Source organism: Streptomyces sp. NPDC052036 (assembly GCF_040680495.1).
Lineage (GTDB): Bacteria > Actinomycetota > Actinomycetes > Streptomycetales > Streptomycetaceae > Streptomyces.
Map to the genome: position 1 here is coordinate 1 of NZ_JBFAWW010000051.1, position 55,668 is coordinate 55,668.

Consider the following 55,668-nt stretch of genomic DNA (forward strand, 5'->3'; position numbering starts at 1 on the left):
GCCGGACAGAACAACTCAGAGGACAGTCCGGCAGAGCCTTGAGTCCGTGCCAGAGTCACCACCACCGAAACCCGCGTACCAATATCAATGTCAGTGCCTGGATCTATGGTCAGGGCATGACTTCGATAGGTGCTGCTGCACTGGATTGGACCAGGATGAGCAGCCGATGACCCGCCACGGCCAGGGCTTTGTCCGGCATGTCCAGCTCGATTCGTCCGTGGACACTGACCGCTATCCCTTCAGCCTGCCGGTGGTCGCCCACCTCGCCGGCCTGGACAGGCTCGATCTTGACCCCGCAGTGACGTTTCTGGTCGGCGACAACGGCTCGGGCAAGTCCACCTTGATCGAGGCGCTGGCCACGGCCGCCGGCTTCAACGCCGAGGGCGGTTCGTGGTCCTTCCGGTTCGCCAGCCGGGCTTCCGAGTCCGATCTGGGTGATCACCTGACTTTGTGCTGGAACCGCAGACCTCGCACGGGATTCTTCCTGCGCGCGGAGAGTTTCTACAACGTGGCCACCGAGATCGAGCGGCTTGACGAAGGCTCGGGGCAACTGCTGCGCGCTTACGGCGGCCGGTCCCTGCACGAACGCTCCCACGGCCAGTCGTTCCTGGACCTGGCGCACCACCGTTTCGGCCCGAACGGTCTCTACATGTTGGACGAACCGGAGGCAGCCCTGTCGCCGCAGGGATGCCTGGCGATGATGGTCCGGATCCGGGAACTTCTCCAACAAGGGTGCCAGTTCGTGGTGGCCACGCATTCGCCGATCCTGCTGGCCATGCCCGACGCACGGATCCTGCAGATCGAAACCGGCGGCTCCATCGAGCAGGTGGAATATGAACAGGCCGAGCCTGTCGCCTTGACCCGCGCGTTCGTCAACCACCCTGACCGCTTCCTGAACCGCATGTTCGCCGAGGATGCATAGGTCAGCCGGTTCGACGGCGCTCTGCCCGGAAATTCAGGACGAGGCAGGCACACGGACGCCATCCGTGTGCCCCGGCTCGGAACCGGGCGACCTCGCAGAACGAATGGCTGTGATCCAGCCTTCGTGTCGCAGTGCATGCCCTGCCGGCCGTCGGCGACCAGCCACCAGGCCTAGGGGATCCGCCGCACATCCTCGGCCCCGACTCGCCTCGCGTACTTCGCCAGCCCCTCCGTGGTCTCTCCCGCCCAGCCCACGTAACCGTCCGGACGGACCAGGAACACCCCCGCGCCGTATCCCTGTGGCGCGTCCGTGTTCGCCGTCAGCAGGGTCCAGTGCGGCCCCCGGAACGCGTCGAACAGCCGTACCCCCTCCACCGTCCCGTCCGGTGCGCGGTCACCCGCCCTCACCGAGCCCGGGGTCTCGCGGGTTTCCTCCGTGAGGGAGGAGGTCCGGTAGCCGAGGCCGAGTTGGCGGGTCGCCTCGCCGCGGCGGGTCTTGCCGCGGTGAACGCTCGTGGACAGGCCGAGCATGTCGGCGGCGATCGGGCGTCGTTCCTCCTCGTAGCTGTCGAGGAGGGAGGCGGGGGCACCGCCCCGCAGTACCGCGCCCAGCTTCCAGCCCAGGTTGTAGGCGTCCTGCACGCTGGTGTTGAGGCCCTGTCCGCCGGCCGGTGAGTGGACGTGCGCCGCGTCCCCCATCAGGAAGACCCGGTCCTCGCGGAACCGGTCCGCCAGGGCCGCCCGCGGGCGGAAGTCCGAGGCCCACCGCACCTCGGTCACGTCCTCGGGGGCGAGGTGCGATCGGGCGGCGACGACCTTGCGTACGCCGTCGGGGGACAGGTCCACCGCGGTGCCTTCGGGGAACTGCGCCGAGAGCTGGAAGTCCTCGGTGCCCGCGAGCGGGCAGAGCGCCATGAAGCCCCCACCTTCCCTGCTGCTCGGGAAAATGTGCCAGTTGTCGCGGTCCAGGCCCGTGATGCGGACGTCTGCCACCAGCATCGAGCTCGGATCGACCGTCTCGCCGGTCATGTCGATGCCGAGCGCCCGGCGCACCGTCGAGCGGCCCCCGTCGGCGGCGACCACGTACCCGGCCCTCACCTCGGTCCCGTCGGCGAAGCGCACGGTCACCCCGCCCCCGTCCTGCGCGAGGCCGGCAGCCTCGCGGCGGAAGGCGACCCGGCCGCCCAGCTCCTCCAGCCGCGCCAGCAGGATCTCCTGCGTGCGCCACTGCGGCACCATCCACGGTTTGGTGTACGGCGCGCCTTCGGTCGGCGCCGCCGGGTCGAACATCGTGCGCTCGCCCATGCGCCGTCCGTCCTTCCAGATCATCCCGACCGGGTAGGCGCCCCCAGCCGCGTGGATGGCGTCGAGGACGCCGAGGTCGTCGAAGACCTCCAGGGTGCGCGGCTGGATTCCCTTGCCACGCGAGCCGGGAATCAGCCCGTCGGCCTGCTCGACGACGAGTGCGTCCACCCCGCGCCGGGCGAGATCGATACCGAGGGCCAGCCCGCTGGCGCCCGCGCCCACCACCAGAACGTCCACCTGCGCGGCCATATGCACGATCTCCTTAACGCCGTTAAGTTCCGTCGTGCATCACGATGGACTTAACGCCGTTAAGCTGTCAAGCGTGACCACGAAACGACGTGTGCCTCTCGACCGCAAGCGGGTCGCGGACGCCGCCCTGAACCTCCTGAACGAAGTGGGCCTGGAGGGCCTCACGCTGAGTGCCATCGGCCGCGAGCTGGGCGTCAAGGCGCCTGCCCTGTACTGGCACTTCAAGGACAAGCAGGCGCTGCTCGACGAGATGGCCACGGAGATGTACCGCCGGATGGTTGCCGGGACGCCACTCGATCCCGCAGACACGTGGCAGAAGCGGCTGCGCAAGGCCAACCACGGCCTGCGCGAGACGTTGCGCGGCTACCGCGACGGCGCGAAGGTCTTCAGTGGCTCACGCTTCACGGGTATCGAACACGCCGAGCAGATGGAGGAGAATCTGAGCCTCTTCACGACCGCCGGGTTCACCCTCACCCAGGCGGTCCGGGCGACCGCGACGACCTACCTGTACACGATCGGCTTCGTCACCGAGGAGCAGGGCGTCGAGCCGCTGCCCGATGAGCGGCGCGAGGGTTTCGACATCGAGGAACGCGCCCGGATGCTGGCCGACTTCCCGCTGTCCGCCGCCGCGGGCGCCGAGATCTTCGCGGACTACGAGCGGCACTTCGACGAGGGGCTGGAACTCGTGATCGCCGGCATCGCGACGCGGTATGGGATCGACTGACCGTGTAGGGGCCGCCTCCGGTTCTCCGGAAGGTGGCCGCTGACTCACTCGTGCCCGGTCCGTGGGACCACAGCGTCGATGGCGGGGTGGTCCCACAGACCGGAGCCGTACACGCGGGTGGCGACGGCCTGATCGGTGGATCGGATCAGGGGCGAGTGCGGGGGCCGTCGTACTCGGCGTCGGTGACGTGCTCCAGCCAGTCGACGTCGTCGCCCTCCCACAGCGCGATGTGGGCCATGAACCGGTCCGGGGCGGCGCCGTGCCAGTGCTCCTCACCCGCGGGGGTCCAGACCACCTCGCCGGGCCGGCCCTCGATGATCCGTCCGCCGCGGGACTGGATCAGGGCGATGCCCTCGACGATGTAGAGGACCTGGCCCAGGCCGTGCGAGTGCCAGGCGGTACGGGCGCCGGGCGCGAACCGGACCATGTTGGCCCGGGCGCGCAAGGGGGCCGCGCCCCGGTGGATCACGTCCGCCCAGGCATCTCCGGTGAACCACTCCTCAGGCAGCTTCATGGTCGCGGGCTGCTTCACGATCTCCATCTGATGTCCTTCTGTGGTGCGCTGTCGGGCAGGTCACGGGCTGTGCCGGCCTGCGGGCAGAATGGTGGGAGCGCTGCTGTCAGGCGGCCGGATAGGCGGCCGGGCGCCCGAGGGCTGCGGGCTCGTCGTGTTCTGCGCCATCGTTCCTGCCTTTCCATGTGCCTGCTCCGGACCGCGGGGGAGGCGGCGGACCGCACGCACAACCCCGGCACCACCAGGAAACCGCTGACGAGGCCGGTCGGGGAGACCCTGCTGTTCCGTGTACCGGCAGAACACCCCACGGCGCCGAAGACCGGCCTAACCTCGGAAGACATGGACAACCGCAGCGAGGTCCGCGAGTTCCTGATCTCGCGGCGAGCCAAGATCACCCCCCAGCAGGCCGGGCTCCCCGCCTGGGGCGGCAACCGCCGCGTCGCCGGACTGCGCCGCGAAGAGGTCGCCATGCTGGCCGGGGTCAGCGCCGAGTACTACGCCCGCCTGGAACGCGGAAACCTCAGCGGAGTCTCCGAAAGCGTCCTGGAAGCCCTCGTCCGCGCCCTCCAACTCGACGAGGCGGAACGTGCCCATCTCTTCGACCTGGCCCGTGCCGCCAACGCCGGACCCCGCGGCCGCCGCCGCCCCACCCGGCAGCAGATCCGCCCCGGCATCCAGCATCTGCTGGACTCCATGAGCGACGCGGCGGCCTACGTACGCAACGGACGCCTGGACGTCCTCGCCTCCAACCGGCTCGCCCGAGCACTCTACGCACCTGCCTTCGAGGACCCGGTCCGGCCGGTCAACCTCGCCCGCTTCCGCTTCCTCACCCCCCGCGCCCACGACTTCTACCCCGACTGGCACGAATCCGCCCACACCACCGTGGCCCTCCTGCGAACCGAGGCGGGACGCGACCCCTACGACCGTGCGCTGACCGACCTCGTCGGCGAACTCGCCACCCAGAGCGAGGAGTTCCGCACCTTGTGGGCCGCACACAACGTCCGCCTGCACCACACCGGCACAAAGAACTTCCACCACCCCGTCATCGGCGACCTCAGCCTCCCCTTCGAGGCCATGCCCCTGCCCGCCGATCCCGGCCTGACCCTCACCGCCTTCAGCGCCGAACCCGGTACCGCGGCCCGCGACGGGCTCACCCTCCTCGCGAGCTGGGCAGCCACATCCGAGCAGGCCGAACCGGCCGAACAGCAGGACCGCGCCCGCACCGTCGACAACTGATCCACCGGACCAGGCTGACCGAAAGGGCGTACCGAGCGGCGGTTGCCGAGAACCCAGGATCCCCAAGCTGCGTACCAGTACACAGAGGAGGCGGATACTGGACCTCGGTGGCTCAGCGTATTTGGGGTGGAATGTGTCACGTTGGAAAGAATTACCGGATTCGCTGGACGACGCGGGGCGGCAACTGATCGTCCAGCTACGGCGACTGAAGGACCGCAGCGGGCTGAGCCTGGCGTCGCTCCAGTCCAAGACCGGCTACAGCCGCTCCTCCTGGGAGCGCTATCTCAACGGTAAGGCGCTGCCGCCGCGGCAGGCGGTGGAGGAACTGGCCCGTGTGGTCGGTGCTGAGCCGACACGGCTCCTGGTGCTCCACGAAGTTGCCGAGGAGACGTGGCAGAAGGACGCCGGAGTGACAGAGGCAGCGGAGGCACCGGCGCCGAAGGGCGTACGCCGGTGGGTCCTGATCGGCGTCCTCACCACTGCGGTGCTGGGCGCGCTGCTCGTCGGACTACTGCTCACGGCACCCTGGAAGGGGGGCGGGAAAAGTCCGGCCGGGGCGCGGCCCAGTGTGGCTGTGTCGCCCGACCCCGACGCAACCTTCGCCTACAAGCCCGGCAAGACCTATCCCTGCGCGGTCAAGCGAGAGCGCGGCCGCCTGTACGCGGGCTACAGCACCACCCGCACCGCTGTCCTCTCCCAGCCCGGATGGGACGTCGTGGAGGCCCAGTGTCTACTGCGCCACCGGGGCTTCGACCCCGGTGGCGCGGACGGCGTCTATGGAGAGAACACCACACGCGCCGTCAAGCGGCTGCAGGACAAAGCCGGTCTGCCCCCCGACGGCATCGTGGGCCCGCACACCTGGCAGGTGCTGCGGCGATGAAGGACACCGCACCGCAAGCCGCCGCACCCGCGTGCATGCGGCTGGCCAGGGAGCTGCGCGAGCTCAAGGCGCGTACGGGCCTGAGCCTGGCCGTGCTGGCCGAGCGCACCCCGTACAGCAAGTCGTCCTGGGAGCGCTATCTCAACGGCAAGCAACTCGCCCCGCGCCAGGCCGTCGAGGCGCTGTGCGCGATGGCGAGCGAGCCGCCCGGACGCTTGGTGGCGCTGTGGGATCTGGCCGACGTGGAATGGAGCGGCCGCGCCCGGAGCGCGGCACGCCCTGCAAGCGCGGAGGAAGCGACACAACCCGGCCAAGACGAGCCGGGCGACCGCGCCCCAGCCGCGGAACAGGCCGAACAGGGGCCGCGCAAAGGAAACACGGTACGCCACCGGTGGGCCGTTGCTGCTGCCGTCTGCGCGGTCGGCGTCGCGGCGGCGGTGTGGGCCGCAGCCCTGCCGGGCGCGGGCGCCGGAGATCCCGTGGGTCAGGCCGCGCACACCCCGCCGCCTGATCCCGGCTGCCGCGCGCAGGGATGCGCGGGCAAGGACCCCGGACTGATGGGCTGCGGCATGCCCGGACAGGTCCGGGCACTCGGCAAGCCGCACCGCACCTCCACCGGGGCGTGGATGGAGATCCGGTACAACCCGGGCTGCGAGGCCGCGTGGGCCCGGATCTGGCACTCGCATGTCGGGGACGCCCTCGACGTGTCGCTCCCGGGTGGCAAGCCGCAGCGGGTCGAGGTCGCCGACAAGTACGACGCCGACGACTATCTCTACACGCCCATGATCGACGGCAGCGACCTCACCGGACTGCAGGTGTGCTTCGAGCCGGCGAGCGGTGCGAGCCGGGAGTGCTTCCGGCGCTGACCGGTGGTCGGCATGCCGACCAGAACCGGAGCAGGCTCACGCCTGGCACGCGTCCTGTGGGACGCCTGTGTCAGCGTGCCTCCGCCGCCCGGCTTCCACTGGACCAGAGGGCGACGCACTTGCCGTCGGCCTTGTGGTCGTACACCTGACGCGTCGGCCACCGCCTCATCCTCGATGGGGCGGTGGCGGTCCCGGCGGAGTGGGCGCGTCCCGGAAATTAGCCGGGACACGGCGCGTCCCCGCAGGTCACAGGGGGGTGCGTCCCGCCACCGCCTCATCTTCGATGGGGCGGTGGCGGTCCTTGCGGGGCGGGCCGCAGAGTCGATGTCGCGAGCCGGAGCAAGGCCCCTGCGGCCGGTGCTTCCACGGCCCCGGAACTCCCCGGCTCGCGCCCACTCGGACACCTGAAGGGACACTTTTCCATGGGCATGCACAGGCTCATCACGCTCACCACCGCAGGCGCCGCTCTGGGCGCGGCGCTGTTCGCACTCCCGGCCACCAGCGCCTCTGCCTCGGCGCCGGAGGCTGCCAGGGTCACCATGAGCCAGAACTGCTGGAGCGGAGGGACCCACTCCACAGGCGGCGCCACCATGCAGTACTACGAGTGCCGCCGCACACACGGGGGCAAGGTGCAGACGAGCATCAGCATCCGCGTCAAGGACACCAAGAACGACGGCATGTGTGGCATGGCCCGGGGAGAGATCGGCAACGACGCCCACAGCGCCTATCCCCGCGTGCACGCCAAGAGCTGCAAGACGGGCGGCTGGTCGGCGTGGACGCGAAGCGGCTGGTGGAACGGTCACCAGGGATACGAGTACGTTTACGTCGTCTACCCCTGACCACACCTGAACTGCGGCCCGCGAAGTGGACGGCCGAGTACGCCGACGATGCTGACGTTCAGCCTTCCGTCGCCTTCCGTCGCACGAATCCCGGGCCGCAGCCATGGTGCCTGCTCAGCAGGTGATGGTGCCCTTGCGCAGCGCGTGACCGCTGTCGTTGCTGTCGTCGGCCCAGTACACGGGCTTGGAGCCGCTGACGCACTCGTCCGCTCCGGCCACGGAGAAGCCTTCGTTGTTGATGTCGGGCATGCCGCTCGGGCGGTTGTAGATCGCCGTGGTGGCGAAGGCGCCGGACGCGTTGACCTGCATGGTCCTGTGCTGGCCGTCGCAGGTGTCGTCGCAGACGACCCACAGGCGCGAAGCCTGAGGCTCCCACTGCAGTTCCATCACCCCGTCCATGCCGCTGGCGATGGACGCGACGCGCGTGTACGCGCCCGAGTCCTGCAGGACGTACCCGTAGACCATGCCGGTGCCCTCGACCCCGACGAAGATCACACCGCCCGTGTGGCTGCCGTACCGGTTCGGGTCGTAGGCCGAGCCGGTCGACTCGTCCTTGAAACCGGACGCGGTCAGGTAGCTGTCGGGGACCCAGGTGATGCCCTCGAACCCGAGGTTGGAGCCCACGGACGGCAGGTCGGAGGTCAGGTTCCACTCCTTGGTGGCCGTCAGTGCGGTGCCCGTCCCGCTGACGTCGTACTTGAGGACGGACAAGCGGCTGGTGCCGGACGCGTCGCCGTCGCGCTCACTCGCGACGAACGCGCCGCCCGCGGAACCGGCACCGGTGAGCGTGACGCCCTCGCTGTCCGGCGTGCCGGAACCACCGGGGAAGCGGAGCGTCTTGCCGGACGTCCATCCGTTGGCGGTGTCCGGCTTCCAGCCGCCGGAGCCGTCGCGGACCAGCCGCCAGAGCCTGCCGGAGTTCTGCGCGCCCCACATCGCGCTGCCCTCCTGGTAGAGCCCGCTGAGGTCCTGGCCGAAGACGTTGGAGGCGTCGGCTGTCGTGACGGAACCGCTGCCGGGCCATGCCTGCGGTGAGGTGCCCCCGCCGCAGCTGTTCGCGGCACCCAGGGTCACCGCAGCCGAGCCGAACGCGCCGGTACCGTCGGGGCAGCGCGACCAGGAGGGGTTGGAGTGGCTGCTCCAGCTGAAGCTGTCGACCATCGTGGAGCCGTCGGGGAGATACAGGCGCGCCTTGTCGCTGGAGCCCAGCCCGAACGCGTTGTGCACGTCGAAGGCGCGGAACGCGCCGGGGGCCAGCGTCGTACCGGAGGAGATCGCGTACTTCGAGCTGTTGTTGTCGTCCTTGAGGATCCAGCCCGAGATGTCGACGGCGGCCGTTCCCTGGTTGTACAGCTCGATCGAGTCGTTGACGCTGCCGGTGGTCACCACCTCATTGATACGGATGTCGTCCGCCGGGGCCGCGTGGGCGGGAGACGCCAGCAAGGTGCCGGCAGCGAGCGCTGGGCCGGCGACGGCAGCGCCAAGGAGAGCGAGGTGACGACGCCACCGGGGAGCGCGTACTTCGAGCACGATGTCCGTCCTCAAGAACGTGTGATGACAGGGCGTCAAGACACTCCCGGTTCATGTCGAACGGCTACCTGTCGGTGGGCGGTCGTCCTGTGAACGCCAGTCGAATTGCAGTATGCGCAGTCGAAGCCGGACGAGGCCCGGGAGGATGGCCCTGGGGGGCGAGGAGGTAGGCGGCGGCGCACCCTGCGCGGGCTGCCACTCAGCCTGCCTTCGGGCCGCCCTCGACCCGCGTCCTCAGCCCGAGGAGACGAAGCCGGACTCGTACGCCGCGATGACGGCCTGAGTGCGGTCCCGCGCGCCGAGTTTCGCCAGCACGGAACTCGCGGGGGACTTGACGGTCTCGGTCCCCACCACCAGGCACGCGGCGATCTCCGCGTTCGACAGGCCGCGCGCCATGAGACGCAGCACCTGCTCCTCCCGATCGGTCAGCGCGGCACGCTCCATGGCTGTCCGGGCCGCCGCGTTGCCGTGTTCCTGGCCGTACGAGGCGGCCAACTCCCGTACCGCCGCGGGGAACAGCAGGCAGTCGCCTTCGGCCACCAGCCTCACCGCGTGCACGATCTCCGCGGGACGGGCACGCTTGAGGAGGAAGCCGTCGGCGCCTGCGCGCAGCGCCCCGTACACGTACTCGTCGTTCTCGAAGGTCGTCACCACTACGATCTTCGGCGGGTCCGGCACGGTGCGCAGCACGGCCCGTATGGCCTCGATGCCGTCCATCAGCGGCATCCGTACGTCCATGGCGATGACGTCGGGGCGCAGTCGCCGTACCAGAGGGATGACGGCGGCCCTGTCGGCCGCCTCGCCCACCACTTCGATGTCCGGTTGAGCCTCCAACACGGCGCGCAGACCGGCCCGTACGAGTGGCTCGTCGTCGACCCGGAGAATCGTGAGCGACATCCGACGAGCCTAGATCATCGCAGGGCAGGTCGATGTGCAGCAGCCACTGGCTGCCGTCCGGTCCCGCTCGGGCCTCGCCGCCGAGCAGCGCGGCACGCTCACGGATCCCGCGCAGTCCGCTGCCGCCTCCCGTGCCGGTCGCCGATTCCGCCGCGGCCAGCGGATTGCGCACCTCAAGCCGCAGCTGCGCCTCCTCCACGGCGATGCGAACGCCGATCCCGGCCCTTGGACGGGTCTCGCGGTCACGGCACTGTGGGCAGCAGCCGCGCTGTTGGCCGGTTGGCGAGCAGTACACCGACGCGACGCCTGACACGCCGTCAACCGGTGACGGCCCCGGGCCCTCAGCCGTCGCTGTGCGACGTCAGTGCCCGGGGCGGTACACGTCGACGGTGTGCCGACCGCGGCCGCTGATGCTCCTCACCACGGCAATGGCTCGCCGAAGGCGGCGCAGAGACGTCTGTGGAGGCGCCCCCGCGCTGTTGCGGTTCCTACTGCGGCTTGAAGGAACGGATCTGGTAGTTGCCCTGCAGATTGCCGCCCGCACCGGCCTGGGTGGATCCGACGCGCGCGTGGTAGTTGGTCTGCGTGTAGTACTGCACGCGGTGCCCGGTTCCGTTCCAGACCGAACGGACGTTCTGTCCCCGCTGGATGAAGGAACAGTCGTCCGCGGTGTTCGCGGTGCGGGACTGCGACCACTGGCAGCGAGTTCCCCCGCCGTTCCAGTTGTTGTAGATGCAGAAGTACCCCGGCGTGCAGTTGTAGGCAGCCCGGCTGCTCGGCATTGTGGGGGTGGCGGTCGCGGCGGGCACCGCCCCGAAGATCGTGGCCAAGGCGGCTGTGACGACGGCGAGAGAGTGGACCCGACGCATGGTAGGTGCTCCTCTTCTTGTCGGCGGTGCGGAGCAGCCACACCGCCGTGACGGACTGAGCGACGTGAGCAGCGGCTGAGCCGCTGAATATGCCAACGAGCTGTGCCCGATCAAGAAACGGAGAAAGCCGGAAGCGCCTCCTTGGCTGCGACCGGCAAGGCTCAGTCCAGCATGTTCTCGATGAGGTCGGCGGCACGGTGGGTGCCGCCCTCGGCTCGTGTGCCGGCGCGCAAGAGTGCCGAGCGGCGCGCGACCTCCGCGTCGGCGACCAGGTCGTTCAGGGCCGCCCGTAGGGTCTCGGCGGTGGCGTTCGGGGTGTCGATGCGCCGGGCTACGCCCAGTTCCACGAGCCGGTCGGCGTTCATGAACTGGTCGGCGGCCTGCGGCACGGCGATCATCGGGACACCTGACAGGAGTCCTTCGCTGCAGCCGCCCATACCGGCGTGGGTGACGAAGGCGTCCGCCTGCTCCAGGATCGCCCGCTGCGGAACCCAGGAGTGCACCTCGACGTTGGGCGGGATGTCGCCGAGTTCCTCCGGGTCGGTGTACTTGCCGATCTGGAGCACCACGTGCCATCCGGGCAGGTGGCCGTAGGCAGCCAGGCACTGGCGGTAGAACTCCGGTTGACGCGTGAACGCCGAGCCCAGGGAGATCAGCAACACGTTCTCCGCTTCCGCCGGGCGTGTCCAGTCGGCCGCGCCCCCGGATGCGTCGAAGCAGGGCCCGACGAAGGTCACCGTGCGGGCGTCGACCTGGTCGGCGTGCGGCTGCATCGCGCGGGGGATGAGTGCCAGGGCCCGTGCGGGACGGCCGGAGAAGGCGTCCACGTCTGTGGTGGACGCCCCGGAGCCGGCGAGCCATTGTGCGAACTTCGCCCGGTACGCGTCGGCGCCCGGCAATTGCCACAGGTGTGCCGCGAAGTCCACGTCGGCGCCGTCCCAGGCCACGAACGTCGGGGACAGCTGCATGAGAGGCCGGTTCTGTGATTCGGCGAGGGCGCGTGCGGCGTAGGCGCCGATGTCGTACAGGTAGAGGTCCGCCGGATCGTGATCGTAGGCGGCGCGCAACTGGGGGAGTGCCTGGATGGCGTCGTCGAGGAAGACTTCCATCGCGGCGATGGGGTCGTCGGGCCAGTTGTTGTCGGCGACCGGCAGTTCGGACGTGCAGGGGACGAGTTCGGCACCGGTGGCCACGACCAGGTCGGCCACCGCCGGGTCGTTGGCGTAGGTCACGCGGTGGCCGCGGGACGCCAGCTCGCGGATGATCTCAAGGCTGGGCAGGACATGGCTGACGGCAGGGATGCCGACCATCGCGATGTGGGCACGGCGACGAGACATGGAAGCTCACTCATTTCAGATCTACGGCGGAAAGGACACAGCAAGCCGACGCGCCAACCACTCCGAGAGGCTCGGTCGTAGGGGCACGCGTGGACATGCGGGAGGGAAGTTGGGGCGCTGCCCCGACCGTGTCAGCCGTAGATCTGATGGAGGTGCATGCCGGTGACTCTAGCCGTCCTCAGGCTTCTGGTCACCGCGAATTACCGTCGACCCCATCCGGAGACGCCGCGAAGGCAGATGCGCCCGCACGGGAGTTCCCGTGCCCGCGTCACCCGTGCGGGGTGTCCGGGGCGGCGGCCTCCAGGTCGGCGATGCTGCCCGACATGATCGTCCGTACGTGCTCGGTGATGTGCTCCGCGGGCCAGTCCCACCAGGCCGCGGCCAGCAGCCTGGCGATGTCCTGGTCGTTGTGGCGGGTGCGGATGAGGCGGGCCGGGTTGCCGCCGACAATGCCGTAGTCGGGTACGTCGCTGGTGACCACGGCGCCGGAGCCGATGATCGCGCCGTGTCCGATCCGTACGCCGGGCATCACTGTCGTACCGTGGCCGAACCAGACGTCGTTGCCGACGATGGTGTCCCCTCGGTTCGGCAGCCCGGTGAGCAGGTCGAAGTGTTCGGACCACGAGCCGCCCATGGTGGGGAAGGGGAAGGTCGAGGGGCCGTCCATACGGTGGTTGGCGCCGTTCATGATGAACCGCACTCCCGTGCCCAGCGCACAGAACCTGCCGATGATCAGCTTCTCCGGCCCGTAGTGATAGAGCACGTTGCGTGTCTCGAACGCGGTCGGGTCGTCCGGGTCGTCGTAGTAGGAGTACTCCCCGACCTCGATCAGCGGGGATTTCACCAGCGGTTTGAGCAGCACCACCCGCGGCTGCTCAGGCATCGGATGCAGGATCGTCGGGTCGGCAGGCACAGGCATGGCGAGCGATTCCTCGGCGGTTGTGTGTCAGTGACCGATCCATGATCGCGGTACCGAGCCGTCCCGGACACCGATTTACCAAACCGTACAGTGGACGCAGCGTGCTCCCGCACCCATGCGCTTGAACGGTGAAGTGGGTCAGGCGGCCGCTTCCTGCCGGGCTCCGGCGGTGAAGTGCTGTTCCAGGGTGCCGATGCCCTCGATGCGGGAGATGAGGACGTCGCCGTGGGCGAGATAGCGCGGCGGGGTCTGCCCCATGCCGACGCCGGCGGGGGTGCCGGTGAGGATGACGTCGCCCGGGTGGAGGGTGATGACCTGGGTGAGGCGGGCGATCAAGGTGGGGACGGGGAAGATCAGTTCGTGGGTGTTGCCGTCCTGGACCACCTCGCCGTTGACCTGTGTCGTCAGGCGCAGGTGGGCGGGGTCGGGGAGTTCGTCGAGGGTGACGAGCCAGGGACCGAGCGGGGTGAAGCCGGCGTGTGACTTGCCGAGGCTGAACTGCGGGGCGGGGCCGGACATTTGGAGTACGCGCTCGGAGAGGTCCTGGGCGACGGTGTAGCCGGCGATGTGCTCCCATGCCGCCGCCTCGGTGACGTGGGAGGCGGTGGTGCCGATGACGACGGCGAGTTCGACCTCCCAGTCCACATTGCCCTCGGGGAGACGGACCGTGGTGTACGGGCCGGTGAGGGAGGAGGCGAACTTGGTGAACACCGGGGGCAGTCCCTCGGGAACGGCGAGACCGGTCTCGGCGGCGTGGTCCCGGTAGTTGAGGCCGAAGGCGACCAGCTGGGAAGGAGCCGGGACAGGCGAGCCCAGTTCCGTACGGTCGTAGGGGCGGCCCTCCGGCAGCGACGCCCCGTCGGCCCAGGCGCGGAAGTCGGCCCACTGGGCGTAGACCTTCTGCGGGTCGGGGTCGAAGCGGCCGCCGCTTGCGTCGGCGACATCGACGGCTCCGGTGTCGGTGATCAGGTGCAGCCGTCCGGTCAGGTTGGCGAGGCGCATCGGATTTCCTTCGCGTGTTCGGGATGGGTGCTGCCGGTCAGTCCGGCGGCGGTCAGGGTGAGGTGCTGGGCGAGTACCTCGGCGGCGGCGTCGGGATCACGGGCCAGGGCCGCCTCCTCCAGGCGGCGGTGCTCGCCGACGAAGTCCCGGTCGGGGGTGCGGTGCGCCGACCAGCGGCGGGCCAGTTCGCTCGCGGTCCACATCCGGTCGAAGGTCTCCAGCAGTACCGGGTTGGCGCACCCCTCCAGCAGCGTGCGATGGAAGATCCGGTGGGCCTCGGACCAGGCGCGGCTGTAGTACTCGCCTTCCTGCGGGACGTACACCGAGGTGCGGGCCAGGCGGTGGTGCGCGGCGCGGACCCGGGCCTCCCACTCGACGTCGCCGCGCTCGACGGACATGCGCAGCACGGCCGGTTCGATGGTGCGACGGGCCTCGGCGATCTCCTGCCAGCGCCGGTCGGAGAAGGCCGGGACGGCGAAGCCGCGGTTGTGCAGCCGGTCGGCCAGGCCGTCGCCGACCACCCGCACCAGCGCCTCACGTACGACAGCCAGGCTCACGCCTTGTTCCTCGGCCAGGTTCTGGGGTTTGAGGGCATCGCCGGGGGCGTAGTCGCCCCGCAGGATCGCGTCCCGCAGACGGACGTAGACCTGCTCGGAGAGCATCTGCTTCCCCGGTTTCCGTGCCGAGGCCGGAACGTCAGCCGCTGTGGTCATACTGGCATCGTAGATGATCCGTCTAATAATCGATTATCTGTGCCTGGCGGCAGTCCTCCCGGATCGAGCCGCACCGGCCTGCTCCGACCCGGTCCGGCCTCATCCGAACCCGTTCTCGGTGACCCATGTGGGTCGCGTACCTCACTCTCCGGCCGCCAGGGGCCCGTCCGCCCGGCAAACGAGTACGATATGTATCGGATACAGGGTGTATTCGTTCAGGGGAGGCCACCTCAAGGTGCCGACGACTTCCCGAATCACTCCGCCGCGAAGGCCGCGACGGAGCCCTGTCGAAGGAGTGAGTGCTGTGAGCTTCGCCGTGCCTGCCGACTACGCATCCCGCCCGGTGGCCGTGATCGGCGCCGGGACGCTCGGCCGCCGTATGGCGCTGATGTTCGCGACCCGCGGTGGCGTCGTGCGGATCTACGATCCGTCCGAGTCGCAGCGTGAAGCTGGGGTGGCCTACGTCGAACAGAACCTCGCCGAGGTCGCCGGCCGTCTTGAGGGCGGTGTGCCGGGAACCGTTGTCGCCAGTGGTGTTCTCGCCGAGGCGGTCCAGGACGCGTGGCTGGTCATCGAAGCGGTCCCGGAGCGGCTCGAAATGAAGAAGCGGATCTTCGGTGACCTGGACGCGATCGTCGCGGACGATGCGATCCTCGCGAGCAACTCCTCGTCCTACGCCAGCAGCAACTTCCTCGATCACGTCCGGCATCCCGAGCGCGTGCTCAACATCCACTTCTACATGCCGCCCGCGCAGAACGCGGTCGATGTGATGTCCTGCGGCAAGACCGACCGCGACGTGCTGGACTTCGTGCTGGCCGCACTCCCCGAGTTCGGGGTGTACCCCTTCGAAGCCCGCAAGGAGAGCACCGGGTTCATCTTCAACCGAGTGTGGGCCGCGGTGAAGCGCGAGTGCCTCGAACTGGTCGCGGAAGGCGTGGCCACCCCGCAGGACGTCGACGGGATGTTCCGCGTCAACACCGGGCTGAAGGGGGGACCGTTCCGGCTGATGGACCAGGTCGGTCTGGACGTCGTGCTCGACATCGAGGAGCACTACGCGGCCGAACACCCCGAGTACCCGGAGGCCCCCCGTGTGCTGCTGCGTGATTACATCAGTAGTGGCCGTCTCGGCGTGAAGAGCGGCGCAGGTTTCTACGACGACTACACGAAGGTCTGAACAGGTTCACGATGCCCAAGTCGCCGACCAAGACCCGGCCACGGACGGTAGCCGCCCTGATGAGCAGCGCCCGCGCGCTGTTCATCGAGCGCGGCTACCACGCGACCTCGATCAGCGACATCTGTGGGCACGCCGGGCTCACCCGCGGCGCCTTCTATTCCAATTACCGGAGCAAAGAGGACTTGTTCCTCGCGCTCTACGACACCGAGACCGACCGTGTCCTCGCCAACCTCGAACGGGTCGCACACAACGACACCGACGGCAGGCATCCGGCCGCGCGGGTTCTGGAGCTGCTCGCCGAGCGCCGCAGGGACGACGAGCAATGGTTCCTCGCCTCCATGGAGTTCACGCTCCATGCCGGCCGCAACCCGGACATCGCCGTCCAGCTGGCGCCCCGTGAGGACCGCCTCAACGCCGGTCTCGCCCAGATCCTCGCCGACCTCCTCCACGACGCCACACCGGACGACTGCCGCGACATCGCGATGCTGATCACCGCGCTGCACGAGGGCATCACGGCACAGGAAATCATTCACGGCACCCCGGCCGCCGCCTTCCGCGAACGCATCATCCCTCGGGTACTCGGCGCCATCACCACGGCCTGATCAGTGCCATCACCGCGCCCATGGCCCCGGACGATCACCGATCACGCCTGCCCGCCCTGATGTGCGACAGGGGAGCAGCCGGCGGTTCTGACGCCCGGGCTGGGTTCAACGGCCTTCTCAGTGCGGCGGGGCGGCCCGGCGCGCCGGGTTCGCCACAGGGGGCCCCAGGGCTGATGGACGGCGGGCTGGGGTCGCGGCTCTCGTGGCGGGCGAGAGCGATCAGCCGGCGTGGTCGACGAGGGTCTTGAGGTCGGTCACGGTGTAGGCGAGGTCGAAGTGGAATCCCCTGCCGACACGCTGGATGGCCAGGTCGGCGAGTTCCTCGCCGCGGGCGGGGAGGAAGGCGAGGTCGGCGGTGCCGACCCAGGCGTCGCTGAGGGCGGTGTTGTCCAGGACGGACATCACCAGTTCGTGGACGGCGGGCTTGTCGTGTTGCCCGGCGGCCAGGCGGGGGAAGTGGCGCAGGTTGACGATGGGGCGATTCAACAGGGCGGTGGGGTCGGGAACCGCCTGCTCAAGGGTGATCGTGGCTTCGGCGATGCGCTGTCCGGCGGAGGAGGCGGTGGCGCCGAACTGGCCGCCCGGGCCGAGGACGGGGGTGCCGGGTCCGCCGACGGAATAGGCGCGCGTCTGGTGGACGGTGCCGAGCTTCTTGGGGAAACCCTGGACCCAGCCGCGGGCCATGGCGGAGTCGTTGTCGACATAGATGTAGGGGCACCAGGCCACCGGCGTGCCGTTGTGGCGGGCGTCCAGGGTGACGAGGAGCTCGCGGTATTGCGAGCGTGCGGGGTCCAGATACTCCAGGTCCGTGGAGGAGTACTGCCAGTCGATGAACATCGCGACGCCGCGGCCGGCGGAGTCCGGGTCGGGGATCAGGCCCTCGGGCAGGGTCGCGGCAGCGGCGTCCGGGTCGGCGAAGAACTCCACAGCCACCACGGTGCCGGCGTAGTGCCACGGCGGGGCGGGAGCCAGGTTGGCTATGCCACGGGGGGACAGGGGGACGGTGTAACCCTTCATGTCACGTCCTTGAGAAGAGGCAGAGAGAAACGATACGTATCGTTTCATCGATGCCCCGACGGTAACACGCCTTGACCCTTGAACGAAACGATACGTATCGTTCATGCCATGGCATCCGTCTTTTCCTCAGCCCAGGTGGCCGGTGGGCCGCGCTCTCATTCGAAGATCCTCGACGCGGCACGGTGCGTCCTCTCGGAACAGGGGTACCCGGCGCTGACCATCGAGGCCGTGGCGGCGGCCGCGGGCGTCGGAAAGTCGACCATCTACCGCTGGTGGCCCCGCAAGGAGGCGCTCGTGGCCGACGCGCTCGCCGAGGTCTTCCGCGTCGATGAGATCCCCGACCTGGGCGACACCCACGCCGAGCTGCGCTACGCCGTCGACATGACCATCGACAACTACGCCAACGAGGACATGGCCGCCTCGCTGCCCGCGCTGGCCGCGGGCCTGCTACCCCACCCCGAACTCATGAGCCAGTTCCGGGAGGCCTTCCTGTTCCGCAAGCGTGAGAACATCGCCGTCGCGCTGCGTCGCGCCATCCAGCGCGGCGATCTGCCCGATGACCTCGACACCGACCTCGTCCAGGACGTCTGGGCCGGCACCATTCTCTACCGGCGGCTCATGACCGGCTCCCCCCTCGACGCCGACCTCGCCGAACACCTTGTCCACCTCGTCACCAACACGCCGACGCGACGAACCGACGAGTGTGCCTGAAAGATCGCGGCGGCTGACGGAACGTGCCGGCGCCTCGGAAGCCGCTCTGGTGATCGAGGGCGGGGGTGGCCGCGTCCCCTTTGGGCGTCGTGCGCGTTGTTTCAGGGCGTATCGGCCGACGGTCGGCCGCGCTGGGTCCGACCAACGCGCCTACATCCTCCACGGCACCGTCATCGTCGCCTCGATCCGATTCTGGCTCCGCTCGTGATCCGCGACGGGCTAGTCGCCCGAGCCGGCAGCCGACGGCGGTACCTCGACGACGAAGAACAGGAAGGTGGTTTTGGTCGAAAGGTCCTGGAAGCCGTCGGGGAACAGTTCACGGGCGGCCGGGTCGGGCTGCGGCTCGCTGATGCCGGCAAGGCGGAAGCCGGCGGTGGTGAAGGCATCGGTCATCGCGTGCAACGGCTTGCGCCAGAACCTCATCGGGTAGGGCCGCCCGTTGAACTTCCAGTCGAAGGTATAGCTGGTGGTCGCAAAATAGTCGGGCCGAGGATCCTGGATCGTGTAGGCCACGAAAGGGTGGTCCACCGACGCAATCAGCCGGCCGCCGGGCCTGAGCACTCGCCGCAACTCGGCCAGCGTCGGCCCCCAGTCCTGCAGGTAGTGCAGGACCAGCGACGCGACCACGTCGTCGAACGCACCGTCGGCGAACGGCAGGGGGTCGCTCAAGTCGACCACGTGCAGGGCTACGTCGTCACCGAGCCGCCGCCTTGCCAACGCCAGCATCCCGGCGCTGGCGTCGATGCCGGTGACGACGGCACCGCGGTCGCGCAGTGCAGCGGACAGGGGGCCCGAGCCGCAGCCGGCGTCCAGGATCCGACGGCCGGCCACGTCTCCGGCGAGGGCCAACATCGCGGGCCGCTCGTAGTACGCGTTCACGAGGTTGTTCTCGTTCTCCGCCGAGTACGCCTCGGCGAAGCTGTCGTAGTCATTCGCCTGGGCCGGATCTGCAGGCTGGTCGAAGCTCTCGGGCACGTCGGCTACGCGTTCCATCGTCGCAGCCTAGTAGTCACATGATCCGACGGACAGGCACCTAGGGTGCGCGCACGTTCGTTTGTGCAGGTCGACGTGTTCTCCACGAGCCCGAATCGCGGCTACGCGGTTGAGATCGTGCTTGATGGGACGGATCTGACCGGCGAGGAGATGCAGCGTCTGGCACGCCGGATGGATCTGTCCGGGGCCACGCGGACTACCGGCTGCGCGTCTTCAGCCCCCAGGGCGAACTGCCGTTCGCCGGACAGCGTGTGCGGGTGCGTCAGACGGGCAGCACGGCGAGCCAGTCGGTCAGGAGTCGGTTGACCTCGGCGGGGCGTTCTTGCTGGATCCAGTGGCCACAGCCGTCAAGGAGGTGGGAGGCGACCAGGCCCGGCAGCGTGACCGGGTACGCCTTGATCGCGTCGGCCAGCCAGGTCGTGGAGGCGTCCAGGCTGCCGCCGATGAACAGGGACGGCTGGGTGATGGGGGCGCCGTCGAGGGCGGCGAGGTCCTCCCAGTCGCGGTCGATGTTCCGGTAGCGGTTGAGCGCGCCGGTCACACCAGTGCGCTCGAACTCCCCGGCGTAGACGTCGAGGTCGCTCTCGCTGAGCCAGGCGGGGAGCCGGCCGAGGGGGAACCGGTCCCGCAGCGTCCCGGCGCTACTGACGAAGTGCGGAGCGGGGGCGCCGGGTGCGGGCATGGTGTCGGCGGACAGGGCCGCGTAGAAGCCCGCGAGCCAGCCGCGTACATCGGGTTCGATCTCGGCCTCGGCGCGGCCGGGCTCCTGGAAGTACGAGATGTAGAACTCCTCGTCGCCGCTCATCCGGGCGAAGACGTCGCTGGGGCGGGGTCCGCCGCGCGGGGCGTAGGGAACGCTCAGCAGTCCCACCGCGCGGAAGACCTCCGGCCTCAGCAGGGCGGAGTTCGCGGCGATGGCGGCGCCCCAGTCGTGGCCGATGACCACCGCCGACTCCTCGCCCAAGGCGTGCACCACCGAGACGTTGTCCTCCACGAGGTCGAGCATCCGGTACGCGTCTGTCGCGGCAGGCTTGGAGGAGCGGCCGTAGCCGCGGACATCGATGGCGACCGCGCGGTATCCCGCCGCCGCGAGTACCGGCAGTTGGTGGCGCCACGAGTACCAGGACTCCGGGAAGCCGTGGACGAGCAGCACCAGCGGCCCGGTTCCCTGCTCCACGAGGTGAATCCGGCCTCCGGGTGAGGACACCAGCCGGTGTGTGATCTCTGCGATGTGCTGCGACATCTGTCCCTCCTCCAGGGCCGTTGGCCTGCTGTGTGCCAAGACGCCCTTTTCCGCAGTTCCGTTGATCCAACGCCGATCATGCGGATAGTCCTGCCGAGAAGACGAGTTTGTTTGCCGATGCAGCAAGTCCGGCTCTCGGCGCTGGCACGCCTCGGTCGGGTGGAGGCTGGAGCCGGAATAGGACCTGGCTGCGGTGCGGCGCCCGGAGGGTGAAGTTGAAGCAACGGTCCAACTCGCCTTGATGCGGCAGCCGCTATGACGGCATCGCGACCGCCGTCTCGTGACGTGCTGTCGGAGATCAGTCTGCGGGTCGGAACCGGAGCGCCGACCAGGTGTCGTCGATCGCAACCTGCCGTACGGGCCGCACGCCCCGCTCGGACAGCGCGGCGGCCAGGGTGTCGCGGTTCAAGTCCGTTCCGAGCTTTCCGCCCTTCGGGTAGGCCACCCAGGCGAGAGCATCGCGCTGCGCGGCGGCAAGCGCCGCCTGCGCGTCCGCCGCGAGAAGGTCATCGGAGGTGGTCACGAAGGCGAGCACCGCATCGGCCGAGGCCGCGTCACCCATGGCCTCAACCTCCAGGTGGACGTCGTCGGGCTTGCCCAGTACAGCGACACTGTGACCGGGCTTGATCTGCAGCTTGCTGATGACAGACACCCGCCTGATCCTGCCACCCGAAATGCGGCTCCGCACGCCGCGCGCCACCGTGTTTCGCTCCCGGTGGAGATCGGTGTTGCGGGATGGGCGCGGACCGCCGTGGAATCGACGCTGCCCAGGGACAGGTCCGTCGGTCCGCGGTGGGCGGCCTCGGCGATCATGCCCTCCGGCAGGACATGGAAGACGCCGGCCTCGCGCCACTGGCGAACCGCTGGTAGACCGTTTGCCAGGCCTCGGATTTCGGCGGCAACTCCCGCCACTGGCAACCGGTACGGAACCGCCAGATCACCCCCTCGAACTGCTCGCGCAGGTGCTCCGGGAAGGGGCCGTAGCGGCCGACCGGCAGGAATGTCTCGATCAGCGCCCACTCGATATCGCTGAGTTCATGTCGCGCCACGCGAGCGCGCTGCCGGCTATGCGCGTTGTCGATGTGCCGGGGCCGGCGGTGATTGCGCCGGCCCCGCCAGATCACTGCTCGCGGCGGTCTGGTCTGGCGATCCTGAAACGGGCCACGTTGCCCTCGGTGGCCCACCGGTGGAAGCCCGCCTTCTCCAGCACGCGCACGGAGGCCGGGTTGGACAGCTCCGCGCCCGCGGCCACGGTGTGGACATCGGGCAGGGCGAGGGCGAAGTTCGCTAGGGCCCGGGCGGCCTCGGTGGCATAGCCCCGGCCGCGGCGGGACGCCACAAGGCCGTATCCGATCTCGATGGTTCCCCCGGTGGGAGGCCAGAACAGGCCGATGGAGCCCACCACCAGGCCACTGTCACGTTCGACGATCAGACGGTGGCCGTGTTCGCCGAGCCAGGTGGGGTGCTGCTCGAAGAGGCCGGCGATGACGCGGTCGCCTTCGGCAGGGAAGTCGTCCGCCCAGAACACCGACCTGGTGTTGCCGAGGACCGCAGTCGCCTCCGCGGTGGTCCAGGGCCGAAGAACAAGGCGGTCGGTGGTGAGCTGCTCAGGGGCTGATGAAGAGGAGGCAGACATGGATCACTCCTGGTCGTGGGAACGACCGGGCCGCGCTGTGTTATCGCGCGGGCCGGATGAGGGCATGCAGACGAGAGCCGACGGCGGCCATATTCATCACCCTCCTCATCCCGTGATCGCGCGTCTTTCGCGCTGGCGTGACAGTAGCAACCCTCGCCCCGCCTGTGCGAAGGGTTTTCGATCAGTCGTCAGCCGCCACAGTCAAATGGAGTTGCCGCAGCGCCCGTGATCCGCTTGGGTCGATGCCCGTGACTGCCGTGAACAACCTGATACGCCCCGACCGGTACCCGCGTTCGTCCCGCTACGATCCTGCCTGGCTGCTCGATCTGGACATGGGGCCGAATCCGTTGTGGCTGCTGGAGGACCTGGCCCGGGACCTTGATCTGCGGCCGGGGATGCGGGTCCTCGACCTCGGTTCGGGCAGGGGCGCCACCTCGGTGTTTCTGGCCCGCGAGTACGGCGTCCAGGTTGTCGCCGCCGACTGGTGGATCAGCGCGGACGAGGCGGCCGCCGTCTTCGCCGAGGCCGGTGTCGCCGACCGCGTGGAAGCCGTACGCACAGAGGCGCATGTCCTGCCGTTCGAGGCGGACAGCTTCGACGCCATCGTGAGTGTCGACGCGTTCGAGTACTTCGGCACGGCGGACACCTATCTGCCCTACCTCGTACGGTTCCTGCGTCCGGGCGGGCAGCTGGGCGTAGCGACACCCGCATTGACCCGGGAAATCCGCGAGCTCGGAGCGATCCCCACGCACATCAAGAAAGCGGTCGGCTGGGAAGCGATCGCCTGGCACACAGCCGAGTGGTGGCGCTTCCAGTGGGAGATCACCGAACTGGTGACGGTTACCTCCGCCCGGCTCCAACAGGACGGCTGGCGCGACTGGCTCCTGTGGACCCAGGCATGCGCCGAACACCAGAGGGACAACCAGGCAAACCAGACCGTGATCGACATGCTCACCGCGGACGGAGGCGAGTTCCTCACCTTCGCTCTGATGACTGCTCGAAAGAACTGACCAGGGCGCTGCTCGTGCACGGCTGCCTGACCGCCCGAGCGCCTGAACACATTGATCACGACTCCGAACAGGCCCCTCGGGCGTGTCTGGCAATTGACCGTGAGGCGGGCAACGTCGTTGAAGTAGCGACCAGCGATCGAGAAGACTGCCGCCGTGAGCTCTCGACGTTACGTAACTCTCGATCAGGACGACACGGCCGACGGGTGGTTGCACGTGGTCGTCGAGGCACCGACCGGCGTCTTCTACCACCAGCAGTACGGCGGTCACGCATGCCGACAGGGGCAGGTGGAGGGCTTCCTGGTGCCGGTGTTCGGTCCTGATGCGCTGGACTCACGGCGCCAACCGTTCGAGGAGGAGTTCGCCGGCGGCGGCACGTGGAACTACTCGTGGGCGGACGATGAACGCAGGAAGCTCCGCGGAATCATCGAGACCATCCGCTACTGGGCATTCGACGGACACACCGAGGAGCTGCATGCCCTGAGGCTGGGCGAAAGCCGAATCCGTGACGCTGATGAGTCATGGATTCCGGTGATCACGCCGGATGGGCCTGGAATGCTGCTGTGGGCCAACTCGGATTAAGTTGTCCAATCCGCCGATTCGACCCCTGCCTCAGCCCTTTCACCTCGCCCCACCACAAGATCAATACCGGAGTCCCCCTCTCCTGTGACGGCAAGCGCCGCCCGCTCGCGATCCTGGTGATGCCAGGCCGACGCCACGGCAGCGTCCGCGCACGCCTTCTTCCGGGACGGAGCCGCACCCTCGCATCGGCCTGGGCCGACCACGCTGTCCGCCTGATCGGGTCGTCGCAGACAGGGCATAAAGCCCTGCTTGTCGATGAACTACCCAATCGCCACCCCTGCGTCTGTAGCGTCGTTGCACGTCACTTTTGCGATGCGATGCGGGAGACGTCGTCGAGAACTCTTTGACGATGGTGGCATAGCGGAATGGCACGGTGCGTCGCGTGGTGGAGCCTATGTCCCGGATCCAAAGGGTGACCGTCTCGCCGGGGGAGAGGTGGACGTCGCTCACCGCTTCCGTGCTGGACCGGCGGGCGGGCAGTAGACGGGAGAGATCCAGTGCTCGCGTGCGCCATCGGTGGTGCCGCTCGTGGCGGCGGTCTGGAAGGAGCCCGCGCTGAGGGGGCGTCAACCGCCCCACGCGCACCTCGGCTTCTGGCTGAGGCGGCGGAGGGGGCGGCCCTGCGTCCCGGACCCCCGGCGACCCGTGCGTGAAGGCCGGCCGGGGCCGCTCGCCGGCCCCCGGACCGTGGCGCCGAAAACACTTGACTGTGAACTTCGCGCTCAAAAAGTCCCGTTGGCCTCGTTGACATGTCGTGAGTACACACGTTTCACTCGACACTCGCGCATGGCAACGTTGTCAGGCCGTTCGAGCGACCCGGCACCGTTGTCTGTCGCTGGCGTTCCCGATCTTCGGAACGTCAGCACCTAAGGTGCGAAGCACGAACCGCTGCGGAGGCAACCGATGGTCCGACCTCGACGTTCAGCTGCGCCACGTAACCGAAAGAGACTTCGCCAACGCCTGGCCGTGGTCTCCGTCCTGGGCATCGCCGTACTACCGCTACCGGCGGTCGGCGGCGCCTATGCCGCGAGCGCCGCAACGCCGGCCTTCGTGAAGGACCCCGCGTCCCTCGTCAACCCCCTCATCGGCACCTCGGGTGCGGTGGACACCTTCCCCGGCCCCGATATGCCGGCCGGCATGGTGCAGTGGGGTCCCGACACGACGCCCGACCGCCCCTCGGGCGGCGGCTACGAGTACGACGACAACAAGATCTCCGGCTTCAGCCTCACCCATGTCTCGGGACCCGGCTGCGGCGTCGCGGGCGACCTGCCCATCCTGCCGGTGACCGGCGCACTGTCGGGCAACCTCGGCAATACGTCTGTCGGTTTCAACCACAGCGACGAGCAGGCCGGCATCGGGTCCTACAAGGTCAGCGACGCCAACGGGGTCGAGACCCAGCTGACCGACACCACCCGCGCGGGCCTGGGCAGCTTCACCTTCCCCGCGGGCAGCCAGGCGAACCTGCTGCTCAAGCTCAGCGGGGGCGCCACGCAGGTGGACGGGACCCGCGTCCAGGTGGTGAGCAAGAAGGAGATCAGCGGCTCGATCGACAGCGGTCACTTCTGCGGCGCGAGCAACCGCTACACGCTGCACTTCGACATCAAGTTCGAACAGCCGTTCACTGCGAGCGGCACCTGGGTCGGCAGCACCATCAACCCCGGAGCGACCTCGCTGAAGGCGGGCAGGGCCCAGCAGACCCTTCCGACGCACCCGTCGAAGCCGCTCAAGGAGAGGCACTTCACCGTTCCCGCGGCACCGTCCCCGACCGTACACGGGAGCGGCAGCAAGGCCTCCGGTACGCCGTCCCCGGCGCCGAGCGGTGCAGTTGCGCCCCGGGCGTCCGCCACGGGCAAGACCGGCAGTACGAGCAAGGCCGTCCAGCCCCCCACGACGGGTGCGAACGGCATGTACCTGACGTTCGACACGTCCGCCAACCCGACGGTGAACGCGAAGGTCGGCATCTCGTACACGAGTGACGCCAACGCGGCCGACAACCTCACCACCGAGATCAAGAACTGGAACTTCGATGCCGTCAAGCAGGCGAACCACGACGCCTGGAACGCGGTGCTGAACAAGATCCGGATTGGCGGCGGCTCCTCGGACCAGCAGGTGCAGTTCTACACCGCGCTCTATCACGCGCTGCTGCACCCGAACGTCTTCTCGGACGCCAACGGCCAGTACATGGGCATGGACAATCAGGTCCACAAGCTGGCCAAGGGGCAGCAGGCCCAGTACGCCAACTACTCGGGCTGGGACACCTACCGCTCCCAGACCCAGCTGATGGCGATGGCCGAGCCCAAAGTCGCCAGCGACGTCGTGACCTCGATGCTCAACGGTTACGACCAGACGGGCCTGCTGCCCAAGTGGGCCTCCAACAACGGCGAGAGCTACGTGATGGTCGGTGACCCGGCCGCCGGCATCATCGCCGGCGCGTATGCCTTCGGTGCCCGGGGCTTCGACACGGACAAGGCGCTCGCCGCCCTGCAGCACGAGGCCACCGTCCCGAACAACGACCGCCCCGGCGAGTCCGTGCGGGACGCGAAGGGCTACCTCCCGCTGGACGAGAACGACTACGGCTGCTGCAACTTCTACGGCCCGGCCTCCACACAGCTGGAGTACGACTCCGCCGACTACGCTCTCGCCGCCTTCGCGAAGTCGCTGGGCAAGACGGCCGTCTACAAGAAGTTCGCCACCCGCGCCCAGGACTGGATGAACGTCTTCAACCCGCAGACCGGCTACATCCAGGGAAAGAACAAGGACGGCCAGTTCGCGGGCGGATTCACCCCGGGCACCTCCAACGGCTTCGTGGAGGGCACGTCGGCCCAGTACACGCCGATGGTCCCCTTCAACCTCCAGCAGCTCATCCAGGCACGCGGCGGTGACAAGGCCTACTCGTCCTTCCTGGACAGCCTGCTCGACAACATCACGAAACCCGGCAACACCGACGCCGACCTGAGCAACGAGCCGAGCGTGGAGATCCCCTGGGAGTACAACTACACGGGCGAGCCGTGGAAGACCCAGGCGGCCGTCCGCGAGGCCCAGCAGAAGCTGTACTTCAACGCTCCGGTCGGCTCGTTCGGCAACGACGACCTCGGCGCGATGAGCTCCTGGTACGTCTGGTCGGCGCTCGGCATGTACCCGGAGACCCCCGGCGCGGACACGCTGGCGCTCGGCAGCCCTGCGTTCCCGGCGGCCAAGGTGACCTTCGGTGACGGCAAGACGGTGCAGATCAATGCGCCGCAGGCCGCGCCCGACGCGCCGTACGTGCAGTCGCTCGACGTCAAGGGCAAGGAGTGGAAGACCTCCTGGCTGACCTACCAGCAGTTCAAGGGCGCGGGCACGGTCGACTTCACGCTCGGCACCACTCCCGACAAGTCCTGGGCGTCCGACTCGTCGGCGGTGCCGCCGTCGGACACCACGGGCGGTGACCGGGTGTTGGCCGCGACCGGTCCCACCAGCGATGGTCTGGTGCTTCAGCCGAACGCGTCCGGTGACGGCACACTCGACCTGACCAACCTCGGCAGCAAGGACGTCACGGCCGACTGGAAGGCGACGGCGCCCTCCGGCGTCACCCTGGACACGATGTCCGGCTCGGTGACCGTGCCGGCCTCCGGCAGTGCCGAGGCGAAGGTCCATGTGACGGCGGGCGCGAGCGAGGGGACGTTCCCGGTCACCTTCGCGCTGACCGACCACAGCACCGGCGCGGCACTGAGCGGGGCGACCCTCCGGGTGGCCGTGGCCAAGGCCGGTGCGCTGTGGCCGTACGACACCAACGAGGGCATCTACCCCGACGGTGCGAAGTACTCGGGCGGCTTCGACGGCGGCGGTTGGGCGTTCTCGCAGAACGCGCTGTCGGCGGCGGGCGTCACGAGCGGCTCCACCGTCACGGTCGACGGCATCTCCTACACCTGGCCGACGGTGACCTCCGGTCAGCTGGACAATCTGGAGATGGCCGGCCAGACCATCCCGATGCCGGCCGGTACGTCGGGCGCGTCGCTGGGCCTGCTGGGCACGGCGGCCAACGCGCCGACCGACGGCAGCGGAGTCTCCGGCACGGTGACCGTGACCTACACCGACGGCACCACCACCAAGGCGACGGTCGGCTTCTCGGACTGGACGCTGAACGCCGGGTCCAGCAAGCCGCTCCGGGGTGAGACGACGGCCGTCTCGACCGGCTACCGGAACACCGGCAGTGGAGGCCGGGACAACGTGAAGACCTACGTCTTCGCCACGAAGGTCTCGCTCGACGCGTCCAAGCAGGTGGCGTCGGTCACGCTGCCGGTGACGGGTTCGACGGGCTCGGACCACCTGTTCGCCTACGGCTTCGGCCACTGAGGCCGACAGGCGCTGACGACGACGGGCCGGTTCCCGGGCGTGAGCCCGGGGCCGGCCCGCCATCATCTCGCCATCCGATCAGCTCGGCGTGGGCGGCCACGTTCAGCGGTCCGCCTCCTCACGAGTGTCGGCGCCGGCTCCGTCCGAGCCCGTCGGCTCGGCCCTGAGACGTTCAGCCCGGCCGGTCGAACGCCCATCGTCGAACCCCCCATTACTTTGGCGCATTGACCCTCGATTTTCGTCGTCCGGTCAATCTCGGCCACTAGACCTGCCGCTGACCAGTGTCGCTCGCGGGCCACGTTGCACGGTCGCACCGGGCCGCCCAGCCCGCCCGTGAGGGATTCCCTGCGATCGAGGAAATCTGATGCGAGCTGTCCAACTGATCACCGCGCCGATCGCCGTCTTCATGGCCGTGGCGGGCCTGGCCGCGCCGGCCACGGCAGACACGCTCCCGAGCGGGAGCTCCCATACGAGACACATCGAAGTCCGCCGCGATCACCCGGATGTACGGGTGCCGATCGTCGTGTCGAGGTCGGGCGAGGCTGTCATCGACCTGAACGCCGCGGCACCGGGCACCGACTGGGCCGTGGCGGGTGCCGAGTCGGCGGTCGTGTCCATCTCGGTCGACGGCCACCACGCCACCGACCTCGTCGTCTCCGGCGGGCAGCCCCTTCACCGGCAGCTCGCGCTCGGTCACCTCTACGCGGGTGTGCACAGGCTGCGCCTGCACTTCTCCGACGAGGGCTCCCCGGCGGCCGCCACCTCCGCCCTCGTCGATGCACTGCGGGTCACGACCTACGCGCCGAACAGCCCCGAGTACCTGGTGCTGCGCTACGCGCCGGTCGTCTACGGGCGCGGCCTCGCCGACCTCGGCAGCCCGTACCAGAACGCCACCACTGACACGCCGCTCATCGCCTGGCACGAGATCGCCCCGGCCGCCACTCCCGGCCACCAGGTCCTCACCTACTCGGTCGTGTGGAGAAACGAGGACGGCGGGACGAACACCCCTGCGCTGATGGCTCGTTGGGGTCGCACGACCGACATCGAGTGGATCTACTCCGTGGAGGTCGACGAGCACGGCCACCGGGTTGCGGGCAGCGACACCTACCAGGCGCCCAACCACGCGACGCTGCACTTCACCGGCAAGTACGAGGACGATCACGCCCTGCTGGAGACCTGCACATCGAACAACAACATGTGCGACGTCGTGGACGACCCGATGCGCTTCTTCCTGTCGACTCTGCAGACGCTGCCGGCCGGTCAGCCTCGCGAGCACCTCATGGACATCAACCCGTGGACCTACGAGATCATGGCCAAGGAGATGCTCCGCGAGCACAAGGCCGAGGCTCCTTCGGCGTCCACGGCGTTCACGCCCGACATGAGCGACCAACGCAACTACCTGTACGCGGTGGTCAAGGAGAACACTCAGCCCGCCAACACGGACTCCTCCTGGGTCGGAGTCTCCCTCGGTGTGCGCCTCGTCTCCGGGCAGACCGTCTACCTGTCCCACCACGTCGATCCGACCTGGTCGATCAGCCGTGACCTCCCCGCGGCCACGACCGTCGAGCTGCCGGCCGGCACCAAGGCCGAGGACATCGCCGAGGTGAGCGTCCATCGTGTGGTGGTCGGCACGGACACCGGCGCCACTGTGCACGTCACGGGCATCAACCGGGGCTTCTTCCTCGGCCAGGACTACCGTCCCCAGCAGTCGTTCCTGACCTGGAGCGGCGATGTGACCCTCGATGCGAACAACACCTCTGCGGTGATCTGGCGCCGCTGACGCCGTTCGTCGGGCGGGTGCCGGCCGCGGCGGTCGGCACCCGGTGCCGGCATCGACCGGACCTCGGCGCTGCTGACCGGGCAATGGCGTCACAGCGCACGCGACTGTCTGACCGGTCGGACCGGCGCGAGCCTGCGGCACGGATGGGGGGCCGGCCCCCTGCGATGCGCCCCTTGGTCGGCCGGCCCCTCCGTCCTGTGTGCCTCAGGTCTGCGAAAGCCTTACGGGTAGCTGACCAGGTAGGCCACATTGCTGCTGGCGGTCACCTGGTTGCCGGTGTTGTCGATGATGTGGTTGATGGTGCCTGCTCCGCCCAGGACCGTGGTGACCATGCTGTGGAACTTCACCGTGGACGTGGTGGGCACCTCGATGGCATGGCCGAGGACCACGGAGGGGTTGTCCCGGAGATAGGCGTAGACACCCACCCCCCATGCCTCGTGGGAGGTGACCGAGTTGGCGACCTTGTACGAGGCGTAGCCGAGGTCGCCCCCACTGGTGGTCCAACTGGACTGGTTGGGCACGTCGTAGGGGGTCTCGCTCTGGTAGAAGTACGTGCGGCCGCCGTTGCCGTTCCAGGTGGTCTGGTACTTCTGGTAGTGCTCCACGGCCAGGCCGTACATGGTCACGTTGTTGCCGTTGACGATGAGTCCGTTGGCGGCCGGGTTGGTCGTCCAGCCGACGCCGTTGGTGTGGTCCGCGCGCCACAGCCACAGGTCGGCACCGACCACGTCGTTGCTGTTGATCACCAGCGTCTGGGTGGCCTTGCCCGCGACGTCGCCACCGATGCGGAAGAACACGTCGTGCAGCACGATCGGGTCGGCGCTGTGACTGGCGGTCGAGCCGGCCGGGCCAACCTGCATCAGTGTGTTGGAGTTGGTGGTGTTCGCGCTGATCAGCAGTCCGGCGATGTCGATGCCGTCGACGTCGGCAGTGGTGATCGCGGTGACGCCGTTGTCCGGCACGAGGGTGGCCAGACCCAGCCCGAGGACCACCGTGTCGGGGCGGGTGATGTTCAGCGGGGCGGACAGGTGGTAGACGCCCGGGGTGACGATCAGGTTCTGCCCCGCGGCGAGCGCGTTGTTGATCGTCGTGGCGGTGTCACCGGGTTTGACGATGTAGAACTGGCTGATCGGCAGTGACGTGCCCGGAGCGGTGCCGTTGACCCAGTCCGGGCCCTGCACATTGGTGCGCGCCGACGGGACGAACACCTGCCAGTTGCCCGAGCCGTCGACGTAGATGAACGGCTTCTCGCGCATCACCGGGCTCTGGGCGACGGTGGTGTACTGCGGATTGGGGAAGCTGGTCGCCGGGGCGCCGGTGTCGCCGACGAAGACCATGTTCCAGTTGTGCCCGGTCCAGCCGCCGTTCAGGGCGGTGTTCTGGGTGAGGAACTGCTGCTGGGTCCCCGAGTTGATCTGGCCGGATATGCGGGAGTTGCCTATGTAGCCGCCGCTGGACCAGTTGGTGGTGGTGCCGTGGGTGTCGTCCCACAGCTTCATGTTGCCGTGTACGTCCACCCGCCGGAACGGGTCGGCCTGCGAGACGGCCCACATGGTGCTGCCGGAGCTGGGGCTCACCGACATGTTCTCGACGTCGCGCCAGAAGTTCTGCGTGGCGTTGCCGTCGCTGGTGTGACCCTCGACGTGCACGCCTCCACCGGTGATCGACACCTGGTCAGGTGACAGGCCCAGCCCGGAGACCTGCGTGTAGTAGCCGACCGGGATGTCGACGTTGTACGTGCCGGGGGTGAACAGCAGCGCGTTGCGCTGGGTGCCGAACTCGTTGGTCTGCTGGGTGCCGTAGACCGAGTTGATCTTGGACTGGATGGTGGACACCGGCATCGACGGATCGAAGACCGTCACGTTCGGTCCGAAGTCCGGGGTGTTGGGCGGTGGGGTGATGCCACCGGTGAATGTGAAGGACTGGGCGCTGGTGCCGTTGCAGGTGTACTGCTGCAGCTGGACGCTGTCGGCGGTGGACGCCGACGGCACGTCGAGGCACTTGCCGCTGTTGCGGTTGACGAAGTGGTACGCGCCGGACGCCTCGGCGACCGGCAGCCACTGCTGGTTGGCACCGCCGCCGTAGAGCCACAGCTGGGTCAGTGCGCCGTCGGCGGTGGAGACGTCGGTTTCGTCCCAGACCTGGTTCGGTGCGGAGGCCGCGCCGATCCGGTAGTAGCCGCTGTCGGTCGCGGTGAACTGCCACGACTGGGCGCCGCTGCCGTTGCAGGTGTACTGCTGCACGGCGGTGCCGTTGCCGGTGGCCGCAGCGCGAGCGTCCACGCACTTGCCGCTGCTCCCGTTGACGACGGTGGTCGGAGTGGTGGGGATGGTCGCGGCGCTGGCAGCCGGGGCGGACACCAGCGCGATGCCGGCGGCGGCCGGCAGTAGGAGGGCGGTCGTAAGGACTGCTGTACGTCTGTGGTGACGGCGGGCTCGGACGAGCACGGCGAGAACGTGGGTCACGCGTGTCTCCTCGGTCGCGTTGTGGGGCGCGATGCGGATGGGACGGTAGGCGCAGCCTGTCGAGGCGTCAATACACATCAAAAGATAAGTCGTGAACTATGTTGCCGGAGAGGGGCGGAGAGGAGAGCGCCGCCCCCACAGGACGGTGTGGTCGTTGAGTTACTGCTGGTCCAGCCGTACCAGTAGACGCTGCGTGGCATCCTCCCGGCTCAGGCCCTGGTCGACAGCTGGTGACCTTCCCCTGGGGGCTCGGTGCCCGGCCCGCTCGTCGAGATGGTTGCCTTTCTACGTCTCGTAGTAGTTTGGATGGTCGAAGACAGCCCTGCTGGTAGGGAGAAGAGGAGGTGCCGGGTGGCGGGCGGTAAGGGCGGCCGGGGAGAGGCCCGGCGGCGTGCGCGGGGTGAGCTGGAAGGGGAGGTGCTGGCTGCCTTGTGGGCGGCCGGCGGACCGGTGACCGCGGCGGTGGTCCAGGAACAGGTGGCCGGAGCTGCGTACACGACGGCGCTGACGATCCTGACGCGGCTGTGCGACAAGGGGCTGGTGACCCGGCAGCGGGAGGGCCGCGGTCATGTGTATGTCCCCGTCGACGATCAGGCTGGGCTCGCGGCGGCAGGGATGCACTCGCTGCTGGACGAGGGCGGGGATCGTGCGGAGGTGCTGGCCCGGTTCGTCTCGGAGCTTTCGGCGGAGGACGAGCAGCTGTTGGAACAGTTGTTGCACGGCGACTCCCCCGACCGCGGGTGACACGTGTTCTGGCCGGTCCCGATGTATCTGCCGCTGCTGGTGAGCGCGGTGCTGGCGCTGGTCGCGCCGTGGGTGGGGCGTCGGATGCTGCCGCGTGCGGGGACATGGGCGATGGTGTGCGCGGCGGTCGTCGCGGCCGGTACGTGGGTGACCGAGCTGGCGATTCTGGCCTTCACCGCAGTGGAGCAGGTGCCTCTGGTGGCGGCACAGGGGCCGTGGTCGGTGAGTGTGCTGGCGGCGGAGGATCCGGTGAGCCGGAAGGTCGCCGCCCTGTGCGCCGGGGTGGTGATGCTCGTGGTGGTCAGTGTGACGGTGGCGTCCTGGCGTCACGGGCGGGCCCTGGTCGGCGCCTGGCGGGAGTGCCGGGAGCTGGCTGCGGGCGGGGACCTGGCCGTGGTCGATGATCCGGTGCCGACGGCGTTCGCCGTGCTGGGTATGCCGGGGCGGGTGGTGGTCTCCTCCGGGATGCTGCGGGTGCTGGACGCGCGGGAGCGGCAGGCTCTGCTCGCCCACGAACGGACGCACCTTCGGCATCGGCACCATCTGTTCTCGCTGGTGCTGCATCTGACGGCGGTGGTGAACCCGTTGCTGCGGCCATTGGAGCGGGCAGGAGCGTTCGCAGTGGAGCGGTGGGCGGACGAGGCGGCCGGTGTCGTCGTGGGAGACCGGCCGCTGGTCGCACGGGCGATAGCGCGGGCAGCCCTGGCAGCGAGCCGGGCCAGGCGGGCGGCGCTGTCCGCGACCGGTGGGCCGGTGCCGCAGCGTGTGCGGGCGCTGCTGGATCCGCCGATGCCCCGTCGCCGGGGCATGACCGCGGCGTTCGCGGTTCTCATGGCGGTCTGCTGTGCGAGCCTGGCCATCACGGCGCACGACACGGAGCGGCTGTTCGAGGCCGCGATGCACGCGCCCGCTACCGCCGCGCAGTTGCGCATGCGGTAACCGTCCCGGGCGCTGCCCGGCCTGCTTCCTGAGGCTTGGCAGCGGACGGTCGACGACACCCCCGTGTTGCGTTCGGCCAGTAGTACGGTTTTTGGGCCACCGTGTTCCCCGCGTGCGCCGCGTTCGCCATCCCGCCGGGTGGCCTGGCTGTTGCCCCTCGTGCTGGAACGCTGAAGAACGCCCCGGCATCGGCGACGCGCCGGGCTCGGCAGCGCGTAGCGGCCGAACCATGCAACGAGGTGCCGGCCGACGTAACGGCCAATGAGGCGCAGCGCGCCGCGGCTCAGTGCGGCGGCCAACGGGTGGCCCAGCGGTGCAGGCCAGGCTGGTGAGGTAGGCGACGGGGAGGTCGAGGAGCGCCGAGCCGAGCGGGTCATGGTGGGGGGAGTGGGCCCCGACGTAGACCCGGGTGAAGTCCTCCGCCACAGCGAAGACCGCGGCGATGACGCTGAGACGGCGGTCCGACAGGAACAGGGCGGCCACTGTCGCGACGGCCACGGCGGTGTGCCTGGACGCACCTGCGAAGGGCGTGAGACCTGGGGCCGTCGGCGGATCGTCCCTCTCCGTTTACTTCTCCTCTTACCTATATTTCTACGTCTTGTAGTAGAACGTGTATGCACACTCCTGAGCTGCCGGGTTCGGGGTCCGCTCCCGAACTCCTCGCCCCGGGATGACCGTTCCCTAATTTCTACATCATGTAGTAGCTTCGGCTGTCGGCGCCTCCGCAATCGCTCCGTGGTCCAGGTCCGTGTACAGGCGCGGCCTCGGCCTGCGCACGGCGCCGTCCTGGCCCTGGGCTTGCCCAGCCGTGCCCCCGCATCCCCTCAGGAGGCTGATCGACCGTGCCCGACCGTCACGACCCGCTGCCGGGCCCGATGCCTCCCCTGTCCGCTGCGCCACCGCAGGAGCCAGGAGTTCGGCGGATCGCCGTCATCTCCGCGAGCGTCGGCGCCGGACACGACGGCGCCGCCGCCGGGCTCACCGATCGCCTGACCGCGCACGGATTCCTGGTGGACCGGTACGACTTCCTCGACCTGTTGCCCGCGCGCGCAGGCAAGCTGCTGTGCGGCGGTTATCACCGCCTGCTGACCTGGGCTCCGGAGGGCTACCAGCGCCTCTACAAGGCCACTGATCAGGCTTCGCGCCCCGGTGCGGTGTGGCGGGCGCTGTTCCGCAGCGCCGAACAGCCCACGCTGCGGGCACTGGGTCCGGACACGTGCGCGGTCATCTCGACCTACCCGGGGGCCAGCCAGGTCCTCGGCGCGCTGCGGCAGCGCGGCCTGCTGAAGGTGCCCACCTTCACCTACCTGACCGACTTCTCCGTCCACGCGATGTGGGTCGCCCCCGGCATCGACGCGCACCTGGCCGTGCACGCGATACCCGCGGCCCAGGCCCATGCGCAGGGCGCGGCTGGTGTCACGGTCGCCGGCCCCGTCACCGATCCGCGCTTCGCCCCCACCACTGGCAGTCAACGCCCCGCCGCACGCGCCCGGTTCGGTCTGCCGGAGCGCGTGCCGCTGGCCTTGCTGGTCGCGGGCTCGTGGGGGGTGGGCCCGGTGCGACGGGCCGCCGCCGAGATACGCGAGACGGGAGTGGCGGTGCCGGTGGTGGTGTGCGGGCGGAACCAGGCTCTCGCCGAACAGTTGCGGCAGGACGGCATCGAGCACGTCTTCGGCTGGGTGGACGACATGCCGGGGCTGATGCACGCCTGCGACGTTCTGGTGCAGAACGCCGGCGGGCTGACCTCACTGGAGGCAGTGGCCGCCGGGTTGCCGGTGGCCAGCTATCGCTGCATCCCCGGCCACGGCCGCACGAATGCCCAAGCGTTGGAGGAGGCCGGACTCGCCGCCTGGATCCGTACCCCTGAGGACCTGGGTCCCGTGCTCGCCGAACTCCTGCACGGGGAACGCGGCCAGGCTCAACGCGCGGCGGGAATCGCCCTGCATCGATCCGCCCCCGGGCCGCTACCCGCCGTCGCTGCACGATGCGGAGGCGCGCCCACACCGCCCGCTCCGTCCCGGACGGTCCGCCGCCTGGGCCGCCGGCGGCTCGCCCTGACCGCCACCACCGTGGCGACCACCGTCTCCCTGGGCGTCGCCGCCCCGCTCGCTTACGCCTACTCCGAAGCCCCCGCACGCTTCACCGCCGTAGCCCACTACCTGGACGGAGACAGGCGATGACCCCGGCGCGCCCCGCCCTGCTCGCTTCGGCCGCGGTCCTGCCCGCGCTCGCCGCCCTGCACGCGGCACCCGTGATCTCCACTTTCGGGCCGCTGCGCAACACGGCCATGCCGCGCCTGGCCGGGCGGGGCCGGCCGGACCACATCGCCCTCACCTTCGACGACGGCCCCGACCATCTGTCCACTCCGCACTTCCTCAGCCTTCTCGAAGCGCGCGGGGTCCGTGCCACCTTCTTCCTGCTCGGCTCGATGCTGGTCCACTCGCCCGGGCTGGCCAAGGAGATGGCCGGCGCCGGGCACGAAATCGCCGTCCACGGCTGGCACCACCGCCCCCTCTTGGTGCGCGGCCCCCGCGCCACCTACGACGACCTCGCCCGCGCCCGCGACGCCGTCGCCGACGTCACCGGCCGAGCGCCGACGCTCTTCCGGCCGCCGTACGGAGTGATGACCACCGCTGCCCATCTGGCCTGCCGCCGCCTAGACTTGACCCCTGTGCTGTGGACCTGCTGGGGCGAGGACTGGCGCAAGCGGGCCACGCCCCGATCCGTCGAGGACACCGTCCTGAGGGACCTGCGCGGCGGCGGCACCATCCTGCTGCACGACTCCGACTGCACCTCCGCCACCGGCTCCTGGCGCACCACCCTGGGGGCGCTGCCCCGCATCCTCGACACGTGCACTGCTCGCGGTTGGCAGGTCGGCCCCCTCCATGAGCACGGAGTTGCAGGGTAGGGCGGTATCGGGCGTACGAAAGCCCGCCTGGGTGCGTGCCGAAGCCGACGGCCGTTGAGCGGATGGACTGTCTCCGCCAAGCGGTAGCGCTCGCAAAGGACTGTTGATCACCCTGGATGGCGGCCATACCGAACACGCTTGCCAGGACAAAACGCTCATCGAAGCTCGACGGGAGCTCCTCACACCTTCCCGATGGTGCCGCCGTGCGATGTGCCGGCCGCACCGCGGGACTGCGTCCGTACCAGCTCCTGCGGCCCAGACTCGGGTGCGTTGCAGGCGCACCCTTTGATGAAGTACTACGCACCCGAAGTGATAGATCAGTTGCCTGAGATGTTGTTCAACATACGACTGGCATCGTGCCCGGGATGGAGCCGCGGTGATCGTCATTGCTGAGGGCGGCCGTCGTGTCGCGGTGCGGGCGGACGAGGTGTCTGCTGCGTACGTCGGGGTACGTGCCGCCCGTTGTGCGCGTTCTGCCTCGCCCGGCCCGGGGCGTGAGGTGCGGGCTGTTGTGGAACTGAGCCGGGCGTTCGGCGGAGTGACCATGAGGGCCCTGCTCGGAGCCGCGTTCTCGCCGGACCCGCAGGGAACATTCATCGTATTCGAAGTCCCTTTCGGCGAGGAGATGGGGCTTGGCGCGGTCGCCACGTGCGCCGGCGAGCTCGGCCCTCCGCTGGTAGCCGGAATGCCGCGCGACTTCGCCGATGCCGCGCTCGACGGGCTGGCCGGGGACCCGGCGGTCGCAGCCTTGCCGGCCGGGCTGCTACGGGTCGACCGCGCGGGCTTCCATGAGTTGGGGGCTTCCGAGATGGCGTTCAAACTTGTCGGCGAGCTGCTCGGGTGCGTGGTTGACGCTCTGCTCCACAACCGGGATCCCCGCACGGTAGCTCAGGCCGTGGGGAGGGCTTGGTGATGCGGAGACAACGGACGACCGAGGCCTTGAATCGCTGTCCCGACCCCCCGATCACCGTCACCCTCGCCGGACCGGCGTCACCCTCGCGTACCCGGCCGCCGAGGAAGCCCTGGGCACAGCGCGCGGCGCATCCGGCGTACTGGGGCGGCGCCGTGGTCCGCGACTGCGTCGCAGTGGCCGTCACGATCCGACGCTGCTTGCCATGGGAATCAGTCAGCGACGGACAGCCTGTGCCACCAGCGAGCGCAGCCGCCGGAGCAGAAGCGCTCGCGACGGCGTTCGTCGGGAGGGGCGAGCCAGGCGATCTTGCCCAGTCGCTGGTAGATCCGACCCTCGGTGATCAGTACTGCGGGCGTGTGTGTCGGGCGCAGGCCGGCTCGGCGAACGCTCTCCGGTCCGTCGTCGGCAGTGATACGAGCCTGGAGGCAGTGTGCGACAGGTGTCGCAGTGTCTACGACTGCGCCTCTGAGTTGAGTGCGTCGAACCACTCAATGCCCTGCGGCATCGGGCGCAGCCCTTGGGCGAGTTCGTTGAGTATGACGTCATGCTCGTTCATGACATTGCTCTCCCGTGGAGGGGAATTTCGACGCGGTTCATGCATCGCAACGCATGCGGCCCGTTGACCGTCGGTCCCTGAGTCATCGAGCCCCGGCAGTCGTACTCGGCCAGCAGCTGCACCCCCACTGCGAACCGGTCTGGAACTTTCGAGCGATCGCGGCAGTCACCTGCCGGGCGCCACCTGCCGCCCCGCTTCGTGCTCCGGCCGGTGACAACCGATCTCGACCGCGCCGCGCAGCCTCCTCACGAGCGGCGCCGTACTCGTAGGCCGATGCGTGTCTCATTCCATGTCCGCCACGACGGAGCCCACCCGGTCGCCGAGTGACGGGTCCCGGCGGACGAGGAGCGTCGCGTAGCCGAGGGCGAGGAGCACTGTGGCGACGGCCGCGTAGGGGAACCAGCTGTAGGGGGCGGGCTGGCCGGGCTTGGCCAGGTAGTAGAGCGGGACCACGATGGCCAGGGCACCGAGGGCGGGCAGTACCAGGTGCCTGACCACGCGGAACTCCTGCGGCCGGTATCTGCGGTAGTACAGAGGCAGTGCGACGTTCGAGGCCAGGTACACGAGGAGGATCAAGATGGTCCCCATCGTCGACGCCTCAGCGAAGAAGGCCACCGGGTTCATCGAACCGCTGTGGTGGCCGAGCACATGACCCAGTCCCCAGCCACCGATGATCAGCAGGGCGGTGGCGGTGAAGGCGAGGATGGCGTTGGTGGGCGTGCGGCGGATCGGGTGGACGTAGCCGAAGAAGGACGGCAGCAGTCCGTCGCGTCCGGCGTTGAACACCAGCCGGGCCTGTGAGTTGGTGCCGGCGATCAGCGCGCCGAGGGTGGAGGTGAGCCCGCCGAGGTAGGCGAGGAAGGCGAGCGCACCGAGGGTGTTCTGGGCCACGCTGATGAAGGGGATCTGGGCGCCGCCGAGCTTGTGCACGTCGTAGCCGAAGCCGGTCACCGTGGCGTAGGAGAAGAGGACATAGCTCACCGACATGATCGCCACGGAGGAGAAGACAGCGCGGCTGACGTTGCGCCGGGGGTTCTCCGTCTCTTCGGCGAGCGCCGCCGAGTTCTCCCAGCCGACGAAGAGGTAGACCGCCAGTGGGAACCCCCCGGCCAGCCCTTTCAGCCCATTGTTGAGGTGGCTGGGGAGGAACGGGGCGGCGGACAGGTGCCCCGCGTGGCTGGTGATCGCCGCGATCGAGACCACCACCAGGACCACCATCTCCACCGCGAAGAAGAAGCCTGCCAGCTTGGTGGAGACCACCACGCCTCGCAGCATCAGCGCCACCGAGACAGCGGTGAGCAGTAGCGTCCAGATGATCCACGGTACGTTCAGGCCGGTGTACCGGTGCAAGGTGATCTCCAGGAAGCCACCGGAGATCGCGATGACCGAGGCCATGCCGATGATGTAGCCGACGCCGACGAGCAGCGCCGTGGTCACCGCGCTGACCGGCCCGAAAGTCTTGCCTACGAAGGTGATGAAACCGCCCGCCGACGGGTGTGCCCGGGAGAACTGGGCGAGCGTGTTTCCCAGCAGGGCCACCGCGACACCGGCGGCGATGACGGTGAGCGGGGAGGCCACGCCCGAGGTGGTGGTGAGGAACGCGAAGCCGAAGTAGAAGCTCATGGCCGGGCCGATGTTGGCCATGGTGGCGGCGGCGATGTCAGCCATCCCCAGGACACCGCCAGGCAGCCGCTGGGGCTCACCTGGGGTGGGGTGCGAGGCGACAGGTGGTCCGGCTCCCGGGGTTCCGGGGTCTGGCATGGCTTCTCCTTCTGCGGCCGTGCGGTTCCTTGCGTGACCTGGGCTTCACTCGGTCACACCGGCTGGACGCGTTGGTGCGCCTTGACCGCCCGCACGGCCAGGTCCGTGGCGCCACGGGTGAGTTCGTCGAGCAACTCGGCGTGGCAGCGGTTCCGTTCCCGGAGCATGGCGGGTTCGGGTGCGGGCAGCAGCAGGCACAACCGGCCGAGCAGGTCGGCCGCGAGCTCGCGCATCCCCGGACCGCCGAGCACCTCGGCCAGCTCCAGGTGGAACCGGGTCTCCAGCTGAAGCAGTCGAGCCGGATCGTCGACCAGGTCGAGTTCGGTCACGAGCGCTCGCAGCCCCTCCAGCCGTTCGGCCTCGACCTCGCCGCAGCTGTGCGCCACCAGGCCGCACTCCACCAGCAGATGGAACGAGTCCAGCGAGGCTGCCGCCTCCGCGTCCTGCATCACCGCGACGACGGTCTCCCAGGCCGAGGCGACGAAGGTCCCGCCGGCCCGCCCACGGCGCCGGTCGAGCAGGCCGTCCTGGCACATGCCCTCCAGGGCGCGGCGCACCGTGATCTCGCTGATCCCGAGCTCGTCGGCGAGGACGCCGGTGTCCGGTAGCCGGTCGCCGGGGAGCACCGATGCCAGCCGCACCTGGAGCGCGATCCGGGAGCGGACGAGCTCGGCCCCGGTCTGCCCGCCGCCGCCCAGCAGAGCGCGCGCGCCCGCCACCCCGGCGGCCGACGCCGCAGGGAGGCGTCCTCCAGGGCCGAAGGGGACGAACTTGCCTGCCGGGTTCACCACGCAGTCACTCTAACCATCCGTTGCTCGAGGCAGCAGACCGGAGGCGGGACGCGCGGGGCGCCGGGCCGCCTCCGGTCCGTCAGCGGCTCAGGCGACGGCCTCGCTCTGCGGGGCCGGTTGGGCCGATTCGCCCTCATCGGATTCGCTGAAGGACATCTCGGGCGGGGCGACCCGGAAGCCGCGGGTCAGGTAGCCGAGGTAGATGATGCCCAGGCCGAGCCAGATCAGCCCGAGGGTCAGCGCCGCGCCGTCCAGGTTGGCCAGGAGCCAGGCGTCGATCACCGCGCCGACCGCCGGGACCGCGAGGTAGGAGACCGGGTGCGGGCGCTCCCCGGCGCGCCGCCTGCGCAGGTAGGAGGCGATCACGCTGAGGTTGACGAAGGTGAACGCGGTGAACGCGCCGAAGTTGATGAAGGAGGTCGAGGTCGCCACGTTGAGCTTCAGGGCGATGAGCCCGACCGCGCCGGTGAGCAGGATGTTGCCGGCGGGGGTGCGGAAGCGCTCGTTCAGCCGACCGAAGACGCCGCGCGGCAGCACCGAGTCGCGGCCCATGGCGTACAGCAGCCGCGAGGTGCTGGCCTGGGCGGCCAGGCCGGAGGCGAACTGGGCGACCACGAGACCGGCCAGGAAGAAGGAGGAGAACAGGTTGCCGCCGATGGTCTTGGCGATCTCGAAGGCGGCGGAGTTGGGGTCGGCGAAGGAGCTGCCGGGGTGGACCAGTTGGGTGGTGTAGGCGACCAGGACGAAGATGCCGCCGCCGATGAACGCGGTGAGCATGATGGCGCGCGGAATGGTCCGCTGCGGCTCCAGGGTCTCCTCGGTGAGCGTGGTCACCGCGTCGAACCCGAGGAAGGAGTACGCGGCGATCGCGGCGCCGGCCGAGACGCCGGACCAGGTCGTGGAGTGGTTGGCGAAGGGCGTGATACTGAACGCGGACCCGGCCCCGCCCAGATGCATCACATGGGCGACGGAGAGCACCACGAAGAAGCCGATCACCAGAACCTGAAAGGCCATCAGCAGGTCGGTGGCGCGCTCGGCCGCCTTGATGCCGATGACGTTGAGCGCGGTGGTGATCGCGATGAAGCCGACGATCCAGACCCAGAACGGCACGGCCGGGAACTCGGCCTGCAGGTAGGCGCCGCCGATGAGCCAGATGACCATCGGCAGGAAGAAGTAGTCGAGGAGGGTGGACCAGCCGACCAGGAAGCCGACGCGGGAGTCGATCTCGCGGCGTACGTAGGTGTAGGCGGAGCCGGCGACGGGGTGTGCCTTGGCCATCCGGCCGTAGCTGTGCGCGGTGAACAGCATCGCGGCCAGGGCCAGTACATAGGCGCTGGGTACGGATCCGTCGGTGGCGCCGGCGATCACGCCGTAGGTGCCGAGCACGATGAGCGGTGCCATGTAGGCCAGGCCGAACAGGACGACCGACCGGAGCTTGAGCGCGCGAGTGAGGGTCGCGGGTGAAGCGTTGTTCATGGGGACTCGCTAAGGGGTGCGGGGACGAGGGCGGGGTCAGGCGCGGGGAGCGGACGCGGGCCGCCAGCGGCGGGGGTCGATCCGGCCTGCGTACAGCGGTAGTTCGATGGGGGCGTCGGTGTCGGTGAACTGCTCCCACATGCGGTTGAGCCCGGCCGTGCCGAGAGTGCGGGTCCGGGTGACCTGGTCAAGGTCGAGTACCTCGGTGAGGACGACGGGCTCGGCGTCTGGGGCCTCGGCGGTGACCCGGCCCTCGGGGTCCACGATCAGGCTGCGGCCGGTGCCGACGGGTGCGGCGGCGTTCACACTGACCATGTGAAGCTGGTTGACGATGGCGTGCGCCCGGGCGAGGACCAGCTCCTGCTCACGGTCGGCGGTGGTGGTCTCCACCTGATTGACGATCACTTCGGCGCCCAGCCAGGCGAGTTGCCGGGCCACCTCGGGGAACCAGCTGTCGTAACAGATGGCGAAGCCGATCCGGCCGGCCTCGGGCAGGTCGAAGACCACGAAGCGGTCGCCCGGGTCGTATGGCTCGTACGGCCGCCACGGGAAGATCTTGCGGTAGGAGGCGACCAGGCGCCCTTCGGGGGAGAACGCCAGTGCCGTGTTGAACAGGGCGCCGTCGGATCCGCGTTCGCAGACGGTGCCGGGGAAGAGCCAGACGCCGAGGTCTCCGGCGAGTTCGGCGAGCTGCCGGGTGCGCGGCCCGTCCAGTGGCTCGGCGGCGGCCTGGAGCAGTTCGTGGCGCTCCTCGGTCGTACCGTCGACGCCGCACAGGTGCATCTCGGGGTGGATCACCAGTCGTGTCTCGGGGTGCGCCGCCAGCAGCTCGGTCACCTCGGAGGCGAAGCCGTCGAGCGCGGTGGCGGCTGGTCGGGGGGCGACCTGGGCAGTCGCGATGGGCAGGAGCCGAGGCATGGCGAGACCTCCAAACAATTCGAAGCAGCCAAAATGCGACGTGAGCGGCAGGCTGGAACGAGCCGTTCCGGCATGGGTGGAAAATTAGAGCATGATGAACAGTTAAACAAGACCCCGCGGCGCGGACCCCGGGCGTCCTGACGGCGCGGACGCCTCCCTGGGGCTGGGGGCGTCCGCGTTTGTTGTGGTGATGACGGGATGGGTCAGACGTGTGGCCGGAGCAGCGGGTACCTGACCGTTCGGCGGTACTGGATCCCCCTTCGTGCGAACACAACCGCAGGCGCAGCATGTGCGTGTCCGGGGGCAGGGTGCGGTGGCGGGGGTGCGCGCCTTGCTTGATGACGTCCAGCACCAGCCCCCGTGCGGCATCGGTGGCACCGCGCCGCGGTCGTGGCAGTGATCCCCGGTGGTAGTTACAACCTGATGTCATTACGAATCAAAGCGAAGTCGAGGTGATCGACGCGGCCGACCGGATCGTCGTGCCCGGCTTCGTCGACACCCACCTGGCAGGCGGCGGTCCGCGGTGTCCGCGCGGACTGGACGTTCGCCGACCGCCTGGCGTTGATCCACAGCACGCTCCGGCCCGTTACCGGCCCGAGGACGCCTACCTGGGTAATTTGCTCGGTCGAGTGGAGGCCCTGCACTCGGGCGTGACCACGATGCTGGACTGAGTCCACTGCCCCCGCAGAGCCCCGAGCGCGCCGACGCCGCCGTCGCCGCGTTGTGGGAGGCGCCGAGCCGGTCGCTGACCGACCGGGTGTCGGCCGCCGGCCCGCGCCCGACCCTGACCATCGATGACACCCCCGGCGGCCGGGGGTGTCATCGATGGTCAGGGACCTACTGGAGTTCGCCACCGTCGACGGCGCCCAGGCGTAGGGGCACGCCGCCCGACCCGGCAGCCTCATGCCTGGGAAGGCCGCCGACGTGATCCTGCTGCCCACCGACGATCTGACCGTCTTCCCGGTCGGAGGCCAGCGCCGCAAGTCGGGAGACGATGGGCTGCCGCGCGCGGGGCAAACGATTCCGGCGGATGGTCGCAAGTATCCCAACAGGGAAGCTCCGCGACCGGCTCGGTGCGATGGTCCCCCGTGCGGGACTCATCCTGGTCGCGGTCGACCCGGCGTACACGAGCCGGTGGATGGGTGGCCCTGCAGGTGCCGGACGTGACGGCCTGCACGGTGCCGTCCGGGAAGACGACGCGCGGTGGTGGCCGATGGGGCGGCGGCGTCCGCGTGGCCGGTGTCGTCCAGTAGGGGGAGCAGGTCGCCGGTGGCGACGAACCCGGTGCCGAGGTGGGTATCGGCGGCACGGATCCGTTGCAGTACTAAGATCCCGGCAGTGACGAGACCGGTGCTGCCCGACGATCGTATCGTCGGGGGTGAGCCCTGCAGTACCTTTCCAGCGCGCCATCGTGCAGACCACGAAGTCAATGGCCACCAGCACGTGCAGGAGCCGTGAGGAACTCGATGAGCATTGCACTGTTCACCCTGGGCGGGACCATCGCCATGGCTGGCCACACCGATGCCGGAGTCAGGCGTCTGACCGGAGTCGATCTCGTCGCCGCCGTGCCCGGGGCGACGGACCTGCAACTCGAGGTGCATGACACCCACGCCGTTCCAAGTCCGGACCTGACGTTCGCTCAAGTCCTTGACCTGGTCGATGAAGCCTCGCGCGCCGTAAAGGCCGGCGCCACGGGTGTCGTCGTGACTCAGGGGACCGACACACTGGAGGAGACGGCCTTCCTGGTCGACCTGGTCTGGCCGCACGAGGCTCCGTTCGTGCTCACGGGGGCGATGCGCAATCCCACCCTCGCCGGGCCGGATGGTCCTGCGAACCTGCTGGCAGCCGCGCGCACCGCGGCCGCGCCGACAGCGCGTGGTCTGGGCGCGCTGGTCGTCCTGAACGACGAGATCCACGCCGCACGTAGCGTGCGCAAGACCCACAGTACGAGCACTGCCTCCTTTGCGTCCCCCAACAGCGGCCCGATAGGCCACGTCATCGAAGGTCATGTGCGCATTCTCGTACGGCCATCACGCCGGGACCCGCTCTCGGCCCCGGCCGGGGCCCCGCTCGCAGCGGCGCGGGTTGCCCTGCACACGGTCACTCTCGACGATCACGCCCCGTACCTGACCGACATCCCACGCACCCACCAGGGACTCGTCGTCGCCGGCTTCGGCGTGGGGCACGTCCCGTCCGCTCTCGCACCCACACTCGGCGACCTGGCCAAACGGATCCCGGTTGTCCTCGCCTCCCGCGCGGGCGGCGGCTCCGTGCTCCGCCAGACCTACGGCGCGATCGGCTCCGAGACCGACCTGCAACGCCGCGGACTCATCAACGGCGGCCTGCTCGATCCGTACAAGGCCCGCGTGCTGCTCCGCCTCCTGCTCGCCACCGGCGCCGACCATACAGCCGTGGCCGATGCATTCTCCCTGCACGGTTGACGAGACGTTGCGAAGGGCGGGCCCGGGTGGGAGCGCCTGGTCGACACAACAGCGAGATACCAGGAGAAATCTGACAGCAGCGGCCCGCTCCACGGCAAGCGGCAGGCCCTCCCGTGGTGATCAAGCCGGGGGCGTCAGCCTGTCGAAGCAGACTTCTCTCCGGACGGGGTGACGGCGTACCACTCCTTCTCCTTGCCCTGGCCGTTCGCCTGCCCGGCCTTTGTGTCGCCCACGTACCTGTACAACGGCCAGCCGGCGAGGGTGAGCTGCTTCATGCCGTTCCGGTGGACCGTGCCGAGAAGGCCCCTTTCAACCCCCGAGGTCTGTACGGAGTCCTGCACGATGACAGGTATCCATGTCTTTGTGCACGCACCGGCGCAGGTCCACTTGGAGGGAGTCGCCTGGTCCCTGTCGTAGCGGTAGAGGGTCATCCCCTTGTCGTCAGTGACCACGTTGCCCGTGCCCTTCATCGCCTTGGCCATCACCGCGGTGGTCGTGCCGATGTGTCCGCTCCCGGAGTCGTCGCTGTCGGCCGGTGCTGAGTCAGCCGGTGCGGAGGTCGCGGGATCCGACGCGGCCGGGGCGACGGGGGCAGCGGCTCCGGTGCTGGTGCCGTTCGAGGAGCCGCACGCCCCCAGCAGGAACGCGGAGGTGAGCCCTACGACGAGGCTGAGGACGGTGCGTCGGCGGATCAAGGAGTTGCCCTTCGTCGGGAGGCGCATCTGTCTGCTCCCTTAGTACGTCGGGCAACTCCCGCCCTCTCAGCCGCTGGTATCACATGACGCAGTCTTGACCATCGCCATGCCCGCTCGGCGAAGAGGGCACCCACCAGCCTGCGGACTGGCCATCCACCAGTTGCGGCAGGACAGTTACTGCTCGCACCGTCATGGTGCACGCGCTGACCGCGGTCGGTGTCGATGCCGGCAGTCACGGCGAGAAAATAGTAGCCATGTACATAGTAGCCATGTAATGTATCTGCTGTGAGTTCAGCAACTGAGAGCGCCACGGCGGGGTTTCTGGTCTGGCGCTTGTCGATGAAATGGCGGGTGGCCGTCGACCGGGCGGTCGCACCGCTGGGCCTGACCCATGCCCAGTACTCGTTGATGGCGTCGTTGTACGGCATGGGGCACTCCGGGCTGCAGCCGAGTCAGCGGCGGCTCGCCGACCACACAGGGCTCGAAGCGTTGTACGTTTCCAAGCTCGCTCGCGCCTTGGAGGCCGCCGGACTCGTCGCCCGCACCCGGGACCCGAGCGATCCGCGTGCCATGCAGCTGTCGCTCACCGAGCAGGGGCGCGACGTCACGCGCCGCGCGATCACGGTGGTCCAGGGCCTGTTGGACCAGTTGTTGGAGCCGCTCGGGGGCCAGGACAGTCCGCGCACAAGGCAGTTCACCCGCGAGCTGGCGACCCTGCTCGACGCACCTCTTGATCCATACACCGAGAACGAAAAGGAGCAGTCATGACCACCACCGCACCCACCGTCAACGGCCGGGTCATAGCCTTGGCGCACTATGCCGCGCGTGCCCTCCTGGAGGGCGTGCTGGCCCGTCACGGCGCCACGTTCCACCAGAGTGTGACGCTCCGGGTCGTCATGGTCGAGGGCGGGTCCATCGGCTACGGCGAGCTCGTCCGCGACGTCACGGGCTCGCTGAAGACCGACGAGTCGGTCGTGCGCGCCGTGATCGAGGAGCTGACGGCCGCGGAGCTTCTGGAAGAGGATCCGGCGGAGGGGTCCCGGATGCGTCTCACGGACGCCGGACGGGAGCTGTACGAGGGCACCACCGCTGAGACCGCCGAGATCTCCGCCCGGCTGTACGCCGGTATTCCGGCCGAGGACCTTGCCGTCGCGGGTCGCGTGCTGGCACTGATCACGGAGCGCGCGAACGCCGAGTTGGCCAATGCCTGAGGTTCTGCCTCGCGGCTCTGTCGCGCGGTTCTGCACCGCCCGTCACGATCGGAGCGAGATCATGAACACGGCGGCGGTCGCGGTGTCCAGGAAGACGTATCGGGCCTGGTGAAACCGCGGCCGCGTGCCGACACCTGATCCGGCTGGCGGCCACCGGCCCGACCACTTCCTGGAACTGCCGGAACGCTGTTCCACTCGGCGGCGGCCTTGGATTCAGCTCATCGCGGCACGATCCCGTGAAGGACCGAGTCCACGATCTGCTCCGAGAAATCGGCGTCGGGCAGGGGCGTGTCGCCATGGAGCAGGGAGCGTGAGAGCACGGGGCCGACGATGAGTTCAGCGATCAGCTCCGGGGGCAGGCCCGCGCGGATCTCCCCGCGGCGCTGGGCAGCCGCGAGCAGGTCGTACAGCGCCTGTCGGCGCGGGCCGATGACCTCGCGGAGGAAGGCGGCGTTGGCCTCAGGCAGCGTGCGTATCTCCGCGGTCAGGACAGCGAGGTTGCTGCCGCACTGTTCGCTGAGGTACGTGCGCCGGACACCCTCCAGTACCTGGAGCAGCGCCTCGCGCAGGGGCAGTGCGGAGAGGTCTGTGTCGTCCTCGGTCTCGGCGGCGAGGCGCTCCAGAACGTGCAGCAGCAAGGCTTCCTTGTTCGGCCAGCGCCGGTACAGGGTGGCCTTGCTGATGCCGGCCTCGGCGACGATGGCCTCCATCCGCATCGCCCGCAGGCCGATGCCGCGGTGCATCAGCCGCAGCATCGCCTCCACGACCTTGTCGTCGATGCCCTGGGTGCGGGGCCTGCCCCGGCGGGGCGAGGCGGGGAGTGCGGTGCCAGGTGTGGTCGCTGCGTTGTCCGTCATCGGTCCATCCTCGTCGGCGTGGGCGCGTACTTGCGCTCGCATACCTCGCCCTGCTGAGCACTTCGTAGTCACCTGCGTCATGCCTGTCGGTGGGTGAAACGTGCACCCGACGTTGTGGACCAGGTCGTCGCCGAAGACCTTGGCCCGGGTCCGCCGTGAACGATCAGCACCTCCAGTCGCTCCGAGGCAAGAGCGACTTGTACCCATAGGAGGTGACCAGCACTTTCTTACCCGGGCGCACGACCTCCTTGCCCCCTTCGTAATCCGTCTTGTACCACAGGCACCATTCCTCGCTGGTGCGGTTCCACACCGACCACCCTCCCTTGGGCAGGTTCTGCAACGCCGTGTTTCGGGCGCCCTTGGTGTAGGACGCCATGGCGCCCTCCATCTGACCTCGTGAGTAGAGGCAGAGGTGTTCGATGGCGCAGGGCTCGGCCGCTCGGCGCGTCGGCGCCGCGGCCGCAGCGGGTGCGGTGAGGAGTACGAGAGAGGCCGCCAGGACGGCGCTCTTGCGGATCACGTTCGTGACGAGCACTGCAACTCCAGAGGTCCGGTTGTGATCTTTCAACTGGATCGTCCCGGAAGAGCCAGGGCGCCGCCTATCGCTTCCAGGAGGTAACCGGCGTACCGCATGTTGACCAGTCCACGAGGCGATGCACAGGGGCAGGGTCAGGCCGCGCCGACGCCGCGCAGGAAGGCGTCGGCGACGAGGTCGGCCGCCTGTGGGGGATCCACAGCCGGGAACCGGTGGGCGATGCTGTCGACGAGTGCGTCGAGGACTGCACGCGCCCAGGCCGCGTCGATGTCGGCGCGCAGGTAGCCCTCATCGCAAGCGCGCTGGACGAAGGCGCTCAGACGCGCACTCTGTGCTGCGCGACGAGCGTTGGCTTCGGGGTCCTTCTGCATCATGCGACGGGTATCCACAGGCCACTCTCGGCTGACGGGAATGATCCCCTCCAGATAGCGGTGGAGGGCGACCGGCACCGGCGCCTCGGTGAGCCGTGCCTCGTCGAGAACGCGCTCGGACGAGTCCAGTTTGGCCTGGAAGACCGCGCGCAGCAGCGTCTCCCGGTTCGCGAAGCGCCGATGGACGGTGGTGCGGTCGACACCCGCCGCCGCAGCGATGGCTGCCATCGATGCGCTCGGGTCCTCCGCCAGGAGGCGGGCCCCGGTCCGGAGGACGGAGGTCAGGTTGCGTGCGGCATCGGCTCTCATGGTCCGGCGATCCTATCGGACAGTGGTGGTTAGGGTGCCATTGTCCCATGGTGAGATGCACCTCATCTATTTAATGCAACATCGACGTTGCAGTTCTAGCGATAACACTTACATTGGAGTCGCGTCCTGGAGGGCGGCAAGACACGACAGCGACGATGAGGAGTGCGCCATGACGCGGACTTGGCTGATCACCGGTGGTTCCCAAGGGCTGGGCAGGGCCCTGGTTCTCGAGGCTCTGGCGGCCGGTGACCGAGTCGTTGTGACGTCGCGCAGACCGGAGGTTCTGGCGGAGCTGAAGGCGGAATATCCGGAGCGGCTCGAGACCGTGGCGCTGGACGTCACGTCCCCGTCCGAGGCCAGGGGTGTGGTCGCGGCCGCTGTGGAGCGATTCGGCACCATCGACGTCGTCGTGAACAACGCCGGTTATGCCACGAGCGGTTCGATCGAGCACTTCCCGGAGGACGAGTTCCGGGCGCAGGTCGAGGTCAACCTGTTCGGTGTGATCAACGTGACCCGGGCTGCCCTGCCCTGCCCGTGCTGCGCGGCCGGCGGTCCGGACACATCGTCCAGATCTCGTCCATCGGTGGGCGGGCCGGCGGCACGCCTGGGCTCAGCGCCTACCAGACGGCGAAGTTCGGGGTCGAAGGGTTCTCCGAGGTGCTGGCGAACGAGGTGGCCCCGTTCGGCGTCAAGGTGATCATTGTGGAGCCGGGCGGTATCCGCACCGGCTGGGCGGTCGGCGCCGCGGCGGCGTCCGGCCCCGTCACGCCCGACTATCAGCAGACGGTCGGCGCATGGCTGGAGCGGTTCGCGGCTTACAGCGGCAACGAGCCCGGCGACCCCGCTCGAATGGCCCGCGCCGTCATCGCCGCCGTGGACGCGCCGGAGCCGCCGCGTCGGCTGCTGCTCGGCGGCGACGCTCTGGGAATCGCGGTCAGCGCCGAGCGGTCCCGCCTCGCGGAGGCCGACGCATGGGCCGAGGTCAGCCGCTCCACTGACCACGAGACCGCTTGAGGCATTCCGATCCCGGGGTGGGTACCAGCAGCCTCCGCATCCGCGCCCGCCGTACCTGGGTCTCCTCCGCCACTGCGACACCACCCCTGCCCCTGGGTTCCCCCACCACGCTTCGCACGAGAGAACTGAGGATCATGACTGTTCGCGACCAGCTCTACATCGGCGGCTCCTGGGTCACCCCCAGCGCCCCCGGCCTGCTGCTCGACATCGTCTCCCCCCACGACCAGTCCGTGCTGGGCCGCGTCGCCCAGGCCGCGCCCGCCGATATCGACGCGGCCGTCGCCGCGGCTCGACAGGCCTTCGACCACGGTCCCTGGCCTCACACCACCCCCGAGGAGCGGCAGGAGATCATCCGACGCTACGAGGCACTGCGCGCCGCCCGCGCCGACGAGGTTGCCGCGGCCATTTCCGTCGAGAACGGCTCGGCCGGCTGGTTCACCAAGGCCGGTCAGCCCTTCCTCACCCGCCAGGTCAACGCCTACCTCAAGGCGGCCGAGGAGTTCGGCTGGGAGGAGGTCATAGAGCCCTCCGACCCGTCGGTGGCCTTCGACACCATCGTGCGGCGTGAGGCGATCGGCGTGGTCGCCGCGGTCATCCCGTGGAACTCGCCGTTCTCCGCCGCCACCGCCAAGCTGATCCCGGCCCTGTTGGCCGGTAACACCGTCGTCCTGAAGGTCTCCCCGGAGAACTCCCTCAGCATGATGCTGCTGGCTGACCTGTGGCACGAGGCCGGGCTTCCCGCAGGTGTGCTCAGCATCCTTCCTGCCGACCGCGAGACCAGCGAGTACCTCGTCTCCCACCCGGACATCGACAAGATCGCCTTCACCGGCTCGACCCGTGCCGGCCGCCGCATCGCCGCCATCGCGGGCGAGCACCTCAAGCGGGTCAGCCTGGAACTGGGCGGCAAGTCCGCCGCCCTCATCCTGGAGGACGCCGACCTGGACGCCGCTGTCCACGGCCTGCGCTTCGGCTCCCTCGGGAACAACGGGGAGGCGTGCATCCTGCAGACCCGCATCCTCGCCCCTCACAGCCGCTACGAGGAGGTCGTCACCGCTATCAGGGACATGGTCGAGTCACTCAAAGTCGGCGACCCCTCCGCCCCCGACACGTTCATCGGCCCGATGATCCGCCCCGACCAGCAGCAGCGCGTCATCGACTACATCAACATCGGCATCGAGGAGGGCGCCCGCCTGGTCACCGGCGGCCCGCAGATTCCCGAGGGGCTGGAGAAGGGCAACTACGTCACCCCGACCCTGTTCGCCGACGTCGACAACTCCATGCGCATCGCTCAGGAGGAGATCTTCGGCCCGGTCCTGGCCGTCATCGCCTACGACGACGAGGACGACGCCGTCAGCATCGCCAACGACTCGCAATACGGCCTCTCCGGCGGCGTCTGGAGCGCCGACTCCGAGCGTGCCCTGGCCGTAGCCCGCAGGCTGCGCACCGGCAGCGTCAGCCTGAACGGCTCGCCCATCAGCTTTGACGGCCCCTTCGGCGGCTACAAGGCCAGCGGCCTCGGCCGCGAGTACGGCAAGGTCGGCCTCACCGGCTACGTCGAGCACAAGTCCATCACACGGCTCCGGAGCCCAGGTGAGAGCGAGAGGTGATTGGCGCTCTGACCTGCGCCGGAGGCTGTCATCGGGTGGGTGCGGGGCAAGATCATTACGTCCCTATTGCGCAGGCGGCCTGTCGGGCGGTCGGTCCGGCCCGTATGGTCGAAGCATGATCCCGGGCCGCAGCGGGACACCGGACGGCGGCGCGGAGTTCACGGCGGAGAGCTTGGAGCCCGTTCTCAGGGAAGCATGCGCGACGGTTGCGCTCGACTCCCACGGGCCCGGTGGCTTGAGACGCGGGATTGCCCGGCCACGCGTGTGCCGGCGTCGGTTACGCAACCGCTCGTCGTTCGCGGCCTGCTGGTCACCTTCTGGGAGAGCGTCCAGGAGCACGAGGAGTACGCGACGGTCGGCGAGCTGGCCGATCTTCTGCGGCGCCTGCACTGGCTTGAAGAACCTGAATCCATGGGCCCGCCGTACTTCGACACGTTTGGCCAATCCGGCGGCGTCCCTCGACGGCTTGGACGGCGTCTCGGGGGAGGACCGGACGTTCCTGGAGGAGCGAGCGGCGAGCCTGGCCAAGGACTACGGCCGGTTGGACTTCGTCCTTCCCTTCGGCATGATCCACGGCGACGCCAGCATCGGGAACATCCTCCGCCATCGAGACGGGCACGCTGTGCTCATCGACCTGGGCGGCTTCCCTCTCGCACCACAGCCGTCATGGACCCGGTCGTCGCCGTCCGGCACGACGTCGGGTTCCTCAAGGAGGTCCTCAGGACCAGGATGCCCGCAGGCCTCGTGACAGGGCTCGTCTACGACGTAGAGACCGGACTGATCGAGGTCGTCGCCCCGACCGCGAGGGCCGGGGAGGAATAGGCACCGGCTTCGCCCACCTCGGCGAGGCTCACCACGGCATCGCCCGACAGAGGCGGCCGGGTTCCGCCCGGGAGGGCAGACCCGATGCGAGGGAGCCCCTGGGCCGGGAGGCGGTCCGCGCCTTCGAGACGGAACACGGGATCGCACTGCCCGAGCCCGACCGGACCTGCGTCGCGGAGATAGCCGACGGCTGCGGCTTCGGCCCGCCCGACGGATGACGAACTGGGCCCGATGCTGGATCCGGTCTTCGACCATGGGCCCGAGTTCGGCTTCACCATCGGCGAGTCCGGCTTCGCCGGCTGGTTCCGTCACTGGGTCGAGGGCAAGTCTTGGCAGGACGCAATGTGATCTCGAATGGCGGCCAATGGAACGTGAGGGTGGCTGGACGGCTGCCTGACACTGGTGTCGTGGACTGACCGTCTGGGAGCCAACGTTGCCTGAGAGGGCGGTTCGTGAGCTGATGCCTTTTCTCAGTGAGGCTGGGGCAGGGGCTGGACCCCTGTCTCATTCACATCCTCACGTCAGCGGCTCTCTGCCACGGCTACGCGACCCGACTGCAAGGATGATCGCCGCTGTGCCGGACCGCCGAGGGCGTGCGCGAGGGCGAGGAGGGTGTCGTCCGATACCACCCGCAGGCCGTACTCCGCGAGCAGTGCCGTCATCCGCTGCGGCCGCCACAGTGAGCGCCACGGCTCGCCCGACGTGGCGGAACTGCCGAGCACGCGTGTCAGCAGGCGCCCTGCGTCGGCCTTCACCGACGGCGCCTGATAGTTGACGACGAGTGCACTGCCCGGGACCGTCCGGGCGGCGAGAGCGGCCATCGTGGCACGCACCTGGTCGCGTGTGAGGTACGGGGCGACGCCTTCCCACAGCCATGTCGTCGGCGCGAACGGGTCATGCCCGGCGGCGTCCAACGCCGCACCGAGATCATCGACGGCGAAATCGACCGGTGTGAACTGCACGGAACGGGCGAGGGCCGGTAGCTCGGCGCTGGGGTGATCGCCCGCATCCGGCTCCCGCCCCACGTGCGCGGCTTCGGCGAGGCGGGCGCGCTTGTCCTGCTGGGAGGCCGGATGGTCGACCTCCCACACATCCGTCTGCGCGAGCTCGGGCAGACGCCACGCGCGCGTATCCAGACCGGCGCCGAGGATCACGAGTTGGTCGGTCACGTGGGCCCGCAGGGCGTCGTCGATCGCGACCATCCGCGGCACGACCACCTCGGCGCATGCCCGCACACTCTCGTACGCGGTGCGCGCCTGCCAGCCCTTGGGCGGAGTGCTCGCGCGCACCTCGTCCACGGGCGTCCGCTCTGCGACGCGCAGCAGCCGCACCGCCACCAGATCCGCGAACCGGCCTGTGGCAACCCGTCCGTCCGCGGCTGCCCGCCCCTGGCAGACCAGCACCGCCGTCCGGCTCGCCTCGCGCCCACTCTCCTTCATGGAGCCGTATTCAACACCACCCCCGCCCTGCCGACGTCAACAGCAACGTCGAGGCACGGTCCGGCTGGTCGCCACGGTCGTTTCCGGATAGTTCACGGGCGAGTCCACGCCGGTGCGGGCCGGGCAGCTCGCCGTCGGCGATTACGGCGAGGTGGCCGGCTTCCGGTCCGCGGGGTCCATCTCCACCGGCGTCGCAAGGGCGGCGACCTCGCCAGCGCCCTGATTGCGGCCTGGAACCACGCCTTAGCGCGGCTGCCTTGCTGTGACCGTCATCAAAGGATGGCCAGTCGTGGCGACAACGCCGCAGGTGAGCGGAGGATTGTCAACTACGGTTGGCCATTTTGAGCAGTGCAAGCTGGCAGACGTGGACCGCGTTGCCTCGTTCGGCCCATAGCGGTCGCTGCGGCGGATCAGTCGCGGTGTCATGACACTACGCCCCGCGCTCAGAGCGGATGCGCGTCGGGTTTCGCACCTCTGACCGGCGAACCCGTGCAAGTCAGCTTCGGAAGGTGGAGACAGTGACGCAGTTCAACAAGGGCGATCGTGTCCAGTACCAGGGACAGGACAACCAGAAGCACACCGGAGAGATCCGCCGTATCCAGGGTGAGTCGCCCCAGGCGAAGTACACCGTCCGCGACGAGAACACCCAAGCGGAAGAGCAGGTCGAGGAGCGGAGGATCGAGCGGTCGCTGTAACCACAGCATCGCGATGAGTCGCCCCCCTGCGAGGGCGGGCGACTCATCAGCGTGAGGGACTTGCTGTCCGGCGGCCGGCGTGTCGAGGCTCTGCTTCGCGAGTACGGGTGAAACGCAGCCCACCCGTGTCGAAGGCCCCCGGCATCCGCCGACGGAGTTCAGGGGGGGCATGGTTGGTGCTGCCCTTCAACGTGATTCGGCGGCCTGGACGCCCTCTGCGGCGCTTACTGAGGTTTTCAGGGTGGGGTCGGTGGGTCGATAGCCAGGCCGGTGGCGGTGAGGCAGCCGTCGGTCAGGTGGGGTCGGAGTTGGATCCTGCG

Annotated in this window: 52 protein-coding genes and 3 pseudogenes; 27 read left to right on the plus strand and 28 right to left on the minus strand. The window is 69.1% G+C overall.

The window, feature by feature from the left end:
- The first annotated feature begins 166 nt into the window (after positions 1-166).
- A complete protein-coding gene (locus AB0L95_RS37965) occupies positions 167-922 on the plus strand; it encodes an AAA family ATPase (RefSeq protein WP_365170555.1) in 756 nt (251 codons plus the stop codon).
- A 170-nt stretch (positions 923-1,092) separates the two neighbouring features.
- Here AB0L95_RS37965 and AB0L95_RS37970 read toward each other — a convergent pair whose 3' ends face one another.
- The gene (locus AB0L95_RS37970; RefSeq protein ID WP_365170558.1) at positions 1,093-2,475 is read right to left on the minus strand and encodes an FAD-dependent oxidoreductase; all 1,383 of its coding nucleotides are present in this window, start codon (positions 2,473-2,475) and stop codon (positions 1,093-1,095) included.
- A 73-nt stretch (positions 2,476-2,548) separates the two neighbouring features.
- Here AB0L95_RS37970 and AB0L95_RS37975 point away from each other — a divergent pair, with 73 nt between their 5' ends.
- Positions 2,549-3,199 carry a TetR/AcrR family transcriptional regulator C-terminal domain-containing protein gene (locus AB0L95_RS37975; protein ID WP_365170560.1) on the plus strand — a complete coding sequence of 217 codons (651 nt, stop codon included), beginning with the start codon at positions 2,549-2,551 and terminating at the stop codon, positions 3,197-3,199.
- A 145-nt stretch (positions 3,200-3,344) separates the two neighbouring features.
- Here the strand turns inward: AB0L95_RS37975 and AB0L95_RS37980 are convergent, their stop codons facing one another.
- Positions 3,345-3,740, minus strand: coding sequence for a cupin domain-containing protein (locus AB0L95_RS37980; protein WP_365170563.1), 396 nt, complete (start codon positions 3,738-3,740; stop codon positions 3,345-3,347).
- Between the two features lie 312 nt (positions 3,741-4,052).
- On the opposite strand from AB0L95_RS37980, the gene AB0L95_RS37985 reads away from it, so the two are divergent.
- The 4 genes from AB0L95_RS37985 to AB0L95_RS38000 all read left to right on the plus strand — a co-directional run bounded on the left by AB0L95_RS37985 (position 4,053) and on the right by AB0L95_RS38000 (position 7,534).
- Positions 4,053-4,949 (plus strand): helix-turn-helix transcriptional regulator, encoded by an 897-nt coding sequence (locus AB0L95_RS37985; RefSeq protein ID WP_365170566.1) that lies wholly within the window; start codon positions 4,053-4,055, stop codon positions 4,947-4,949.
- A 133-nt stretch (positions 4,950-5,082) separates the two neighbouring features.
- Positions 5,083-5,829 (plus strand): peptidoglycan-binding protein, encoded by a 747-nt coding sequence (locus AB0L95_RS37990; protein ID WP_365170569.1) that lies wholly within the window; start codon positions 5,083-5,085, stop codon positions 5,827-5,829.
- Positions 5,826-6,695, plus strand: a complete 870-nt coding sequence (locus tag AB0L95_RS37995; RefSeq protein WP_365170572.1) for a DUF2690 domain-containing protein — start codon at positions 5,826-5,828, stop codon at positions 6,693-6,695. The genes AB0L95_RS37990 and AB0L95_RS37995 overlap by 4 nt, the downstream gene beginning before the upstream one ends.
- 422 nt (positions 6,696-7,117) lie before the next feature.
- The gene (locus AB0L95_RS38000) at positions 7,118-7,534 is read left to right on the plus strand and encodes a hypothetical protein (RefSeq protein ID WP_365170575.1); all 417 of its coding nucleotides are present in this window, start codon (positions 7,118-7,120) and stop codon (positions 7,532-7,534) included.
- A 114-nt stretch (positions 7,535-7,648) separates the two neighbouring features.
- On the opposite strand, the gene AB0L95_RS38005 is transcribed toward AB0L95_RS38000, so the two are convergent.
- From AB0L95_RS38005 to AB0L95_RS38040, 8 genes and pseudogenes are all read right to left on the minus strand, one after another.
- On the minus strand, positions 7,649-9,064 hold the full coding sequence (locus tag AB0L95_RS38005; protein ID WP_365170578.1) for a lamin tail domain-containing protein: 1,416 nt from the start codon (positions 9,062-9,064) through the stop codon (positions 7,649-7,651).
- Positions 9,065-9,298: 234 nt separating this feature from the next.
- Positions 9,299-9,961, minus strand: coding sequence for a response regulator transcription factor (locus AB0L95_RS38010; protein ID WP_365170581.1), 663 nt, complete (start codon positions 9,959-9,961; stop codon positions 9,299-9,301).
- Positions 9,962-9,983: 22 nt separating this feature from the next.
- Positions 9,984-10,178, minus strand: a pseudogene (locus AB0L95_RS38015) (two-component sensor histidine kinase); the annotation flags it as partial.
- Positions 10,179-10,449: 271 nt separating this feature from the next.
- Positions 10,450-10,830 (minus strand): peptidase inhibitor family I36 protein, encoded by a 381-nt coding sequence (locus AB0L95_RS38020; protein WP_365170584.1) that lies wholly within the window; start codon positions 10,828-10,830, stop codon positions 10,450-10,452.
- A gap of 161 nt (positions 10,831-10,991) precedes the next feature.
- Entirely contained in the window at positions 10,992-12,167 is a 1,176-nt protein-coding gene (locus AB0L95_RS38025; protein ID WP_365170587.1) for a macrolide family glycosyltransferase, read from the minus strand.
- A gap of 268 nt (positions 12,168-12,435) precedes the next feature.
- Positions 12,436-13,086: a CatB-related O-acetyltransferase gene (locus AB0L95_RS38030; protein ID WP_365170590.1), complete on the minus strand. Its 651-nt coding sequence runs from the start codon at positions 13,084-13,086 to the stop codon at positions 12,436-12,438.
- A gap of 138 nt (positions 13,087-13,224) precedes the next feature.
- Positions 13,225-14,088, minus strand: a complete 864-nt coding sequence (locus AB0L95_RS38035) for a fumarylacetoacetate hydrolase family protein (RefSeq protein ID WP_365170593.1) — start codon at positions 14,086-14,088, stop codon at positions 13,225-13,227.
- Positions 14,070-14,801, minus strand: a complete 732-nt coding sequence (locus tag AB0L95_RS38040; protein ID WP_365170596.1) for a GntR family transcriptional regulator — start codon at positions 14,799-14,801, stop codon at positions 14,070-14,072. The genes AB0L95_RS38035 and AB0L95_RS38040 overlap by 19 nt, the downstream gene beginning before the upstream one ends.
- A 304-nt stretch (positions 14,802-15,105) precedes the next feature.
- On the opposite strand from AB0L95_RS38040, the gene AB0L95_RS38045 reads away from it, so the two are divergent.
- Positions 15,106-15,975: a 3-hydroxyacyl-CoA dehydrogenase family protein gene (locus AB0L95_RS38045; RefSeq protein WP_365170599.1), complete on the plus strand. Its 870-nt coding sequence runs from the start codon at positions 15,106-15,108 to the stop codon at positions 15,973-15,975.
- Positions 15,976-16,034: 59 nt separating this feature from the next.
- Complete coding sequence (locus AB0L95_RS38050; RefSeq protein ID WP_365170602.1) at positions 16,035-16,577, plus strand: TetR/AcrR family transcriptional regulator; 543 nt, start codon at positions 16,035-16,037, stop codon at positions 16,575-16,577.
- Between the two features lie 219 nt (positions 16,578-16,796).
- Here AB0L95_RS38050 and AB0L95_RS38055 read toward each other — a convergent pair whose 3' ends face one another.
- On the minus strand, positions 16,797-17,594 hold the full coding sequence (locus AB0L95_RS38055) for an acetoacetate decarboxylase family protein (RefSeq protein ID WP_365170605.1): 798 nt from the start codon (positions 17,592-17,594) through the stop codon (positions 16,797-16,799).
- Between the two features lie 108 nt (positions 17,595-17,702).
- On the opposite strand from AB0L95_RS38055, the gene AB0L95_RS38060 reads away from it, so the two are divergent.
- Positions 17,703-18,305 carry a TetR/AcrR family transcriptional regulator gene (locus tag AB0L95_RS38060; RefSeq protein ID WP_365170607.1) on the plus strand — a complete coding sequence of 201 codons (603 nt, stop codon included), beginning with the start codon at positions 17,703-17,705 and terminating at the stop codon, positions 18,303-18,305.
- A 219-nt stretch (positions 18,306-18,524) separates the two neighbouring features.
- Here the strand turns inward: AB0L95_RS38060 and AB0L95_RS38065 are convergent, their stop codons facing one another.
- On the minus strand, positions 18,525-19,298 hold the full coding sequence (locus AB0L95_RS38065; protein WP_365170609.1) for a class I SAM-dependent methyltransferase: 774 nt from the start codon (positions 19,296-19,298) through the stop codon (positions 18,525-18,527).
- A 117-nt stretch (positions 19,299-19,415) separates the two neighbouring features.
- Between AB0L95_RS38065 and AB0L95_RS38070 the strand changes: the two genes are divergently transcribed.
- Positions 19,416-19,604 carry a hypothetical protein gene (locus AB0L95_RS38070; protein WP_365170666.1) on the plus strand — a complete coding sequence of 63 codons (189 nt, stop codon included), beginning with the start codon at positions 19,416-19,418 and terminating at the stop codon, positions 19,602-19,604.
- On the opposite strand, the gene AB0L95_RS38075 is transcribed toward AB0L95_RS38070, so the two are convergent.
- The 4 genes and pseudogenes from AB0L95_RS38075 to AB0L95_RS38090 form a co-directional block, all read right to left on the minus strand.
- A complete protein-coding gene (locus AB0L95_RS38075) occupies positions 19,561-20,541 on the minus strand; it encodes an alpha/beta hydrolase (RefSeq protein WP_365170611.1) in 981 nt (326 codons plus the stop codon). The genes AB0L95_RS38070 and AB0L95_RS38075 overlap by 44 nt on opposite strands.
- 298 nt (positions 20,542-20,839) lie before the next feature.
- Positions 20,840-21,193: a hypothetical protein gene (locus AB0L95_RS38080; protein ID WP_365170670.1), complete on the minus strand. Its 354-nt coding sequence runs from the start codon at positions 21,191-21,193 to the stop codon at positions 20,840-20,842.
- Between the two features lie 83 nt (positions 21,194-21,276).
- Positions 21,277-21,590 (minus strand): annotated as a pseudogene (locus AB0L95_RS38085) (transposase); the annotation flags it as partial.
- A gap of 71 nt (positions 21,591-21,661) precedes the next feature.
- Complete coding sequence (locus AB0L95_RS38090) at positions 21,662-22,177, minus strand: GNAT family N-acetyltransferase (protein ID WP_365170613.1); 516 nt, start codon at positions 22,175-22,177, stop codon at positions 21,662-21,664.
- Positions 22,178-22,419: 242 nt separating this feature from the next.
- Between AB0L95_RS38090 and AB0L95_RS38095 the strand changes: the two genes are divergently transcribed.
- From AB0L95_RS38095 to AB0L95_RS38110, 4 genes are all read left to right on the plus strand, one after another.
- Positions 22,420-23,187 (plus strand): methyltransferase domain-containing protein, encoded by a 768-nt coding sequence (locus tag AB0L95_RS38095; RefSeq protein ID WP_365170615.1) that lies wholly within the window; start codon positions 22,420-22,422, stop codon positions 23,185-23,187.
- Positions 23,188-23,340: 153 nt separating this feature from the next.
- Positions 23,341-23,766, plus strand: coding sequence for a DUF6210 family protein (locus tag AB0L95_RS38100; RefSeq protein ID WP_365170617.1), 426 nt, complete (start codon positions 23,341-23,343; stop codon positions 23,764-23,766).
- 966 nt (positions 23,767-24,732) lie between these two features.
- Positions 24,733-28,101 (plus strand): lectin, encoded by a 3,369-nt coding sequence (locus AB0L95_RS38105; RefSeq protein ID WP_365170619.1) that lies wholly within the window; start codon positions 24,733-24,735, stop codon positions 28,099-28,101.
- Positions 28,102-28,465: 364 nt separating this feature from the next.
- Complete coding sequence (locus AB0L95_RS38110) at positions 28,466-29,881, plus strand: hypothetical protein (protein WP_365170621.1); 1,416 nt, start codon at positions 28,466-28,468, stop codon at positions 29,879-29,881.
- A 221-nt stretch (positions 29,882-30,102) separates the two neighbouring features.
- Here the strand turns inward: AB0L95_RS38110 and AB0L95_RS38115 are convergent, their stop codons facing one another.
- A complete protein-coding gene (locus AB0L95_RS38115; protein WP_365170623.1) occupies positions 30,103-32,346 on the minus strand; it encodes an RICIN domain-containing protein in 2,244 nt (747 codons plus the stop codon).
- A 351-nt stretch (positions 32,347-32,697) separates the two neighbouring features.
- Between AB0L95_RS38115 and AB0L95_RS38120 the strand changes: the two genes are divergently transcribed.
- The 5 genes from AB0L95_RS38120 (at position 32,698) to AB0L95_RS38140 (ending at position 37,850) form a co-directional block, all read left to right on the plus strand.
- A complete protein-coding gene (locus AB0L95_RS38120) occupies positions 32,698-33,090 on the plus strand; it encodes a BlaI/MecI/CopY family transcriptional regulator (protein ID WP_365170625.1) in 393 nt (130 codons plus the stop codon).
- A gap of 3 nt (positions 33,091-33,093) precedes the next feature.
- Complete coding sequence (locus AB0L95_RS38125; protein WP_365170627.1) at positions 33,094-34,029, plus strand: M56 family metallopeptidase; 936 nt, start codon at positions 33,094-33,096, stop codon at positions 34,027-34,029.
- Positions 34,030-34,871: 842 nt separating this feature from the next.
- Positions 34,872-36,209: a glycosyltransferase gene (locus AB0L95_RS38130; protein WP_365170629.1), complete on the plus strand. Its 1,338-nt coding sequence runs from the start codon at positions 34,872-34,874 to the stop codon at positions 36,207-36,209.
- On the plus strand, positions 36,206-36,937 hold the full coding sequence (locus AB0L95_RS38135; protein WP_365170631.1) for a polysaccharide deacetylase family protein: 732 nt from the start codon (positions 36,206-36,208) through the stop codon (positions 36,935-36,937). Before AB0L95_RS38130 ends, AB0L95_RS38135 begins: the two co-directional genes overlap by 4 nt.
- Positions 36,938-37,313: 376 nt before the next feature.
- Entirely contained in the window at positions 37,314-37,850 is a 537-nt protein-coding gene (locus tag AB0L95_RS38140) for a hypothetical protein (protein WP_365170633.1), read from the plus strand.
- A 209-nt stretch (positions 37,851-38,059) separates the two neighbouring features.
- Here AB0L95_RS38140 and AB0L95_RS38145 read toward each other — a convergent pair whose 3' ends face one another.
- The 6 genes from AB0L95_RS38145 to AB0L95_RS38170 all read right to left on the minus strand — a co-directional run bounded on the left by AB0L95_RS38145 (position 38,060) and on the right by AB0L95_RS38170 (position 43,352).
- On the minus strand, positions 38,060-38,338 hold the full coding sequence (locus tag AB0L95_RS38145; RefSeq protein WP_365170635.1) for a DUF5958 family protein: 279 nt from the start codon (positions 38,336-38,338) through the stop codon (positions 38,060-38,062).
- Positions 38,302-38,406, minus strand: coding sequence for a DUF5958 family protein (locus AB0L95_RS38150; RefSeq protein ID WP_365170672.1), 105 nt, complete (start codon positions 38,404-38,406; stop codon positions 38,302-38,304). Before AB0L95_RS38150 ends, AB0L95_RS38145 begins: the two co-directional genes overlap by 37 nt.
- 282 nt (positions 38,407-38,688) lie before the next feature.
- The gene (locus tag AB0L95_RS38155; RefSeq protein ID WP_365170637.1) at positions 38,689-40,167 is read right to left on the minus strand and encodes an APC family permease; all 1,479 of its coding nucleotides are present in this window, start codon (positions 40,165-40,167) and stop codon (positions 38,689-38,691) included.
- A gap of 53 nt (positions 40,168-40,220) precedes the next feature.
- The gene (locus tag AB0L95_RS38160; RefSeq protein ID WP_365170668.1) at positions 40,221-40,886 is read right to left on the minus strand and encodes an FCD domain-containing protein; all 666 of its coding nucleotides are present in this window, start codon (positions 40,884-40,886) and stop codon (positions 40,221-40,223) included.
- Between the two features lie 159 nt (positions 40,887-41,045).
- Positions 41,046-42,434: an APC family permease gene (locus tag AB0L95_RS38165; RefSeq protein WP_365170639.1), complete on the minus strand. Its 1,389-nt coding sequence runs from the start codon at positions 42,432-42,434 to the stop codon at positions 41,046-41,048.
- A 36-nt stretch (positions 42,435-42,470) separates the two neighbouring features.
- Positions 42,471-43,352: a carbon-nitrogen hydrolase family protein gene (locus AB0L95_RS38170; RefSeq protein WP_365170641.1), complete on the minus strand. Its 882-nt coding sequence runs from the start codon at positions 43,350-43,352 to the stop codon at positions 42,471-42,473.
- Positions 43,353-43,804: 452 nt separating this feature from the next.
- Between AB0L95_RS38170 and AB0L95_RS38175 the strand changes: the two genes are divergently transcribed.
- Both AB0L95_RS38175 and AB0L95_RS38180 read left to right on the plus strand, forming a co-directional pair.
- Positions 43,805-44,023 carry a hypothetical protein gene (locus AB0L95_RS38175; protein ID WP_365170643.1) on the plus strand — a complete coding sequence of 73 codons (219 nt, stop codon included), beginning with the start codon at positions 43,805-43,807 and terminating at the stop codon, positions 44,021-44,023.
- A 795-nt stretch (positions 44,024-44,818) separates the two neighbouring features.
- The gene (locus AB0L95_RS38180) at positions 44,819-45,793 is read left to right on the plus strand and encodes an asparaginase (RefSeq protein WP_365170645.1); all 975 of its coding nucleotides are present in this window, start codon (positions 44,819-44,821) and stop codon (positions 45,791-45,793) included.
- A 134-nt stretch (positions 45,794-45,927) separates the two neighbouring features.
- Here AB0L95_RS38180 and AB0L95_RS38185 read toward each other — a convergent pair whose 3' ends face one another.
- A complete protein-coding gene (locus AB0L95_RS38185) occupies positions 45,928-46,515 on the minus strand; it encodes a hypothetical protein (RefSeq protein WP_365170647.1) in 588 nt (195 codons plus the stop codon).
- Positions 46,516-46,773: 258 nt separating this feature from the next.
- On the opposite strand from AB0L95_RS38185, the gene AB0L95_RS38190 reads away from it, so the two are divergent.
- A complete protein-coding gene (locus tag AB0L95_RS38190) occupies positions 46,774-47,256 on the plus strand; it encodes a MarR family transcriptional regulator (RefSeq protein ID WP_365170649.1) in 483 nt (160 codons plus the stop codon).
- Positions 47,253-47,699 carry a MarR family transcriptional regulator gene (locus tag AB0L95_RS38195; RefSeq protein WP_365170651.1) on the plus strand — a complete coding sequence of 149 codons (447 nt, stop codon included), beginning with the start codon at positions 47,253-47,255 and terminating at the stop codon, positions 47,697-47,699. Before AB0L95_RS38190 ends, AB0L95_RS38195 begins: the two co-directional genes overlap by 4 nt.
- A 218-nt stretch (positions 47,700-47,917) precedes the next feature.
- On the opposite strand, the gene AB0L95_RS38200 is transcribed toward AB0L95_RS38195, so the two are convergent.
- The 3 genes from AB0L95_RS38200 to AB0L95_RS38210 form a co-directional block, all read right to left on the minus strand.
- Entirely contained in the window at positions 47,918-48,556 is a 639-nt protein-coding gene (locus AB0L95_RS38200) for a TetR/AcrR family transcriptional regulator (protein ID WP_365170653.1), read from the minus strand.
- Positions 48,557-48,719: 163 nt separating this feature from the next.
- Positions 48,720-49,091 (minus strand): peptidase inhibitor family I36 protein, encoded by a 372-nt coding sequence (locus AB0L95_RS38205; RefSeq protein ID WP_365170654.1) that lies wholly within the window; start codon positions 49,089-49,091, stop codon positions 48,720-48,722.
- A 134-nt stretch (positions 49,092-49,225) separates the two neighbouring features.
- The gene (locus AB0L95_RS38210) at positions 49,226-49,771 is read right to left on the minus strand and encodes a TetR family transcriptional regulator (protein WP_365170656.1); all 546 of its coding nucleotides are present in this window, start codon (positions 49,769-49,771) and stop codon (positions 49,226-49,228) included.
- Positions 49,772-49,940: 169 nt separating this feature from the next.
- On the opposite strand from AB0L95_RS38210, the pseudogene AB0L95_RS38215 reads away from it, so the two are divergent.
- The 3 genes and pseudogenes from AB0L95_RS38215 to AB0L95_RS38225 all read left to right on the plus strand — a co-directional run bounded on the left by AB0L95_RS38215 (position 49,941) and on the right by AB0L95_RS38225 (position 53,214).
- Positions 49,941-50,785 (plus strand): annotated as a pseudogene (locus AB0L95_RS38215) (SDR family NAD(P)-dependent oxidoreductase).
- A gap of 134 nt (positions 50,786-50,919) precedes the next feature.
- Entirely contained in the window at positions 50,920-52,392 is a 1,473-nt protein-coding gene (locus AB0L95_RS38220; RefSeq protein WP_365170658.1) for an aldehyde dehydrogenase, read from the plus strand.
- 666 nt (positions 52,393-53,058) lie between these two features.
- Complete coding sequence (locus tag AB0L95_RS38225) at positions 53,059-53,214, plus strand: hypothetical protein (RefSeq protein WP_365170660.1); 156 nt, start codon at positions 53,059-53,061, stop codon at positions 53,212-53,214.
- A 521-nt stretch (positions 53,215-53,735) separates the two neighbouring features.
- Here the strand turns inward: AB0L95_RS38225 and AB0L95_RS38230 are convergent.
- On the minus strand, positions 53,736-54,653 hold the full coding sequence (locus tag AB0L95_RS38230) for a class I SAM-dependent methyltransferase (protein ID WP_365170662.1): 918 nt from the start codon (positions 54,651-54,653) through the stop codon (positions 53,736-53,738).
- Positions 54,654-55,171: 518 nt separating this feature from the next.
- Between AB0L95_RS38230 and AB0L95_RS38235 the strand changes: the two genes are divergently transcribed.
- Positions 55,172-55,348, plus strand: a complete 177-nt coding sequence (locus AB0L95_RS38235) for a hypothetical protein (RefSeq protein WP_365170664.1) — start codon at positions 55,172-55,174, stop codon at positions 55,346-55,348.
- Positions 55,349-55,668 lie beyond the last annotated feature (320 nt).

What these genes read in the sequence shown, in the direction of transcription:
- AB0L95_RS38050 (WP_365170602.1), top strand. Translation starts at nt 16,035, where the DNA reads ATGAGCAGCGCCCGCGCGCTGTTCATCGAGCGCGGCTACCACGCGACC.
- AB0L95_RS38020 (WP_365170584.1), bottom strand. Translation starts at nt 10,830, where the DNA reads ATGCGTCGGGTCCACTCTCTCGCCGTCGTCACAGCCGCCTTGGCCACG.
- AB0L95_RS38230 (WP_365170662.1), bottom strand. Translation starts at nt 54,653, where the DNA reads ATGAAGGAGAGTGGGCGCGAGGCGAGCCGGACGGCGGTGCTGGTCTGC.
- AB0L95_RS38095 (WP_365170615.1), top strand. Translation starts at nt 22,420, where the DNA reads ATGCCCGTGACTGCCGTGAACAACCTGATACGCCCCGACCGGTACCCG.
- AB0L95_RS37970 (WP_365170558.1), bottom strand. Translation starts at nt 2,475, where the DNA reads ATGGCCGCGCAGGTGGACGTTCTGGTGGTGGGCGCGGGCGCCAGCGGG.
- AB0L95_RS38170 (WP_365170641.1), bottom strand. Translation starts at nt 43,352, where the DNA reads ATGCCTCGGCTCCTGCCCATCGCGACTGCCCAGGTCGCCCCCCGACCA.
- AB0L95_RS38025 (WP_365170587.1), bottom strand. Translation starts at nt 12,167, where the DNA reads ATGTCTCGTCGCCGTGCCCACATCGCGATGGTCGGCATCCCTGCCGTC.
- AB0L95_RS38210 (WP_365170656.1), bottom strand. Translation starts at nt 49,771, where the DNA reads ATGAGAGCCGATGCCGCACGCAACCTGACCTCCGTCCTCCGGACCGGG.
- AB0L95_RS38030 (WP_365170590.1), bottom strand. Translation starts at nt 13,086, where the DNA reads ATGCCTGTGCCTGCCGACCCGACGATCCTGCATCCGATGCCTGAGCAG.
- AB0L95_RS38035 (WP_365170593.1), bottom strand. Translation starts at nt 14,088, where the DNA reads ATGCGCCTCGCCAACCTGACCGGACGGCTGCACCTGATCACCGACACC.
- AB0L95_RS38090 (WP_365170613.1), bottom strand. Translation starts at nt 22,177, where the DNA reads ATGTCTGCCTCCTCTTCATCAGCCCCTGAGCAGCTCACCACCGACCGC.
- AB0L95_RS38110 (WP_365170621.1), top strand. Translation starts at nt 28,466, where the DNA reads ATGCGAGCTGTCCAACTGATCACCGCGCCGATCGCCGTCTTCATGGCC.
- AB0L95_RS38060 (WP_365170607.1), top strand. Translation starts at nt 17,703, where the DNA reads ATGGCATCCGTCTTTTCCTCAGCCCAGGTGGCCGGTGGGCCGCGCTCT.
- AB0L95_RS38155 (WP_365170637.1), bottom strand. Translation starts at nt 40,167, where the DNA reads ATGCCAGACCCCGGAACCCCGGGAGCCGGACCACCTGTCGCCTCGCAC.
- AB0L95_RS37995 (WP_365170572.1), top strand. Translation starts at nt 5,826, where the DNA reads ATGAAGGACACCGCACCGCAAGCCGCCGCACCCGCGTGCATGCGGCTG.
- AB0L95_RS38135 (WP_365170631.1), top strand. Translation starts at nt 36,206, where the DNA reads ATGACCCCGGCGCGCCCCGCCCTGCTCGCTTCGGCCGCGGTCCTGCCC.
- AB0L95_RS37980 (WP_365170563.1), bottom strand. Translation starts at nt 3,740, where the DNA reads ATGGAGATCGTGAAGCAGCCCGCGACCATGAAGCTGCCTGAGGAGTGG.
- AB0L95_RS38180 (WP_365170645.1), top strand. Translation starts at nt 44,819, where the DNA reads ATGAGCATTGCACTGTTCACCCTGGGCGGGACCATCGCCATGGCTGGC.
- AB0L95_RS38010 (WP_365170581.1), bottom strand. Translation starts at nt 9,961, where the DNA reads ATGTCGCTCACGATTCTCCGGGTCGACGACGAGCCACTCGTACGGGCC.
- AB0L95_RS38075 (WP_365170611.1), bottom strand. Translation starts at nt 20,541, where the DNA reads ATGTCGCAGCACATCGCAGAGATCACACACCGGCTGGTGTCCTCACCC.
- AB0L95_RS38040 (WP_365170596.1), bottom strand. Translation starts at nt 14,801, where the DNA reads ATGACCACAGCGGCTGACGTTCCGGCCTCGGCACGGAAACCGGGGAAG.
- AB0L95_RS38150 (WP_365170672.1), bottom strand. Translation starts at nt 38,406, where the DNA reads ATGAACGAGCATGACGTCATACTCAACGAACTCGCCCAAGGGCTGCGC.
- AB0L95_RS38200 (WP_365170653.1), bottom strand. Translation starts at nt 48,556, where the DNA reads ATGACGGACAACGCAGCGACCACACCTGGCACCGCACTCCCCGCCTCG.
- AB0L95_RS38220 (WP_365170658.1), top strand. Translation starts at nt 50,920, where the DNA reads ATGACTGTTCGCGACCAGCTCTACATCGGCGGCTCCTGGGTCACCCCC.
- AB0L95_RS38000 (WP_365170575.1), top strand. Translation starts at nt 7,118, where the DNA reads ATGGGCATGCACAGGCTCATCACGCTCACCACCGCAGGCGCCGCTCTG.
- AB0L95_RS38065 (WP_365170609.1), bottom strand. Translation starts at nt 19,298, where the DNA reads ATGGAACGCGTAGCCGACGTGCCCGAGAGCTTCGACCAGCCTGCAGAT.
- AB0L95_RS38055 (WP_365170605.1), bottom strand. Translation starts at nt 17,594, where the DNA reads ATGAAGGGTTACACCGTCCCCCTGTCCCCCCGTGGCATAGCCAACCTG.
- AB0L95_RS37985 (WP_365170566.1), top strand. Translation starts at nt 4,053, where the DNA reads ATGGACAACCGCAGCGAGGTCCGCGAGTTCCTGATCTCGCGGCGAGCC.
- AB0L95_RS38195 (WP_365170651.1), top strand. Translation starts at nt 47,253, where the DNA reads ATGACCACCACCGCACCCACCGTCAACGGCCGGGTCATAGCCTTGGCG.
- AB0L95_RS38225 (WP_365170660.1), top strand. Translation starts at nt 53,059, where the DNA reads ATGGACCCGGTCGTCGCCGTCCGGCACGACGTCGGGTTCCTCAAGGAG.
- AB0L95_RS37965 (WP_365170555.1), top strand. Translation starts at nt 167, where the DNA reads ATGACCCGCCACGGCCAGGGCTTTGTCCGGCATGTCCAGCTCGATTCG.
- AB0L95_RS38185 (WP_365170647.1), bottom strand. Translation starts at nt 46,515, where the DNA reads ATGCGCCTCCCGACGAAGGGCAACTCCTTGATCCGCCGACGCACCGTC.
- AB0L95_RS38165 (WP_365170639.1), bottom strand. Translation starts at nt 42,434, where the DNA reads ATGAACAACGCTTCACCCGCGACCCTCACTCGCGCGCTCAAGCTCCGG.